Annotated in this window: 61 protein-coding genes (2 of these 61 cut by a window edge); 37 read left to right on the top strand and 24 right to left on the bottom strand. The window is 32.4% G+C overall.

The genetic code is table 11. The features are described from left to right. From LCI24_RS13220 to LCI24_RS13200, 5 genes are all read left to right on the top strand, one after another. A protein-coding gene (locus tag LCI24_RS13220) for a MotA/TolQ/ExbB proton channel family protein (RefSeq protein WP_121146257.1) crosses the window boundary here: on the top strand, nucleotides 1–509 show its 3' portion. Its footprint begins 205 nt before the window's first position; only the last 509 of its 714 coding nucleotides appear in the window; its start codon lies off the left edge, out of view; its stop codon occupies nucleotides 507–509. Nucleotides 510–518: 9 nt separating this feature from the next. Then, nucleotides 519–956, top strand: coding sequence for a hypothetical protein (locus LCI24_RS13215; RefSeq protein ID WP_099215732.1), 438 nt, complete (start codon nucleotides 519–521; stop codon nucleotides 954–956). A 6-nt stretch (nucleotides 957–962) separates the two neighbouring features. Continuing rightward, a complete protein-coding gene (locus LCI24_RS13210; RefSeq protein ID WP_274640805.1) occupies nucleotides 963–1589 on the top strand; it encodes an ExbD/TolR family protein in 627 nt (208 codons plus the stop codon). Between the two features lie 17 nt (nucleotides 1590–1606). Beyond that, the gene (locus tag LCI24_RS13205) at nucleotides 1607–2077 is read left to right on the top strand and encodes an ExbD/TolR family protein (protein ID WP_099215733.1); all 471 of its coding nucleotides are present in this window, start codon (nucleotides 1607–1609) and stop codon (nucleotides 2075–2077) included. 86 nt (nucleotides 2078–2163) lie between these two features. Next, nucleotides 2164–2832, top strand: a complete 669-nt coding sequence (locus LCI24_RS13200; RefSeq protein ID WP_274640804.1) for a porin family protein — start codon at nucleotides 2164–2166, stop codon at nucleotides 2830–2832. On the opposite strand, the gene LCI24_RS13195 is transcribed toward LCI24_RS13200, so the two are convergent. The 11 genes from LCI24_RS13195 to LCI24_RS13145 all read right to left on the bottom strand — a co-directional run bounded on the left by LCI24_RS13195 (nucleotide 2827) and on the right by LCI24_RS13145 (nucleotide 14273). Continuing rightward, entirely contained in the window at nucleotides 2827–3426 is a 600-nt protein-coding gene (locus LCI24_RS13195) for a hypothetical protein (RefSeq protein ID WP_274640803.1), read from the bottom strand. The genes LCI24_RS13200 and LCI24_RS13195 overlap by 6 nt on opposite strands. Beyond that, nucleotides 3426–4889, bottom strand: a complete 1464-nt coding sequence (rpoN, locus tag LCI24_RS13190; protein WP_274640802.1) for an RNA polymerase factor sigma-54 — start codon at nucleotides 4887–4889, stop codon at nucleotides 3426–3428. Before rpoN ends, LCI24_RS13195 begins: the two co-directional genes overlap by 1 nt. Before the next feature lie 83 nt (nucleotides 4890–4972). Further along, on the bottom strand, nucleotides 4973–6406 hold the full coding sequence (gene asnS / locus LCI24_RS13185; RefSeq protein ID WP_274640801.1) for an asparagine--tRNA ligase: 1434 nt from the start codon (nucleotides 6404–6406) through the stop codon (nucleotides 4973–4975). Nucleotides 6407–6558: 152 nt separating this feature from the next. Beyond that, entirely contained in the window at nucleotides 6559–8922 is a 2364-nt protein-coding gene (locus tag LCI24_RS13180) for an efflux RND transporter permease subunit (RefSeq protein WP_274640800.1), read from the bottom strand. Nucleotides 8923–9018: 96 nt separating this feature from the next. Then, the gene (gene frr, locus LCI24_RS13175; RefSeq protein ID WP_274640799.1) at nucleotides 9019–9573 is read right to left on the bottom strand and encodes a ribosome recycling factor; all 555 of its coding nucleotides are present in this window, start codon (nucleotides 9571–9573) and stop codon (nucleotides 9019–9021) included. Nucleotides 9574–9621: 48 nt separating this feature from the next. Continuing rightward, nucleotides 9622–10332, bottom strand: coding sequence for a UMP kinase (gene pyrH, locus LCI24_RS13170; protein WP_125065931.1), 711 nt, complete (start codon nucleotides 10330–10332; stop codon nucleotides 9622–9624). Between the two features lie 110 nt (nucleotides 10333–10442). Further along, the gene (gene tsf / locus LCI24_RS13165; protein WP_274640798.1) at nucleotides 10443–11411 is read right to left on the bottom strand and encodes a translation elongation factor Ts; all 969 of its coding nucleotides are present in this window, start codon (nucleotides 11409–11411) and stop codon (nucleotides 10443–10445) included. 91 nt (nucleotides 11412–11502) lie between these two features. Further along, entirely contained in the window at nucleotides 11503–12249 is a 747-nt protein-coding gene (gene rpsB / locus LCI24_RS13160; protein ID WP_274640797.1) for a 30S ribosomal protein S2, read from the bottom strand. Nucleotides 12250–12391: 142 nt separating this feature from the next. Beyond that, a complete protein-coding gene (gene rpsI, locus LCI24_RS13155) occupies nucleotides 12392–12778 on the bottom strand; it encodes a 30S ribosomal protein S9 (protein WP_028892298.1) in 387 nt (128 codons plus the stop codon). Nucleotides 12779–12780: 2 nt separating this feature from the next. Further along, complete coding sequence (gene rplM / locus LCI24_RS13150; RefSeq protein WP_274640796.1) at nucleotides 12781–13236, bottom strand: 50S ribosomal protein L13; 456 nt, start codon at nucleotides 13234–13236, stop codon at nucleotides 12781–12783. A gap of 188 nt (nucleotides 13237–13424) precedes the next feature. Continuing rightward, nucleotides 13425–14273 (bottom strand): OmpA/MotB family protein, encoded by an 849-nt coding sequence (locus LCI24_RS13145; RefSeq protein ID WP_274640795.1) that lies wholly within the window; start codon nucleotides 14271–14273, stop codon nucleotides 13425–13427. Between the two features lie 130 nt (nucleotides 14274–14403). Between LCI24_RS13145 and LCI24_RS13140 the strand changes: the two genes are divergently transcribed. Continuing rightward, nucleotides 14404–15375, top strand: a complete 972-nt coding sequence (locus LCI24_RS13140) for an FAD:protein FMN transferase (protein ID WP_274640794.1) — start codon at nucleotides 14404–14406, stop codon at nucleotides 15373–15375. Here the strand turns inward: LCI24_RS13140 and LCI24_RS13135 are convergent. The 6 genes from LCI24_RS13135 to LCI24_RS13110 form a co-directional block, all read right to left on the bottom strand. Then, nucleotides 15372–16142 carry a class I SAM-dependent methyltransferase gene (locus LCI24_RS13135; RefSeq protein WP_274640793.1) on the bottom strand — a complete coding sequence of 257 codons (771 nt, stop codon included), beginning with the start codon at nucleotides 16140–16142 and terminating at the stop codon, nucleotides 15372–15374. The genes LCI24_RS13140 and LCI24_RS13135 overlap by 4 nt on opposite strands. Before the next feature lie 3 nt (nucleotides 16143–16145). Continuing rightward, the gene (gene map, locus LCI24_RS13130; protein WP_274640792.1) at nucleotides 16146–16964 is read right to left on the bottom strand and encodes a type I methionyl aminopeptidase; all 819 of its coding nucleotides are present in this window, start codon (nucleotides 16962–16964) and stop codon (nucleotides 16146–16148) included. Nucleotides 16965–16993: 29 nt separating this feature from the next. Continuing rightward, nucleotides 16994–17524 (bottom strand): thioredoxin family protein, encoded by a 531-nt coding sequence (locus tag LCI24_RS13125; RefSeq protein ID WP_274640791.1) that lies wholly within the window; start codon nucleotides 17522–17524, stop codon nucleotides 16994–16996. Between the two features lie 11 nt (nucleotides 17525–17535). After that, complete coding sequence (gene gpmI / locus LCI24_RS13120; RefSeq protein ID WP_274640790.1) at nucleotides 17536–19053, bottom strand: 2,3-bisphosphoglycerate-independent phosphoglycerate mutase; 1518 nt, start codon at nucleotides 19051–19053, stop codon at nucleotides 17536–17538. A 48-nt stretch (nucleotides 19054–19101) separates the two neighbouring features. Continuing rightward, entirely contained in the window at nucleotides 19102–19371 is a 270-nt protein-coding gene (locus LCI24_RS13115; RefSeq protein ID WP_274640789.1) for a hypothetical protein, read from the bottom strand. Nucleotides 19372–19702: 331 nt separating this feature from the next. Next, entirely contained in the window at nucleotides 19703–20470 is a 768-nt protein-coding gene (locus tag LCI24_RS13110; RefSeq protein ID WP_274640788.1) for a M48 family metalloprotease, read from the bottom strand. 115 nt (nucleotides 20471–20585) lie between these two features. Here LCI24_RS13110 and LCI24_RS13105 point away from each other — a divergent pair, with 115 nt between their 5' ends. Together LCI24_RS13105 and LCI24_RS13100 are read left to right on the top strand one after the other, a co-directional pair. After that, nucleotides 20586–22343 carry an aromatic amino acid hydroxylase gene (locus LCI24_RS13105; protein WP_274640787.1) on the top strand — a complete coding sequence of 586 codons (1758 nt, stop codon included), beginning with the start codon at nucleotides 20586–20588 and terminating at the stop codon, nucleotides 22341–22343. A gap of 34 nt (nucleotides 22344–22377) precedes the next feature. Then, nucleotides 22378–22659, top strand: coding sequence for a rhodanese-like domain-containing protein (locus LCI24_RS13100; RefSeq protein WP_099216052.1), 282 nt, complete (start codon nucleotides 22378–22380; stop codon nucleotides 22657–22659). Nucleotides 22660–22670: 11 nt separating this feature from the next. On the opposite strand, the gene LCI24_RS13095 is transcribed toward LCI24_RS13100, so the two are convergent. Further along, the gene (locus LCI24_RS13095; RefSeq protein ID WP_274640786.1) at nucleotides 22671–23621 is read right to left on the bottom strand and encodes a GSCFA domain-containing protein; all 951 of its coding nucleotides are present in this window, start codon (nucleotides 23619–23621) and stop codon (nucleotides 22671–22673) included. 111 nt (nucleotides 23622–23732) lie between these two features. On the opposite strand from LCI24_RS13095, the gene LCI24_RS13090 reads away from it, so the two are divergent. The 17 genes from LCI24_RS13090 to LCI24_RS13010 all read left to right on the top strand — a co-directional run bounded on the left by LCI24_RS13090 (nucleotide 23733) and on the right by LCI24_RS13010 (nucleotide 37739). After that, nucleotides 23733–24626 carry a MerR family transcriptional regulator gene (locus LCI24_RS13090; protein ID WP_274640785.1) on the top strand — a complete coding sequence of 298 codons (894 nt, stop codon included), beginning with the start codon at nucleotides 23733–23735 and terminating at the stop codon, nucleotides 24624–24626. A 211-nt stretch (nucleotides 24627–24837) separates the two neighbouring features. Then, entirely contained in the window at nucleotides 24838–25794 is a 957-nt protein-coding gene (locus tag LCI24_RS13085) for a fasciclin domain-containing protein (protein WP_274640784.1), read from the top strand. 78 nt (nucleotides 25795–25872) lie between these two features. Beyond that, nucleotides 25873–27354: a phytoene desaturase family protein gene (locus LCI24_RS13080; RefSeq protein WP_274640783.1), complete on the top strand. Its 1482-nt coding sequence runs from the start codon at nucleotides 25873–25875 to the stop codon at nucleotides 27352–27354. Continuing rightward, nucleotides 27338–28180 carry a phytoene/squalene synthase family protein gene (locus tag LCI24_RS13075; RefSeq protein WP_274640782.1) on the top strand — a complete coding sequence of 281 codons (843 nt, stop codon included), beginning with the start codon at nucleotides 27338–27340 and terminating at the stop codon, nucleotides 28178–28180. Before LCI24_RS13080 ends, LCI24_RS13075 begins: the two co-directional genes overlap by 17 nt. After that, a complete protein-coding gene (locus tag LCI24_RS13070) occupies nucleotides 28177–28623 on the top strand; it encodes a hypothetical protein (RefSeq protein ID WP_274640781.1) in 447 nt (148 codons plus the stop codon). The genes LCI24_RS13075 and LCI24_RS13070 overlap by 4 nt, the downstream gene beginning before the upstream one ends. After that, the gene (locus tag LCI24_RS13065) at nucleotides 28620–29075 is read left to right on the top strand and encodes a sterol desaturase family protein (RefSeq protein WP_274640780.1); all 456 of its coding nucleotides are present in this window, start codon (nucleotides 28620–28622) and stop codon (nucleotides 29073–29075) included. Before LCI24_RS13070 ends, LCI24_RS13065 begins: the two co-directional genes overlap by 4 nt. After that, a complete protein-coding gene (locus tag LCI24_RS13060) occupies nucleotides 29072–29773 on the top strand; it encodes a lycopene cyclase domain-containing protein (protein ID WP_274640779.1) in 702 nt (233 codons plus the stop codon). The genes LCI24_RS13065 and LCI24_RS13060 overlap by 4 nt, the downstream gene beginning before the upstream one ends. Beyond that, a complete protein-coding gene (locus LCI24_RS13055) occupies nucleotides 29760–30233 on the top strand; it encodes a TspO/MBR family protein (RefSeq protein ID WP_274640778.1) in 474 nt (157 codons plus the stop codon). The genes LCI24_RS13060 and LCI24_RS13055 overlap by 14 nt, the downstream gene beginning before the upstream one ends. A gap of 3 nt (nucleotides 30234–30236) precedes the next feature. Beyond that, nucleotides 30237–30890: a TetR family transcriptional regulator C-terminal domain-containing protein gene (locus LCI24_RS13050; RefSeq protein WP_274640777.1), complete on the top strand. Its 654-nt coding sequence runs from the start codon at nucleotides 30237–30239 to the stop codon at nucleotides 30888–30890. After that, nucleotides 30887–32197: an ABC1 kinase family protein gene (locus tag LCI24_RS13045; protein ID WP_274640776.1), complete on the top strand. Its 1311-nt coding sequence runs from the start codon at nucleotides 30887–30889 to the stop codon at nucleotides 32195–32197. The genes LCI24_RS13050 and LCI24_RS13045 overlap by 4 nt, the downstream gene beginning before the upstream one ends. After that, complete coding sequence (locus tag LCI24_RS13040) at nucleotides 32197–32811, top strand: flavin reductase family protein (RefSeq protein WP_274640775.1); 615 nt, start codon at nucleotides 32197–32199, stop codon at nucleotides 32809–32811. Before LCI24_RS13045 ends, LCI24_RS13040 begins: the two co-directional genes overlap by 1 nt. Beyond that, nucleotides 32808–34226, top strand: coding sequence for an SDR family oxidoreductase (locus LCI24_RS13035; RefSeq protein ID WP_274640774.1), 1419 nt, complete (start codon nucleotides 32808–32810; stop codon nucleotides 34224–34226). The genes LCI24_RS13040 and LCI24_RS13035 overlap by 4 nt, the downstream gene beginning before the upstream one ends. A 2-nt stretch (nucleotides 34227–34228) precedes the next feature. Further along, nucleotides 34229–34906: an SDR family NAD(P)-dependent oxidoreductase gene (locus tag LCI24_RS13030; RefSeq protein ID WP_274640773.1), complete on the top strand. Its 678-nt coding sequence runs from the start codon at nucleotides 34229–34231 to the stop codon at nucleotides 34904–34906. A 3-nt stretch (nucleotides 34907–34909) separates the two neighbouring features. Beyond that, entirely contained in the window at nucleotides 34910–35434 is a 525-nt protein-coding gene (locus tag LCI24_RS13025; RefSeq protein ID WP_274640772.1) for a CIA30 family protein, read from the top strand. A gap of 1 nt (nucleotide 35435) precedes the next feature. Beyond that, on the top strand, nucleotides 35436–35978 hold the full coding sequence (locus LCI24_RS13020) for a glutathione peroxidase (RefSeq protein ID WP_274640771.1): 543 nt from the start codon (nucleotides 35436–35438) through the stop codon (nucleotides 35976–35978). Then, a complete protein-coding gene (locus LCI24_RS13015) occupies nucleotides 35978–36463 on the top strand; it encodes an SRPBCC family protein (RefSeq protein ID WP_274640770.1) in 486 nt (161 codons plus the stop codon). The genes LCI24_RS13020 and LCI24_RS13015 overlap by 1 nt, the downstream gene beginning before the upstream one ends. After that, on the top strand, nucleotides 36453–37739 hold the full coding sequence (locus tag LCI24_RS13010; protein WP_274640769.1) for a cryptochrome/photolyase family protein: 1287 nt from the start codon (nucleotides 36453–36455) through the stop codon (nucleotides 37737–37739). Before LCI24_RS13015 ends, LCI24_RS13010 begins: the two co-directional genes overlap by 11 nt. A 37-nt stretch (nucleotides 37740–37776) precedes the next feature. Here the strand turns inward: LCI24_RS13010 and alaS are convergent, their stop codons facing one another. Then, nucleotides 37777–40392 (bottom strand): alanine--tRNA ligase, encoded by a 2616-nt coding sequence (alaS, locus tag LCI24_RS13005; RefSeq protein ID WP_274640768.1) that lies wholly within the window; start codon nucleotides 40390–40392, stop codon nucleotides 37777–37779. Nucleotides 40393–40547: 155 nt separating this feature from the next. Here alaS and LCI24_RS13000 point away from each other — a divergent pair, with 155 nt between their 5' ends. The 6 genes from LCI24_RS13000 (at nucleotide 40548) to LCI24_RS12975 (ending at nucleotide 45587) form a co-directional block, all read left to right on the top strand. Continuing rightward, complete coding sequence (locus tag LCI24_RS13000) at nucleotides 40548–41516, top strand: M23 family metallopeptidase (RefSeq protein ID WP_274640767.1); 969 nt, start codon at nucleotides 40548–40550, stop codon at nucleotides 41514–41516. A gap of 21 nt (nucleotides 41517–41537) precedes the next feature. Further along, nucleotides 41538–41867, top strand: a complete 330-nt coding sequence (locus LCI24_RS12995) for a MerR family transcriptional regulator (protein WP_047790038.1) — start codon at nucleotides 41538–41540, stop codon at nucleotides 41865–41867. Nucleotides 41868–41886: 19 nt separating this feature from the next. Next, entirely contained in the window at nucleotides 41887–42483 is a 597-nt protein-coding gene (locus LCI24_RS12990) for a LemA family protein (RefSeq protein WP_274640766.1), read from the top strand. 5 nt (nucleotides 42484–42488) lie between these two features. Beyond that, a complete protein-coding gene (locus LCI24_RS12985) occupies nucleotides 42489–42926 on the top strand; it encodes a TPM domain-containing protein (RefSeq protein ID WP_099215775.1) in 438 nt (145 codons plus the stop codon). Further along, entirely contained in the window at nucleotides 42907–43797 is an 891-nt protein-coding gene (locus tag LCI24_RS12980) for a TPM domain-containing protein (RefSeq protein WP_274640765.1), read from the top strand. Before LCI24_RS12985 ends, LCI24_RS12980 begins: the two co-directional genes overlap by 20 nt. A gap of 86 nt (nucleotides 43798–43883) precedes the next feature. Further along, entirely contained in the window at nucleotides 43884–45587 is a 1704-nt protein-coding gene (locus tag LCI24_RS12975; protein WP_274640764.1) for an alkaline phosphatase D family protein, read from the top strand. A gap of 87 nt (nucleotides 45588–45674) precedes the next feature. Here LCI24_RS12975 and LCI24_RS12970 read toward each other — a convergent pair whose 3' ends face one another. From LCI24_RS12970 to LCI24_RS12955, 4 genes are all read right to left on the bottom strand, one after another. Then, nucleotides 45675–46400, bottom strand: a complete 726-nt coding sequence (locus LCI24_RS12970; RefSeq protein WP_274640763.1) for a DUF6261 family protein — start codon at nucleotides 46398–46400, stop codon at nucleotides 45675–45677. 502 nt (nucleotides 46401–46902) lie between these two features. After that, complete coding sequence (locus LCI24_RS12965) at nucleotides 46903–47634, bottom strand: hypothetical protein (protein WP_274640762.1); 732 nt, start codon at nucleotides 47632–47634, stop codon at nucleotides 46903–46905. Between the two features lie 17 nt (nucleotides 47635–47651). Next, nucleotides 47652–48383, bottom strand: a complete 732-nt coding sequence (locus LCI24_RS12960) for a hypothetical protein (RefSeq protein ID WP_274640761.1) — start codon at nucleotides 48381–48383, stop codon at nucleotides 47652–47654. Nucleotides 48384–48392: 9 nt separating this feature from the next. After that, nucleotides 48393–51800, bottom strand: a complete 3408-nt coding sequence (locus LCI24_RS12955) for a toxin VasX (RefSeq protein WP_274640760.1) — start codon at nucleotides 51798–51800, stop codon at nucleotides 48393–48395. A 344-nt stretch (nucleotides 51801–52144) separates the two neighbouring features. Between LCI24_RS12955 and LCI24_RS12950 the strand changes: the two genes are divergently transcribed. Beyond that, nucleotides 52145–52999: an SdiA-regulated domain-containing protein gene (locus tag LCI24_RS12950; RefSeq protein ID WP_274640759.1), complete on the top strand. Its 855-nt coding sequence runs from the start codon at nucleotides 52145–52147 to the stop codon at nucleotides 52997–52999. 75 nt (nucleotides 53000–53074) lie between these two features. Here the strand turns inward: LCI24_RS12950 and LCI24_RS12945 are convergent, their stop codons facing one another. Continuing rightward, nucleotides 53075–53527 carry a hypothetical protein gene (locus tag LCI24_RS12945; protein WP_274640758.1) on the bottom strand — a complete coding sequence of 151 codons (453 nt, stop codon included), beginning with the start codon at nucleotides 53525–53527 and terminating at the stop codon, nucleotides 53075–53077. 166 nt (nucleotides 53528–53693) lie between these two features. On the opposite strand from LCI24_RS12945, the gene LCI24_RS12940 reads away from it, so the two are divergent. The 5 genes from LCI24_RS12940 to LCI24_RS12920 form a co-directional block, all read left to right on the top strand. After that, on the top strand, nucleotides 53694–55529 hold the full coding sequence (locus LCI24_RS12940; RefSeq protein WP_274640757.1) for a tetratricopeptide repeat-containing sensor histidine kinase: 1836 nt from the start codon (nucleotides 53694–53696) through the stop codon (nucleotides 55527–55529). A gap of 1 nt (nucleotide 55530) precedes the next feature. Beyond that, nucleotides 55531–56280: a LytR/AlgR family response regulator transcription factor gene (locus tag LCI24_RS12935; RefSeq protein WP_120186253.1), complete on the top strand. Its 750-nt coding sequence runs from the start codon at nucleotides 55531–55533 to the stop codon at nucleotides 56278–56280. Between the two features lie 91 nt (nucleotides 56281–56371). Then, the gene (locus LCI24_RS12930; RefSeq protein WP_274640756.1) at nucleotides 56372–56782 is read left to right on the top strand and encodes a hypothetical protein; all 411 of its coding nucleotides are present in this window, start codon (nucleotides 56372–56374) and stop codon (nucleotides 56780–56782) included. Between the two features lie 33 nt (nucleotides 56783–56815). Beyond that, a complete protein-coding gene (locus tag LCI24_RS12925; RefSeq protein WP_274640755.1) occupies nucleotides 56816–57457 on the top strand; it encodes a hypothetical protein in 642 nt (213 codons plus the stop codon). Nucleotides 57458–57477: 20 nt separating this feature from the next. After that, on the top strand, nucleotides 57478–57671 hold the 5' portion of the coding sequence (locus tag LCI24_RS12920) for a DUF6882 domain-containing protein (RefSeq protein WP_274640754.1). 967 nt of this gene lie beyond the right edge of the window; the window shows 194 of its 1161 coding nt (coding positions 1–194); its start codon is at nucleotides 57478–57480; its stop codon lies off the right edge, out of view.

The raw sequence follows: 57671 nt of genomic DNA, 5'->3' as shown, positions 1-57671 counted from the left end.
ACATGGCTACAACTAATACTAAAAAATTAGTAGCTAGCGTTGACGAAGCATTAAGTTCAGGTGGTGTAGAAGCTGCTAAAGAAGTTTGTAGAAATACAAAAGGTCCTGTTGCCTCTATTTTTTACCAAGGTTTAGAAAGAGCTGATGAAGGATTAGATGCTGCTGAAAAAGCTGTAGTAGGATATGGTGGAGTACAAATGGGATTATTAGAGAAAAACGTTTCTTGGTTATCTTTATTTATCGCATTAGCACCAATGTTAGGATTCATGGGAACTGTAATTGGTATGATTGATGCATTCGATAGAATTGCTGTAGCAAACGATATCTCTCCAGCAGTAGTAGCAGGTGGTATTAAAATTGCATTATTAACAACAGTATTTGGTCTTATCGTAGCGATTATTTTACAAATTTTCTATAACTACATTATTTCGAAGATTGATAGTATCGTTAACAACATGGAAGACGCATCTATCTCTTTAATCGATTTATTAGCTAAGTATAAAAAATAATCAATCAATATGAATAGTAAAATATTAACATTACTAGTAGCTGCAATTTCACTAATCGGTGCTGCATTGTTCTTAAATGTAGCAAGAATAGATAAAGAAGATGTAGAAGCAGTATCAAGTGCTGTTTCTCCTTTAGTAACTTATTCTTACTGGTTGTTGATTGGAGTGGTAGTAACAGCAGTTGCAGCCTCAATGTGGGGGATGTTTAAAAACCCTGCAGCATTAAAAAAGGTATTATTAGGTGTTTTAGCATTAGCAGTTCTTTTTGCTGTATCTTATTTCTTATCTTCAGATGCACAAGTAATTGGAGCAGATGGAGGAGAATTAGCAGCTCAAGGAAGTACATCTAAATGGGTAGGAACAGGAATTACATACAGTATTATCCTAGGAGGAATTGCTGGTGCATTCTTTGTTTGGGATTTATTAAAAGGAATCGTTAAATCGTAAGTTAATATGGCAAGAAGAGAAAACCCAGAAATTAATGCAGGTTCGATGGCAGATATTGCCTTCTTGCTACTTATCTTTTTCCTTGTAACAACTACAATGGATGTTGATTCAGGTATCCCTAAAAAGTTAGCTGAAAAAACTGATGTAAAGCCACCAATTATTAAAGAAAAAAATATTTTTCAAGTTAGCATCAACCGAAATAATCAACTTTTAGTTGAAGATCAGGCGATGGAGTTGAAAGACTTAAAAGATGCTGCTATTAAATTTATTGATAACGGTGGTGGTATTGGTAACCCAATGCCAGGAATGGAAGTAGGAACTACTTGTAATTACTGTAAAGGTGATAAAGATCCTGAATCATCAGATCATCCAACTAAAGCAGTAATCTCTGTTGAGAGTGATAGAGGTACTGAGTATGGTACGTATGTAGCTGTACAAAATGAGTTGTTAAGAGCTTACACTGAATTACGTAACAGATTATGCCAAGAAAAATATGGTATGAGCTTTACTGAGTTAGAACAAGCTTTTAAAGACAGTGCAAGAAAAGATGAGTCATTAAGAAAGAAAGTTGAAGATATCAAGGCGAGTTACCCTCAAATTATTTCTGATACAGACCCAACAAATGTTCAATAATAGTAAAACAATAGAGTATGTCTAAATTTAAAAAGAAGAAAAAAGGATTGCCAGCAGTATCTACGGCATCTTTACCAGATATTGTTTTTATGTTATTATTCTTCTTCATGGTAACTACTACCATGAGAGAAACAGATTTACAAATTGATTCACCTCGTTTACCAAGTGCAAGTGAAGTAAAAAAGCTTGAACGTAAAAGTTTAGTGAGTACAATTTATGTTGGTAAAGCTAAAGACCCAAAGTATGGTACAGGATATAACAGAATACAATTAAACGACAAAATAGCTACTCCAGATGAAGTACCTTCGTTTATATATCTTGAAAGAGATAATGTTTCTGAAGCAGAAGTACCTTTTATGACAACTTCTATAAAAGCAGATAGAGAATCGAGTGTAGGTACTTTAGCCGATATTCGTGAAAAGTTAAGAGATGTTAACGCTCTTAAATTAAGTTTATCTACGCATAAAGGAGATGTTATTAAGAAGTAATTACTTTTAAATAAAATAAAAAGAGCAATCTAATGATTGCTCTTTTTTTATACAAAAAAGGTATATTTATCGTTAGATAATTATCTATGAAGTACATTTTAAGTTTTTTTGTTTTTTTTCTGTCTTTAAATATTTTTAGTCAGAAAGATTCTTTACAGTTGGGTGACAAATATTGGGAAGATCAACTGTATATTGATATTACATACAACTTATTACAAGATCAACCCGAAGAACTTGGCAGAACGGGGTTTTCATACGGGTTGGCGTTAGGTTATATGAAAGACATTCCTTTAAATAGAAAAGGTAAAACAGCTATTGCCATTGGATTAGGGTATAACTATGACTCATTCAGTCATGAATTAAAAGTATTAGATGGAAATGTAAAAGAGTATGAAACTGACCCTGATATTACATCTAATAAAATAAAGCTACACAATTTAGAGGTTCCTATCCAATTTAGATGGCGATCTTCAGATGCAAATACATACTCATTTTGGCGTTTTTATGCAGGTTTTAAAGTCTCTTATAATATAAGTAATAGCTTTAGATATGATTCTCCAACAGGTCAGGTTAGTTTTTCAAATGCTGAGAAATATAACAAATGGCAAACGGGTTTAACTTTATCCGCAGGTTACGGTACATTTAATTTTCATGTATATTACGGTTTATCACCAATGTTTAAAGATGTTAGCTTGAATGGAAAGCCAATAAATAGTAAAATAGTTAAACTTGGTTTAAGTTTTTATCTTCTATAACACATAATAAGCCATAAAAGGAGCTATTAAGCCAATAAAAAAACCAAGATACACTTCTCTAACAGTATGAGCTTTTAAATGCAGCCTTGAGCTTGCTAGAAGACCAGACAAGAAAATAAACGATATAATTATATGGAGTATATAAACAGCTTGTATTTGTTGAAACAATAAGAAATATCCAACTGCAACACCCATGGATAATAAATGAAGGCTTCCTTTAATTTTAAAAGGAAATAGCAAGTAAATAAAGCCTAAACCAAATACAGTTCCGTAAAACAGGTAGCTAATGTCTTTTACAATACCCATGCTAGCAAACATTTTTCCTAAAATCAAAAATAAAGTCATCATAAAAAAAATAGGGAACTTTCGTTCGTTGATGCTGTGTACTCGAAAAGACTTTATATAGCCAATAGACTTTAAGAAAACAAGTAGAAGCATTGGTATAAAATATGTAGCAACAAAAACTATTGCTAATATTGTGTATTGCTGCTGTTTGTTTAAATTTATTGGTGAAAGTAGGAAATACAGAATAATCCCAATAGTAGGCATTACAATAGGGTGAAGAATAGTTGATATGAATTTATGCCAACGCATTAAATCTCTTTACGTAATCTTGCGACAGGAATGTCTAATTGTTCACGGTATTTTGCAACAGTCCTTCTTGCAATAGGATACCCCTTTTCTTTTAAAATTTTAGATAATTTTTCGTCAGTAAGAGGTTTTCGTTTGTCTTCCTCTTTAATTACAGTTTCTAATATTTTCTTAATTTCTCTAGTTGATACATCTTCTCCCTGGTCATTTTTCATCGATTCAGAAAAGAATTCCTTAATCAATTTTGTACCATAAGGTGTAGAAACATATTTGCTACTAGCAACACGAGAAACTGTTGATACATCCATGCTAATTTCATCGGCAATATCTTTTAAGATCATAGGCTTAAGCTTACGCTCATCTCCTGTTAAAAAATATTCTTCTTGACGATGCATAATCGCATTCATGGTTACTAAAAGTGTCTGTTGACGTTGTTTTATAGCATCAATAAACCATTTTGCAGCATCTAACTTTTGCTTTATAAAGAGTACAGCGTCTTTTTGAGATTTAGTTTTCTCTTTAGAGTCTTGATACCCTTTTAGCATGTTATTATATTCTCTAGAAACATGTAATTCTGGAGCATTACGAGCATTTAAAGTTAAATCTAAGTTGCCATCAATAATTTTTATTGAAAAATCAGGAACTATTTGCTCTGCAATTTTATTATTTCCAGCGTATGAACTTCCTGGTTTTGGGTTTAGTTTGCTTATTTCGCTAATAACATCTTTTAATTGTTCTTCAGAAATACTGAATTTTTCTAAAAGTTTCTTGTAGTGTTTTTTAACAAAATGATCAAAAGCTTCTTCTAAAACTCTTATAGCTAATGCTCTACTTTCATTCTCAGATTTAGCTTTTAATTGAATAATTAAACATTCTTTCAAGTTTAAAGCACCAACACCAGTAGGGTCTAACTTTTGAACAACATTTACCAAAACATCTTGTACTTTTTCTTCAGTAGTAAAAACATTTTGAGTAAAGGCTAGGTCATCAACTAAATCAATAATATCTCTACGAATATATCCGCTATCATCGATACTACCCACTAAAAACTCAGCAATAGCACGTTCTTCTTCATCGATTCTAAAAGTGTTTAATTGATTTTTTAATGATTGATGAAAGCTAGTACCTGCTGCATAAGGAATTTGTTTATCATCATCGTCTGAAGAATAGTTGTTGGTTTGTGTTTTATAACTAGGGTATTCATCATCGCTTAAATACTCATCAATGTTTATATCTTCAGCATCTATTTTTTCATTACCCGAATCGTCATAATCAACATCATTGGCCAAACTATCCTCAAAATTTTCGGGCTCGTCTTTACCAGTATCTAATGCGGGGTTTTCTTCAATTTCTTGTTTCAAACGTTCTTCAAAAGCTTGTGTAGGCAACTGAATTAACTTCATCAACTGTATTTGTTGTGGAGATAATTTTTGAAGTAATTTTTGATGTAAACTTTGTTTTAGCATATATACAAAGATATGAAATAGGACAAAAAAAATCGTCATTCGTAAAGGAATGACGATTGATATTTATAAGTTTTATGATTTTTTTAAAACTCAGCGTTTTGTGGTGTTCTTGGAAAAGGAATAACATCACGAATATTGCTCATTCCTGTTGCAAATAAAACTAAACGTTCAAAACCTAAACCAAAACCAGAATGTACTGCGGTACCAAACTTACGAGTATCTAAATACCACCATAACTCTTCTTCAGGAATATTTAGTTCAGCCATTTTTTCTTTTAAAACATCTAAACGTTCTTCTCTTTCTGAACCTCCTACCATTTCACCTATTCCAGGGAATAAAACATCCATTGCACGAACTGTTTTACCATCTTCATTCAAACGCATGTAAAACGCTTTTATATTTGCTGGATAATCAAATAAAATTACAGGACACTTAAAGTGCTTTTCTACTAAATAGCGTTCGTGTTCAGATTGTAAATCAACCCCCCATTCGTTAACAGGGAATTGAAATTTTTTCTTTTTGTTAGGCTTAGAGTTTCTTAAAATGTCAATAGCCTCTGTATAGCTTACACGCTTAAAGTTGTTGTCTACAACAAATCGTAATTTTTCAATTAAGCCCATTTCACTACGTTGTGCTTGAGGCTTTGTTTTTTCCTCTTGTGCTAAACGATTATCTAAGAAAGCTAAATCATCTTTACAGTTATCTAGCACATATTGTAATACGTACTTAATAAAGTCTTCAGATAAATCCATATTAGCATCTAAATCATTAAACGCTACTTCTGGCTCAATCATCCAGAATTCTGCTAAGTGACGTGTTGTATTTGAATTCTCAGCTCTAAAAGTAGGCCCGAAAGTATATATTTTACCTAATGCCATCGCATAGGTTTCACCTTCTAATTGACCAGAAACCGTTAAGTTAGTTTCTTTTCCAAAGAAATCTTTAGAGTAGTCTATTTCACCTTCTTCATTTACAGGAGCTTTGTTTGCTTCAAATTGAGTTACTTTAAACATTTCACCAGCACCTTCAGCATCAGAACCAGTAATAATAGGAGTATTTACATAGTAAAATCCGTTTTGTTGGAAGTACTGATGTACTGCAAATGATAATGCAGAACGTAAGCGCATTACAGCACTAAAAGTGTTAGTTCTTACACGTAAATGTGCATTTTCACGTAAAAACTCTAAACTATGTTTTTTAGGCTGAATTGGATATTCATCAGGATTTGAATCTCCTAAAATTTCTAAATTTTTTACTTGAACTTCTACTGTTTGACCTTTACCTTGGCTTTCTACCAAAGTACCTTGGATACTAACTGCAGCGCCAGTATTTATTCTTTTTAATAAAGTTTCGTCGGTATTTTCAAAATCTACAACACACTGAATATTATTTATAGTAGAACCATCATTTAGAGCAATAAAACGATTGCTTCTAAAAGTTCTTACCCATCCTTTTACGTGTACTTCTTGTAAAAATTTGTCAGATTGTAATAAATCTTTAACGCTACTTCTTTTCATGTCTTTATATCTTCAATAAAATCAAGCAAAGATACTTTTTTGCTGTTAATTAGCAATAAAGAGACACAAGAATAAAGAGTTAACTTTTACTCACTAAATTTAATAGAAAAGCAAGCATTTGTAAACTAAGTATAATTCTCCTAATACTAGTCTTATTTATCTTCTTTTGGAGGTAATATTTTGAATTTAGTTTCCTTTAAAACTTTTTTGTTTGCTATCTTTTTCTCGAAAGAAAGTAGGAGAGAAGGTAACAATAGTAAGTTTGAAACCATGGCTAACAATAATGTAATAGAAACTAAACCTCCCAATGCAATAGTACCACCAAAGCTAGAAACTGTAAAGACTAAAAAGCCAAAGAAAAGGACTATTGAAGTATAGAACATACTAACTCCTGTTTCTCTTAAAGCTGAGTATACAGCGGGTTTTATTTTCCAGTTATTTGCTAGCAATTCTTGTCTATATTTTGCTAAGAAGTGAATAGTGTCGTCTACCGAAATACCAAAGGCTATACTAAACACCAAAATAGTTGAAGGTTTTATAGGGATATCAAAGAATCCCATTAACCCACCTGTAATTAGTAGTGGAAGCATATTAGGTATTAGTGAGATTAATATCATTTGTGGCGAACGGAACATCCATGCCATAAATATTGAGATTAATATAATCGCTAACGATAGAGATATAACCAAGTTTTTAATTAAATAGTTAGTTCCTTTTAAAAATACTAATGCTTTACCTGTTAATGAAACGTCAAATTTTTCACCTGGAAATTGCTTGTTAATTACAGCCTGTAATCGATCCTGGATAATGTCCATTTTATCGGTACCAATATCCTTCATAAACGTAGTTATGCGAGCGTAACGTCCTGTGCTATCTACAAAGTTCTTCAGCATACCAGAGTTACTATCAGAGTTTTTAGTATATGAGAAAATATAACTCTTCTCTTGACTTGTTGGTAGTTGATAATACTTAGGATTTCCGTTATAGTAGGCTTGCTTAGAGTATTTTACAAGATTTGTAACAGATATAGGTTTTGATAATTCAGGAAAAGTTTCAATAGTTTCATTAAGCTTTTCCATCTTTTTTAATGTAGAAAGCTTCATTACACCTTTTTCTCTCTTAGTGTCAATTAAAATTTCTAAAGGCATAATTCCTCCAAATTCATATTCAAAGAACTTAATATCCTTATAAAACTGCTTTCCTTTAGGCATATCTTCAATCAAGCTTCCTGATACACGAATCATGTATAGGCCAATCATACTAAAAATGATTATTGAAACTGTAGTAATGTAAATAGCAATTCGTTGTTTTTTTACCATACGTTCCATCCAAGAAACAACATTACCCATCCATTTTTTCTCTAGATGGTTTAAATGCTTTTTTTCCGGTAGTGGCATAAAACTGTATATAATCGGAATGATTAATAATGCTAGAATAAAAATACTAATGATATTTACAGATGCTAAAACACCAAACTCACGCATTAGCCTGCTTTTAACAAATATAAAAGTTGCAAAACCTGAAGCAGTAGTAATGTTGGTCATTAATGTAGCATTTCCAACTTTAGAAATTACACGTTGTAATGATTTTGCTTGATTTCCGTGTTTTTTTACTTCTTGTTGATACTTGTTTATTAAGAAAACTGCATTCGGTACACCAATTACGATAATTAAAGGTGGAATTAACGCTGATAACACAGTAATTTCATAACGGAATAATCCCATGAAACCAAAAGCCCAAGTTACTCCAATACTTACTACGAGTAGCGTAATAAATGTAGCTCTAAACGAACGAAAAAAGAAGAAAAAGATAATAGCTGTTATTAATAATGCACCAATAACAAAAATTCCCATTTCATCAGTAATGTTCTGAGAATTTAGAGTTCTTATGTAAGGCATACCAGAAACACGAACATCTATTTTATTGTCTTTTTCAAAAGATTTTATAGTTGGTATTAAAACATCAAAAACAAAATCTTTACGAATAGGAGTGTTTACAATATCCTTATTTAAATAAATGGCTGTTTGTAAAGTACCTTTATCATTGTATAATAAGTTGTTATAAAAAGGAAGTTTCTCAAAAAGTTGCTTCTTTATGTTTTTAATTTCTTCATCAGTAGATGGAGCTTCTTCAAACAGTGGCTCAACGACAAATTTTCTTTCTTTTCTATCGGCCTTTAATTGCTGAACATCAGCAACAGAAACAGTAAAATCTACTTGTGGTAAGCTGTCTAAATCTTTAACAAGTTTATTCCATGCATTAAATTTAGCAGGTGTAAATATTGTAGAATCTTTTACGCCTAAAATGATGAGATTACCTTCTTCTCCAAAAATTTCTAAGAATTTGTTGTATTCAATGTTTACCTCATGATCGGTAGGAAGTAAGTTGGCTTCTGTATAGGAGAAGCGCATATATTTCATCTGAGTGACTAAAAGTCCTGTAATTATAGCAATAGTAATTAAAACTAAGTAACGATTTCGCAATAAGAACCCTGCGATTTTAGTCCAAAAAGTCATCCAAAAAAAATTTCAGCAAAGTTATGCTAAATGAATGAATTAAACGAAAAAAAGAGCGTCATATGACGCTCTTTTTTAACTATTTCTTAAAAGAAATTATACAGTCATAATTTCTTTTTCTTTAATGGCATACTTTTCGTCGATTATTTTCACATAATCATCAGTTAATTTCTGAACTTCAGCTTCAGAATTTTTCTTCATATCGTCAGATATATCAACTTTTTTAATTTCATTGTTAGCATCTTTACGAGCATTACGAATTCCAACTTTTGCATGTTCAGCTTCTGCTTTTGCTTGTTTAGCTAAGCCTTTACGACGCTCTTCAGTTAACGGAGGCACATTAATTATAATGTTTTCTCCATTATTCATAGGGTTGAAACCGATATTTGCAAGCATAATAGCTTTTTCGATCTCTTGTAACATATTTTTTTCCCATGGTTGAACAGATATAGTTCTAGCATCAGGAGTATTTACGTTTGCTACTTGCGATAATGGTGTTTGAGAACCGTAGTAATCAACCATAATTGTGCTTAGCATAGCAGGAGTTGCTCTACCGGCTCTAATTCCTACTAACTCTTTTTCTAAGTGGCTAATAGCTTTGTCCATTGCCTCTTTAGTCGAATCTAAAATAAAATCAATCTCTTCGTTCATTTTGTTCGTATTTAAAAACCTCAAATAGGTTGAGGGTAACTTTTCGGTTTATTCGTTATCAACTATTGTTCCAATGTTTTCTCCAGAAACAAGCTTTAAAAGATTTCCTTGCTTGTTCATATCAAAAACAATAATTGGTAATTTGTTTTCTTCACTTAATGTAAAAGCTGTCATGTCCATTACTTTCAGACCTTTTTCAATAACGTCTTTAAAGGTAATGTTTTCGTACTTAACAGCATCTTTATCTTTTTCTGGGTCTGCCGTATAAATACCATCAACACGTGTACCTTTTAAAATAGCATCAGCGTTAATTTCAATAGCTCTTAAAACAGCTGCTGTATCGGTTGTAAAATACGGATTTCCTGTTCCTCCACCAAAAATTACTACACGTCCTTTTTCTAAGTGACGATTAGCTCGACGTTTTATATAAGGTTCTGCAATTTCTTTAATTTCAATAGCAGTTTGTAACCGTGTGTGAATTCCTTGATCTTCTAAGGCACTTTGTAAGGCTAATCCATTAATACAAGTAGCTAACATTCCCATATGGTCACCCTGTACACGGTCCATACCTTGACTAGCACCAGCAACTCCTCTAAAAATATTTCCACCACCAATAACAATGGCTACTTCTACTCCTTTATCTATAACTTGTTTTATCTCTTGGGCATACTCTTTAAGTCTGTTTGGGTCAATACCATATTGACGTTCACCCATCAGTGCCTCACCACTTAATTTTAAAAGAATTCTTTTGTATTGCATTTGTTTTGTTGAAAGTTGTGCAAAGCTACATATTTTTTTTATTCTAATTTTAAGACATAAAAAAAAACCATCCAAAATTGGATGGTTTAATATAAAATTGTTGTTGAGAATTATCCTAAAGTAACTCTTACGAAGTTTTTAACTTCAACGTCACCGTAAGTAGAAACATATTCTGCAACAGTTTTCTTTTCGTCTTTAATAAACTTTTGATCTAATAAACATTGTTCTTGATCTAAAGTTGTATTGTCAGAGATAAATCTTTCCATTTTACCTGGTAAGATTTTGTCCCAGATTTGTTCTGGTTTACCTTCAGCTTTTAATTGCTCTTTAGCTTCTTCTTCAGCTTTCGCTAAAGCTTCATCAGTTAATTGTAAACGAGAAACAAATTGAGGAACGTTCTTTAAAGTTTTACCTAAACGTACTAATTCTTCGTTGTCCTTTTTAATCGCAGCAATTCTAGCTTCAGTTTCAGAAGCTACATAAGCAGGATCAAAATCTTTGTAAGATAAAGAAGTTGCTCCCATTGAAGCAGCTTGCATAGCTAAGTCTTTAGTTAACTCAGCAGCGTTATCTACAACAGCAGTTAAACCTACCATTGCAGCAATTTTTCCAACGTGAGTGTAAGCTCCTACGTATGGTGCTTCAATTCTTTCGAAAGCAGTGATATCGATTTTTTCACCGATAACTCCTGTTTGCTCGATTAATTTTTCAGCAACAGTTACACCACCAAAATCAGCAGCTAAAAACTCCTCTTTTGTTTTGTGGTTAAAAGCGATGTCAACAAATTCTTGCGCTAAAGCTTTGAATGAATCGTTTTTAGCTACGAAATCTGTTTCACATGCTAATACGATAGCAACACCATATGTGTTGTCATCGCTAATTTTAGTGATTGCTACACCTTCAGTAGACTCACGATCCGCTCTTTTAGCAGCAATCTTTTGTCCTTTTTTACGTAAAATTTCAATAGCTTTATCAAAATCACCTTCAGCTTCTACTAATGCTTTTTTACAATCCATCATACCAGCTCCGGTAGTTTCTCTTAATTTCTTTACGTCTGCAGCGCTAATTTTTACTGACATTTCTATCGTTATTTTTTAGTTGTAAATATATTGTTGTACAAAGTTGTAAAAATTTAAAGGTTTCAATGTAATGAAACCTTTAAATTAAAAATTATTTTGCTTCTTCTTTTGCTGGAGCGTCAGCTGCTTTTTCAGCTTTAGCTTTTTCTTTGTCAGCTTTTCTTTCAGTTAAGCCTTCAGCAATTGCATCAGTTACATACGATAATACTTTATCGATAGATTTAGAAGCATCATCATTTGCAGGAATTACAAAATCGATTGGTCTTGGATCAGAGTTTGTATCAACCATTGCAAAGATTGGAATGTTTAATTTTTGTGCTTCAGCAACAGCAATGTGTTCTTTCTTTACATCAATTACAAATAAAGCTCCTGGTAAACGAGTCATATCAGAAATTGAACCTAAGTTCTTTTCTAATTTTTCACGTTGACGAGTAATTTGTAATTTTTCTCTTTTAGATAATGCATCAAAAGAACCATCAGTCTTCATTCTATCAATAGCAGTCATTTTCTTAACGGCTTTACGAATAGTAACGAAGTTTGTTAACATACCACCTGGCCAACGCTCAGTAATGTAAGGCATGTTTACAGCTTTAGCTTTTTCAGCAACGATATCTTTAGCTTGCTTTTTAGTAGCAACGAATAAGATTTTACGTCCTGAGTTAGCTATTTTTTGTAACGCAGCAGAAGCTTCGTCAATTTTAGCTGAAGTTTTGTACAAATCGATGATGTGAACACCATTACGCTCTGTATAAATGTATGGAGCCATGTTAGGGTTCCACTTTCTAGTTAAGTGTCCAAAGTGAACACCACTTTCTAATAATTCTTGAATGTTTGCCATTTTAATAAATGTGTTTACGTTCTGTTTTCGCAATATTTCAGTAGTTATTAAGTCTGAAATATTTAGATACTAAACTGTTAAAAATTGATTTATAAATAACAGTCTCGAAACATTTAAATACTGAAACAAGTTCAGTAAAATATTAACGTTTAGAGAACTGGAATTTCTTACGTGCTTTTTTCTGACCGAATTTCTTACGTTCAACCATTCTTGGATCACGAGTTAATAATCCTTCTGGTTTTAATACAGCTTTGTTTTCTTCGTTAATTGATACTAATGCTCTAGTAATTGCTAAACGAATAGCTTCAGCTTGACCAGTAACACCACCACCATATACGTTTACTTTAATGTCGTAAGCCTCTAAGTTTTCAGTTAACATTAAAGGTTGTTGAACTTTGTATTGTAAAGTTGGAGTAGTGAAATAGTTTTTAAACTCTCTTTTGTTGATAGTGATGTTTCCACTTCCTTGAGAAACATAAACACGAGCAACAGCTGTTTTTCTTCTACCTATTTTGTGTACAGTTTCCATAATTATTTAAGATCGTTAAGGTTAATAGTTTTAGGTTTTTGAGCTTCTTGACCATGCTCTGTACCTGCGTAAACATATAAATTTTTGAATAACGCGCTACCTAAACGGTTTTTAGGTAACATACCTTTTACTGCCTTTTCGATTAATCTTGTAGGATCTTTTTCGAACATTTCTGTAGCAGTTAATGATCTTTGTCCTCCTGGGTAACCTGTGTGACGGATGTAAGACTTATCTGTCCACTTTTTACCAGTTAGGTTGATTTTTTCAGCGTTGATAATAACAACGTTGTCTCCACAATCTACGTGAGGAGTATAATTTGGCTTGTACTTACCTCTAATAAGTTTTGCAACTTTAGAAGCTAGACGACCCAATGTTTGCCCGTCCGCATCAACTAAAACCCACTCTTTGTTTACGGTAGCTTTATTAGCTGATACTGTTTTGTAACTTAATGTGTTCATAATTACACGATTAGTTTTTGTTTATTAATAATTTAATTTTATCCTTTAAAAAGGTCTGCAAATGTACGATTAATTATTTGATTGACAAATAGCGTGTTAGTTTAATTTTTTTACTATTTATTTTAGCTAAGCAAGACGTATAAAAAAAGCGTGCACATGGCACGCTTTTTAATCTATATGTTTAAAAACTATTCTACTTTTTGATCTAATAAATCAAAGAATTGATTTAGTCTTGGTAAAATAATGATTTTTGTACGTCTGTTTTTAGCTTTGTTAGCAGGACTGTTGTTTTCTACTAAAGGAACATAGCTACTTCTACCAGCTGCGATTAACCTTTCAGGAGCTACATTATATTTTCCTTGTAACTCACGAACAATAGCGGTAGAACGTAAAACACTTAAGCCCCAGTTATCCTTCAATGCTGATCCAGCTGAAACAGGAGTGTTGTCTGTATGTCCTTCAACCATTACATCCATTTGAGGTTGTCCGTTAACTACAGTTGCAACTTTTTCTAATACCTTAGAAGCTTTGTCGTTAATAGTGTAACTTCCGCTTTTAAATAATAACTTGTCAGAGATTGAAATAAATACTACTGTTTTTTCAACGTTAACTTCGATGTCTTCATCATCAATACCGTCTTGTAATTCTCTTTTTAAGTGGAATGCAACTACTAAGTTTAAAGAATCTTTCTTAGAAGCAGCTTCTCTAATTTTGTTGATGTATTTATCTTTTTTACTTAATTGAGCTAGTGTTTCTTTAATGTTGTCATTAGCACCTTGAGTTAATACAGTTAAATTCTCAACTTGTTGTAAAGTATTTTCTTTATCTTTCTTTAATTCTGTTACTCTAGACTCTAAAGAAAATGCTTTGTCTTCACAATTTTCTTTTTCAACTAAACATTTTGTTAAGTTAGCTTTTACAGCTAATAACTCTTCTTTCGTTTGTTCATGTTTAGCTTTAATAGCTTCTAACTCTTTCGTTGAAGCACATGATGCTAGTAAAATTGAAGCAGTAAGGAATAAAAATATTTTTCTCATTTTATTCTGATTTTTTTTAGATGTATTTATTAATAGTTAAGCAAATTTATAAAAATGAAGACACAAAAAAGAGAATTAACAATCTTTTATGAAGTGTGAAAGCATTATTTTTGTGACTAAATTTTTAAAGATGATTAAAAGGATAACGCTTTTATTGGTTTTATTATTGTTAGTAATAGCTTGTAAAGAAGAAAAAAAACAAAATATAACGAAGCTTCAAGGAACTGTTTTTGGAACGACTTACCATATTACTTATGTGAGTAGTGAAGACTATCAAAAACCTATTGATAGTCTGTTTGTTTTGGTAAACAAATCATTGTCAACGTATATGCCCACTTCTGATATATCAAAAATTAATCAAGGAGATACTACAATAGTTGTTGATGATATGTTTGTTGAAGTGTTTGAAAAAGCTAAAAGAATTTATAATGAAACTGATGGGTATTTTGATCCAACTATAGGAAGATTGATTGATGCATATGGATTTGGGTCAGGTAAGGAAAAAAAGAATCTAACTACCGAGGAAATTTCAGCCTTAATGGAACATGTGGGGTTTGATAAAGTTTCTTTAAAGGATAGAAAAGTTCATAGAGAAAGCTCAGATATAGAGTTTAATGTAAACGCTTTTGCTAAAGGTTATGGAGTGGATGTAGTAGGTAGATTTTTAGAATCGAAAAATATTCATGATTATTTAGTAGAAATAGGAGGTGAGATTAGAGCTAGAGGGACAAAAGATGGAAAATTATGGAAAGTAGCCATTGAGAAACCAAATGTTGACGGAACACGCTCTATTCAAAAAGTAATTGAATTGGATAACGAGTCAATGGCAACTTCTGGAAATTATAGAAAATACAAGGTAAATGCTGAAGGAAAAAAAATAGTACATACCGTAAATGCAAAGACAGGATTGGCAGAGGAAAGTAACTTGTTAAGCGTATCAGTTCGTTTAAAAGGAGATTGCGCTGATGTAGATGCTTATGCTACTGCTTTTTTAGCAATGGGTCTAGAGAAAACAAAAGTATTTTTAGAAGAACACCCAGAGTTAAAGGTGGTGTTACTATATCATAATGAAGCAAATGAGTTAGCAGAGTATGCTAATTAATTTTTATAACATACAGGTAAAATTTCGCCTTTCATTAAAGCAAATCGTTCTAGTTTTTCTGGGGCGATTTTTTTTGTATAGTCTATTTCATCAACTGTAAAACCTATAGAACGTAGTTTGTTAAAATAATCACGACCGTATACGCGAACATGATCATACTGGCCAAATATTTCTGCACGCTCTTTGGGGTCTGTAATCGAATTGTCTTCAAAAGTAACTTCTCTAGATAAATCTTGAGGAATTTGAAAAATACCAAACCCACCAGTTTTCATTACACGATACAATTCTTGCATTGCTTTCGTGTCGTCAGGAATATGTTCTAATACATGATTACAAAATACTACATCAAAAGAATTGTTTTCAAAAGGAAGGTCACAAATATCTGCTTTTACATCTGCAATAGGTGATTCTAAGTCAGAAGTAGTGTACTCTAGGTTCGATTGTTTTCTAAAAAGGTCTAAAAAACATTGCTCTGGAGCAATATGTAATACTTTTAGTTTTTTCTCAGAAGAGAAAAAGTTGCTTTCTTGTTGCAAGAACAACCACATTAAACGATGTCTTTCAAGCGACAATGTAGAAGGGGAAAGTGCGTTCGGACGTTGTTTTCCATATCCATAAGGTAAAAGTTTACGAAACGATTTTCCATCGATAGGGTCCGTAAAATTATCTCCTTTTAACCACCAAGCTATAATTGGGCGAGCCCAATAGCTAGCTTTAATTAATATTGGTCTTGGAATTGTATTTAGTATTACTTTAAATAAAGACACAAATTATAAGACTAATGGTTGTTGTCTGAATTCGTCTTCCTCATTACTTTCAATACCTAACGCATCGTATATATACTTAAAGGTAGATAATAACTCAGGTTTACCATCAATAATAGCTACATCGTGCTCAAAGTGGGCAGAAGGTTTGTTGTCTAAAGTAGTGATGGTCCATCCGTCACTGTGTTGGCGAATTTTTTGTGTTCCTAAGTTTGTCATAGGCTCAATGGCAACTACCATACCTTCAATAAATTTTTTACCTCGTCCTCTGCGTCCATAGTTAGGCATTTCAGGATCTTCGTGCATTTTACGTCCTAATCCGTGACCTACTAATTCACGAACAATACCATAGCCATGCTTTTCAGTGAAGTTTTGAATAGCAAATCCTACATCTCCAACACGATTTCCTACTTTAAATTCACGAATACCTACATATAAACTCTCTTTAGTAACGTCAAGTAGCTTTTGAGTTTCAGGAGCAATTTCACCTACAGCAAACGTATAGGCATGATCTCCATAAAAATCATTTTTTATAGCACCACAATCAATAGAAATGATATCACCTTCTTGTAAAGGTGTGTTATTTGGAATTCCGTGAACTACTTGTGAGTTTGGACTCATGCAAAGAGTGTTAGGGAAATCATACAAGCCTAAAAAACCAGGAATGGCACCTTGCTCACGAATAAAGTCTTCGGCAAGTTTATCAAGATACAATGTAGTAACCCCGGGTTTTACTTCTTTGGCAAGCATACCTAAAGTTTTTGATACTACTAAAGCACTTTCGCGCATTAATTCAATTTCTTCTCTAGTTTTTGGTTTAATCATGGTAAAAATATTGAGGCGCAAATTTACAGTTATTTTTGATATGGATGTTTGTATTCTTGACCAGATAGTATTTTGAAGAAATCTTCTTCAACAGAGCTATCTTCAATAGCGTGTTCAACAAAACGACCAACTTCTTTTCCGTTTTTATAAAAAATGAAGGTTGGAACTCGAATTATATTGAAACCTTCTTCTAAACCATTGGCTTTTTTCTGACGGTTTACTGTAACTAATTCAAGGTTTTTATAATCGAATTCGGCTTCGTCTAATATTTTATAAAAGTTAGGGATTTCTCTTTTACTATCTCCACACCAAGTTCCCATAAATCCTTTTATTTTTATGTCTTTTAAGTATGGTTTTAGTTTTTCTACGGTACCCTTGTCTGTTTCGTAATAAGAATAAAAATCGTTGAACCAATCACTCCCATATGGTTCTTGCTGAAAGTCTTTTTTAGTAGCGATACCAACTAAATTTCCGTTTTCGTTTTTGATTGCTAGGTTCTTAGGTGTCGATGCACAAGAAACAATAAGTAAGGTTACAAAAAAGTATACGATTTTTTTCATAAAATTTATTTTTAAATAAGCGAATGTTGTGTCATTTCTTCAGGTTGCTCAACGCCCATCAGTTTTAAAATAGTTGGAGCAACATCGCCTAAAATACCACTTTTTATTGATTTTAACTCCTTGTCAATTAAAATCATAGGAACTGGGTTGGTAGTATGGGCTGTATGTGGTGTTCCGTCTGGGTTAATCATTGTTTCACAGTTTCCGTGATCTGCAATTAAAATAGTAGTGTAGTCGTTATCTAGTGCTGTGGTAATTACATCTTTTACACAATCATCAACCGCTTCACAGGCTTTAACAGCAGCTTCAAATACACCAGTATGTCCTACCATATCACCATTTGCAAAGTTTAAACACACAAAATCAACATCACCGCTTTGTAGTTCAGGAACAATAGCATCTCGTATCTCATAAGCACTCATCTCAGGTTTTAAATCATAAGTAGCTACTTTTGGTGACGGACATAGTAAACGTTTTTCACCTTTAAACTCTTCTTCTCTTCCGCCTGAGAAAAAGAAAGTTACGTGTGGATATTTTTCTGTTTCAGCAATTCTTATTTGACTTTTCCCTGCTGATTCTAATACTTCACCCAAGGTGTTTTCAATGTTTTTTCCGTCGTAAATAACATGAATATTGTTAAACGTGTCATCATAATTTGTCATAGTAACAAAATACAAAGGTAACTTCTTCATGTTGAACTCAGGGAAATCTTTTTGACTTAAAGCTTCTGTTAACTGACGTCCTCTGTCGGTTCTAAAATTAAAGAAAATAATAACGTCGTCTTCTATAATTGTAGTTTTTGGTTGGTTATTTTTATCAACCATAATTATAGGCTTGATGAATTCGTCAGTAACATCAGAATCATAACTTTGTTGAATGCTAGTTGAAGCATCCGAAGAAAAAGAGCCTTCTCCATTCACTAAAGCATCGTAAGCAAGCTGTACACGTTCCCAACGATTATCACGATCCATAGCATAGTAACGACCAGTGATTGTAGCTAATTCACCCGTAGTTTCTTGCATATGTTCTTGAATGTCGTTGATAAAGTATTTCCCTGATTTTGGATCGCAATCACGTCCGTCAGTAAAAGCATGTAGATAAACATTATCTAAACCAACATTGTTAGCTGCAGACAGCAACCCTTTTAGATGGTCAATATGAGAGTGAATTCCTCCATTGGAAACCAATCCTAAAAAATGAACATTTTTATTGTTGGCCTTTGCATATTCAAAAGCGTTTAGAAGTTCCTTTTCTTGTGCTAAAGTTCCATCTTTTACAGCCTTGTTGATTTTAGCTAAGTTTTGATATACAATTCTACCAGCACCTAAATTCATATGCCCAACTTCAGAATTTCCCATTTGTCCTACAGGTAAACCAACATGTTCGCCATCAGTTCTTAACTGTGCATGTGGGAATTTATCGTATAACGAATTTATAAATGGGGTTTTAGCGTTGTATATGGCCGATACTTTTGGATCTTGGGTAATTCCCCATCCATCCAAAATCATTAAAATTACTTTCTTGTTCATTTGTTGTGTGTTGCACTGCAAAAGTAAGAAAGATTTTTGGGGAATATTTTAGGAATTCACAAAAACAAAAGCAATGTATATTAGTATAGAGAAGATTATGAGGATGCCAATGCTATTTTTAATGTATTGAGTTTTATTTTTCTTTAAGGTTTGTAGGCGTATTTTATCAAGTTCCTTTTTGTTAGCACACCTATCAAAATATAATTTATCACTGTTTTCTTTTTGAAATCGTTCTAGTTTATCAAAAGCACTAACTCTTTTTCTTTTATTGTTTTTTAAACTGGTTATCATTGCAGATACCGCTCCACCAAAACTCATAGCAAATTTTTTAAAAGTATATAAAGTAAATTAAAAAAATAAGAAAAAGAGTGAAAAACAATATTTTTTTAAGTAAAGCTTTCTGGTTTTCTTTCTTTACTTTTTTTCTTATTTCATTAAGTTGTTTTTGAGAGGCTTTTTTATCCGTTATAGTGTAATTATTTTCATTGGTAAGTTGACCTAATTTTTTTAATGTATTAGGTTTGTTTCTTTTAAGGTATTGAACAGTTTTGTTCATATCTGATGCAGGGCCAAAACCAAAACTCATAGCAAATAATTTTAAGATGTAATTATTAGTATATTTAATTAATGAAACGTTACAATAACAACATTACTTTTTATACTTACGAATAGCCTCTTTAATTTTCTCAATTCTGTTTTCAGGATCAGGATGCGTACTTTGAAACTCAGGAATTCTATTTGGTCCTGCTGCAGCTTTTAAAATTTCCATTACTCCAATTAAGTTTTCAGGATTATAACCCGCATCAATCATTAATTTTACGCCTAATTCATCACTTTCTAGTTCATCACCACGACCGTTCTTTAACAAAGTTTGTTGTCCAATATTATTAGCTAATTGTCCTAAATCAGCACCAACAGAAGCTCCCATGGTTAAAAGTTTCCAAAAATTTGCATCAGTAATTCGTTCATTAGAATGTTTTCCTAAAACATGACCAATTTCATGTCCTAAAACTCCTGCTAATTGATCTTCGTTTTTTAGTTGAGAAAACAGAGCATGAGTAATGAAAACCTGTCCGCCTGGTAAAGCAAAAGCATTAATAGTTTTTTCGTCTCTTAATAAATGAAAATCGAACTGATAGCCAGATTTTTTAGCTATCGTGTTGTTTACAAGTTTTGCACCAACTTTGTCTACAAGTGCTTGAGCATTTTCGTTAGGGTATAAACCTCCATGCTGTTGAGTCATTACAGGAGCTTGTTGTAGTCCGATAGCGATTTCTTGTTCTGGAGATAGGCTAACTGCTTGTGTTTTTCCTGTGTAAGGGTTTACCTCTTGTTGACTGCATTTACGTAAATAAGCAAAAGCAACTATAGCTATACCTATAAGTAAACGAGTTTTTAAGCCTCCTTTAATTTTCATCAATAAGTTGTTTTATTAGTCCCAAAAGTAAAAGTACAAAATATATAATTTAACGGATATCAATTTTTTGTGAACTATAAAAAACTTAAATTTACACAGCAAAACAAACAACATTATGGAGCCTCACTTTGAATTAAACGAAGTTACTAAGAAGTTACCCAAACACTTACATAAATTTGTGGTAAAACAACCGTACGATGAATATACTGCTCAGAACCAGGCGGTATGGCGTTATGTAATGCGTATGAACGTAGATTATTTAGGAAAAGTAGCGCATGATTCGTACTTAGATGGATTGAAAAAGACAGGTATTTCAGTAGAGAAAATTCCTCATATGCAAGGAATGAACCGTATTTTAAAAGAAATAGGTTGGGCAGCGGTGTCTGTTGATGGTTTTATACCACCAAATGCTTTTATGGAGTTTCAAGCGTACAACGTGTTAGTGATTGCATCTGACATGCGTACGATAGATCATATCGAATACACACCAGCTCCTGATATTATTCATGAAGCTGCAGGGCATGCGCCAATTATTGCAAACCCTGAATATGCTGAGTATTTACGTCGTTTTGGAGAAATTGGAGCGAAAGCGATTTCTTCAGCAAAAGATTACGAAATGTATGAAGCCATTCGTTTATTATCTATTCTAAAAGAAGATCCAAATTCTACTCAAAAAGAAATTGATGAAGCGCAAGACAAAGTGGAGTGGTTACAAGATAATATGGGAGAGCTTTCAGAAATGGCTCAAATAAGAAATCTACATTGGTGGACGGTTGAGTATGGGTTGATAGGAACTCTTGATGATCCGAAAATTTATGGAGCTGGATTGTTATCTTCTATAGGAGAGAGTAAATGGTGCATGAAAGATGAAGTAGAAAAAGTTCCATATACATTAGATGCTGCTAATGTAAGCTTTGATATTACAAAACCTCAGCCTCAATTATTTGTTACGCCAGATTTTGCTCATTTAAGTTTGGTGTTGGAGCAGTTTGCTAATAAAATGGCGATACGAACTGGAGGATTAAAAGGAATAGAAAAACTAATAGACTCTAAAAATTTAGGAACTATTGAGTTGAGTACTGGTATTCAGATATCGGGTGTTTTTACAAATGTAATAACAGATGAGAATAACAAAGCTATTTATGTGCAAACTACAGGACCTACTGCCTTAGCAAATAGAGATAAAGAGTTAATAGGTCACGGTATAAATTATCATGCTGAAGGTTTTGGTAGTCCAATAGGAAAGTTAAAAGGAATTAATATTCCGATAGAAAATATGAGTCCGCGTGATTTAAAAGCGTATGGAATTTACGAAGGAGAACAAGTTACGTTAGAATTTGAAGGAGGGGTAAAAGTAGTTGGAGAAGTTATAACAGGAACAAGAGATTTAAGAGGTAGAATTTTATTGATTTCCTTTAAAAACTGTACTGTAACTCATGGTGACACATTATTATTTCACCCAGATTGGGGAGTGTACGATATGGCAGTTGGTGTTGAGGTAGTGTCGGCTTTTGCTGGATCTGCTGATGTAGCTTCATTTGGAGATGTAGGAAAAGTATCGGAAACTAAAACGCATAAAATTCAATATTCTGATTCAGATAGAAGGTTGTATGGTTTGTATGACAGAGTAAGAGAGTTAAGAGAGTGTGGCATGGTTTCTGAAGAAGATATTGAGGAAATTTTTACAGAAGTAAAATCGAAGTTTAAAAATGATTGGTTGTTGCCGTTAGAATTGTTAGAATTGGCAACACTAAACAATTTTTCAATAAAACAAACGTTACGTGAATATCTTGAAAACATGAAAAGTAACAAGAGTTACACTACGTTAATAGAAAACGGTTTACTTTTGTTGGAAAATTACCAAGAAGTATAACATGGGATTATTTAATTTATTTAGAAAGAAGAATATGAGTAACGAAATACAGGAATATTTAGCTAAAGGAGCGATTGTGTTAGATGTGAGAACTTTAGCGGAATGGAATGAAGGGCATAGCGAAGGAGCTAAGCATATTGTGTTAGCTACGATTCCTACAAATGTAGAGGAAATTAAATCGTGGGATAAGCCAGTAATAGCAGTATGTAGAAGTGGAGGTAGAAGCGGGCAAGCAGCACAGTTTTTACAAAACCATGGGGTTGATGTAATCAACGGTGGTCCATGGCAAAATGTAGATCAATATTTAGTAAAATAAATATATAAAGATTAGAATTTTATAAAAGGAAATGCTTGTAAAAGTGTTTCCTTTTTTTGTTGTAGCTTTTTTAAAAACAACTGATGTGCTTCAGAGTTTGGATTAAAGGGTTTGTGGTTTAATCCTCTTTGAATGATATCAACTTGTTGCATGGTTTGATATGAATCTTCCATAATCCAAACCTCTTTAAACTTTTCCCAGATATAATTAATAGCTGTTTGGTTCGGGTGAATCATATCTTCATTGTAAAAACGATAATCACGTAACTCGTCCATCATAATTTCATACGAAGGAAAATAGTAAATAGCACTCCTTGGTTCTACTACTTCATGAATAGCTGAAAATAAATGTGCTTTACTTCGTTGATTCTCTATAAACCCATCTTTAAGATGACGAACAGGTGATACTGTATAAATAACCGATATGTTTTTATTAACTGATTTTACAAGAGAACTAATAGCTTGTAAGCTTTCAGAAATTTCGTCAACACTTAATAATTCTTTTAAAAATTTTTTCTGAGGAACTTTATGGCAATTAGCAACTAAAGTATCCGAGATAATTTCTCGATATACCCAAGCGGTACCTAGTGTAATGATAAGGTGTGTGGTGTTTTGTAGTTGTTCAAAAGTTTGTTGTATGGATAAATTTAAGCTGTTTAATAATTTATTTTTATTTATAGCGCTTAAACTTGAATGTGCTTCAAAAGAGTGCCAGCGTTCATTGTGAAAAAAAACATCTTTGTCAGTATATTTTTCTTTGTTTAGGGCTTTTATAATTAAATTTTCAATAGCCTTAGGGTGGAATAAAATCCCAAAAGGATTTTGTTTTGACTGAAACTTATAATAATCAAGTTTATTACCAATATTTTCAGAAAAACAAGAACCAAGTAATAATAATTTGGATTGATAATTAATTTGATTATGTTTTTGTTTTGTAAGTGGTACTTGTGTCTGAAAATTCATGATTTTTGAGAAAAATAACCATCAAAAATAAGTATAAAATATTCATAAGAAGCACTATAAGTTTGTAGTTTATGAAAATTTGTATCTTTGTTCAAAAGAATTTAGAATAAATTGAACAATATAAAATCTACTTTCACAATTAAAGACCTGGAAAACATTTCAGGAATTAAGGCTCATACTATTCGAATTTGGGAGAAACGATATGATCTGTTATCACCTGATAGGACAGATACAAATATTCGTTATTATTCTTCTGAAAACTTACAGAAGTTGCTTAATGTAGTGTTGTTGAATAAAAACAATATAAAGATTTCTAAGATTGCTGAAATGTCTGATGATACAATTGTTTTAAAGGCTAGAGAGTTGGCTTTTAAAATGGCTGTAAATGACGAAGCAATAAACTCTTTTAAGTTGGCAATGTTTCAATTTGATAAAACGTTATTTAACAATGCTTACAATAGGTTGCTTAAAAGAAAAACGTTTAGAGAAATCTTCAAAGATGTTTTTGTACCTTTCTTGAATCATATAGGGTTGTTGTGGCAAACAGACACGTTGTTGCCAGCGCATGAGCATTTTATTTCGAATTTAATTGTCCAAAAAATTCAAATTAACATAGAGAAATTAGAGTATTCTAATAATAATTCAGAAACGAGTTATGTGTTGTTCCTACCTGAAAATGAGATTCATGAATTAGGGTTAATGTACCTAAATTATGAGCTTATATTAAGAGGGTATAACACGATTTATTTAGGGCAAAGTCTACCTTTAGATAATTTAGATTGTTTTTTTAAAAGTAAATCGAAAGTTTGTTTTATTACATCTATGACAGTTCAGCCTTATGATGATAAAATAGAAGAATATTTTTCAGAAATTGAAGCTGTACTTGAAAACACTAACCATGAATTGATAGCTATAGGAAACAAAGCGATGGCTGTTGATAGTATAGATTTTAAAGCTAAAATAACAGTGTATTCTTCTCTTAAAATATTTTTAAATCAGTTCTAATTTTTTTTGAGTAACTTAATTTTGTTTATCTTTTATTTGTTTTTGTTAAACAAAAAATGTAATTTTGACTAATGTTTTGATTTTCAAGACATATTTTTTTAATGAAACTAATTTTGTTTAATGTTTTTTAATATAAAATAAACAAAGTCTACCGAAGCTGAAAAGTAGACTATAAAAAATAAGAGTAAGCAATAATTTAAAGTGTGAAATTATGAAAGTAAAGAATTTGACCTCGGTGTTGTTTTTGGGTTTGTTTTTAAGTTTTGGTTTATTAACATCATGTAGTGATGATGACCCAGTAATAGAAAAAACAAAGAATATAGTTGATGTAGCAGTTGCAGATTCTAATTTAAGTGTTTTGGTTGCAGCTTTGCAAAAAGCTGATTTAGTATCAGCATTACAAGCTGATGGATCTTTTACTGTTTTTGCTCCAACTGATGCAGCATTTCAGTCGTTGTTAGATAGTAATGACTCATGGAATTCATTAGATGATATTCCAGTAGAAACATTAAAGTCGGTATTGTTATTTCATGTGATAAGTGGTGAAGTAAAAGCGGCAGATTTATCTAACACCTATGTGAATACCTTATCAACAGGTCCAAATGATGAGATGTTGTCATTACAAGTAGAAGTTGATGGAGCAGTGGAGTTCAATGGAGATTCAAAACCAATTGCTACAGATGTTATGGTCTCAAACGGAGTTATACACACAATAGATAAAGTAATGTTACCTGCTAATGTAGTGACTTTAGCATTAAATAATAGTGGTTTTACTTCTTTGGTAGCAGCGTTAACAGATAGCCGTCATACTACAGATTTTGTTTCTTTATTAAAAGAGGATGGACCATATACAATCTTTGCTCCTACAAATGATGCATTTCAAGCATTGTTAGATAGTAATGATTCTTGGAGTTCATTAGCAGATATTCCTATTGCAACATTAGAAGCAGTATTAAAGTATCATGTGTTTGCGGGAGGAAATGTACAGTCAGATGAATTAAGTGATAATCAAGAAATCACAATGTTTGATGGCAATATAGTTACAGTTGATTTATCTAGCGGAGCAAAATTAGATACAAGTTCAGGGCAATCTGTTGTAATCTCTTTAACCGATGTGCAAGGAACTAATGGAGTAATCCATGTAGTAGATAGTGTTCTTTTACCTTAGTTTTATAGTAATGTGTTGATTACGAGTGAAAAAATATTTTCACTCGTAGTTAATTTAATTATATTTATAAGAAATAATTTGAAAAAAAAAGTATACATAATAGGTTCAGGATTCTCTTCTTTGTCGGCATCATGTTATTTAGCTAAAGCTGGGTATGAAGTAACTGTGTTAGAAAAAAATGCTACCATTGGTGGGAGAGCAAGACAATTGTTGAGAGAAGGGTTTACTTTTGATATAGGTCCTACATGGTATTGGATGCCAGATGTTTTTGAAAAGTTTTTTGCAGATTTTGGTAAGAAGCCATCAGATTACTACGAGTTAGAAAGATTAAATCCGGCTTATGAAGTGTACTTTGGAGAAAAAGATTCAATTATAATTCCAGGAACATTAGATGAGATTTATGAGGTTTTTGAAAAAGAAGAAAAGGGAAGTTCAAAACACCTGAAGTCTTTTTTAAAATCAGCAAAATACAATTATGATGTTTCTATAAATGATTTAGTTTATAAACCTGGTGTTTCTCCTTTAGAATTAGTAACTCCAGTTACTATGGGTAAAATATTTCAGTTTTTTTCTACCATTAGACATGAAGTAAGAAAGAAAATTAAAAGTAAGAAGCTGATTCAAATTTTAGAGTTTCCAGTATTGTTTTTAGGTGCAAAGCCTAGTGATACACCTGCTTTTTACAATTTTATGAATTATGCTGATTTTGGCTTAGGTACATGGCATCCTAAAGGAGGTATGTATAAAGTAATTGAAGCTATGACTACACTAGCTACTAGTTTAGGAGTAATGTTTCAAACTAATGCAAATGTTGAAGAGATTGTAGTAAATGACAAAGGAGAAACAATTGGTGTTGCGGTAGATGGAAAACTAATGGAATCTGATGTAGTGTTAAGCGGGGCAGATTATCATCATACAGAAACACTACTTCCTAAATACCTAAGGCAGTACTCAGAAAGTTATTGGGATAAAAAAACATTTGCACCTTCATCATTACTTTTTTATGTAGGGTTTGATAAGAAATTAAAAAATGTATGTCATCATACACTGTTTTTTGATACAGATTTTGATGTGCATGCAAAAACAATATATGATGTTCCTAGTTGGCCAAAAGAACCATTATTTTATGCGAGCTTTCCCTCAGTAACAGATGGTTCTTTTGCGCCCAATGGAAAAGAAGCTGCTACTTTTTTAATTCCATTAGCACCTGGTATAGAAGATACTCCAGAGCTAAGAGAGCGCTATTTTAATATTATAATAGAAAGGTTAGAGAAATTAACAAATCAATCAGTAAAAGAGCATGTGCTTTTTAAAGAAAGCTTTTGTGTAAATGACTTTGTTAAGGAATACAATTCTTACAAAGGAAATGCATACGGATTGGCGAATATTTTAACACAAACAGCATTTTTAAGACCAAAAATAAAAAGTAAAAAAGTAAAGAATTTGTTCTTTACGGGGCAGTTAACAGTACCAGGACCAGGAGTTCCCCCATCTTTAATTTCAGGAAAAATAGCTTCAGATTTAATTTTAAAAACGTACAAAGATGAAACAATTGTTTGATGAGGTTTCTTACGCATGTAGTAAGTTAGTAACTCAAAAGTATAGTACCTCGTTTTCGTTAGCCACGAAGATGTTATCACCAAAAATACGTGCTGATATTTATAATATCTACGGTTTTGTACGCTTTGCGGATGAAATAGTAGACTCTTTTCATGAGTATGATAAAGAACAATTATTACTAAAATTTGAAAGAGATTATTATGAGTCGAAGAATAGAGGAATTAGTTTAAACCCTATTCTAAACTCTTTCATACATACTGTAAATAAGTATAAAATTTCTGATGATTTAGTACAGTCGTTTTTAAAAAGTATGAAAGCTGATTTGTACAAAACAGAATATACAACTACAGAAGAGTATAATGAATATATATATGGTTCTGCCGATGTTGTTGGATTAATGTGTTTAAAGGTTTTTGTAAATGGAAATCAACAAAAGTACGAGGAGCTAAAAGAGCCCGCAATGCGTTTAGGGTCAGCATTTCAAAAAGTGAATTTTCTAAGAGATCTAAAAGAAGATTTTAATGAATTGAATAGGTCTTATTTTCCAAATATCAATTTTGGGGATTTAAGTGCGGAAGGAAAAAATACAATTATTAAAGAAATAGAAGACGATTTTGACTTTGCTTATAAAAACGGTATTTTAAAGCTACCGGTTGAAGCAAAATTTGGGGTTTACATGGCGTATAGGTATTATAAAAAATTATTAAAGAAGCTTCAAGATACGCCTTCAACAAAAATTATGGATACTAGAATTCGAATTTCAAACCCTATGAAAATTAATCTTCTAGCAAGAAGTTATGTAAGGTATAAATTGAATTTAATATGATAAAAAGTGGTATCTTAGGAGTACTGTTTTTTATGTCGATTATAGGCTTCAATAATGCACCTAATTTTGTTATAGAGTACCATGAATTAGCTACAAAAGAAGCAGAGTTATCTTACATAAAAAAATATAAAAACAGTAAAGAAGTAAGTATACAAGCCTACGTAATTTCTTTACAAATGAAACAGGCAAAATATAAAATGATGCCGTGGAGTAAATTGAAAGTTTTTAATACAGAAAAACATAAACTAGAAACACTAATTTCAAAGAATCCTAACAACATTCATTTAAGATATGTTCGCTTAGTGATACAAGAAAATACACCAGGTATTTTAGGATATAAGTCTTCTATAAAAAAAGATAAACAGTTTTTAAAAGAAGAACTCCAAAAAAAAGACAGTACAAATTATTTACATACATATATAATTAACAATACATCATTATGAATATAGCAATTTACATAGCAGTTACTGTACTAACATTTATTGTTATGGAAGGAGTTACTTGGTGTACTCATAAATATGTAATGCATGGTTTTGGATGGTATTTACATGAAGATCACCATCAACCAGGATATCCACATGTGTTTGAAAAAAACGATGTTTTTTTTGTGGTTTTTGCTATTCCTAGTATGTTGCTTTTTTACTTTGGAATTCATCCAGAATTAAATGTTTTGTTCTTTATAGGTTTGGGAATATTGTTTTATGGTATAGCTTATTTTTTGGTACACGACGTATTAATTCATAGAAGGTTTAAGTGGTTTGACAAAACAAATAACCAATACTTAAAAGGATTACGAAAAGCACATAAAATTCATCACAAACATTTGGGAAAACACGACGGAGAATGTTTCGGTATGTTGTTTGTGCCCTTTAAATACTTTAATAAAAGACAGTGAGTCAGTATTTGTATCTAATATTAAACCTAGGTAGTTTAAGTATTCCGCTATTATATAGTGTTTTTGAAAAAAAATTACACTTTATACAATATTTTAAACAAGCAGCGCTTAGTATTTTATTAGTCGCCTTGTTTTTTTTGATTTGGGACAGTTGGTTTACGCAAATAGGAGTGTGGGGTTTTAACCCAGATTACCATTTATCCTTAAAATTACTGCACATGCCAATAGAAGAATGGATGTTCTTCTTTTGTATACCCTATGCGTGTTTATTTACACATGAAGCATTAAAATTTTTATTTCCAAAGTTTAAAATGTCAAAGTCAATGACAGTAATCATAAGCTTTTTACTCATAGTTTTAGTGAGTTTATTATTGATTTTTAACTTCGGAAAATGGTATACAACAGTTAACTTTATACTATTCTTATTGCTGTTGGGCTATGCGTTAAAATATCATTTGAATACGTTACAAGAATATTACCCAAGCTTCTTGGTAATATTAGTTCCTTTCTTAATCGTTAATGGAATTTTAACAGGAAGCTTTATAGAAGAATCAGTTGTTTGGTATAACAATTCAGAAAACTTAGGATTTAGAATTTTCACCATACCCTTTGAAGACATTTTTTATGCATTTACAATGTTGTTTTCAGTACAGTTAATCTTCAATTCTTTAAAAAGAAAAAAACTTGAAAGAAAATAAATACATACGATTTTTAATATTCCTAATAGCTAATTTTTCAGCTTTAGCTATTGGAGCTTGGTTAATGAACGAAGGGCCAAGAACAGATTGGTACTTATCTTTAAACAAAGCTCCATGGACACCGGCAGGATGGGTTTTTGGAGCAGCATGGACAACCATTATGGTATTGTTTTCTGTATATATGACTAGAGTGAGTTTTCAACATGAATTTTTAAACAAAAAAGTACTCATTTTATATATAGACCAATGGGTTTTAAATGTAAGCTGGAATTATATTTTCTTCAATCAACATTTAACAAAACTAGGTTTAGTAGTAATCGCTTTATTGTGGATACTCGTAGGTTATTTCACTTTTGAGTATTTAAAAAAAGTAAAATGGTATACACTATTTATTCTTCCATATCTAATATGGATGACGATTGCAACTAGTCTCAACGCATACATCGTATTAAACAATTAAATCATGGCAAAAAAAAAGAACATAACTCAAGAAAAAATAATAGAATGGTATATGAACGCTGTACTATCAGCAGGTAAACCAAACTCCATATTTTCTTTCGCACAAGAAAACAACTTTGAAGAGGCAGATTTTTACAAACATTTTTCAAGTTTTGAAAGTTTAGAAAAAGCTATTTTCGGAGTTTTTGCAAAAGAAACTATTCACTTATTGCATAAAACAGAGGCATACAAAGACTATCCATCAAAAGATAAACTATTAAGTTTTTACTTTACTTTTTTTGAACTGTTAACAGCTAACAGATCGTACGTGTTGTTACAATTCAAGGAAATGAAAACCGACTTTTCAAGATTATCTGTATTGAAAGAGTTGCGAGTAGAATTTATTGATTTTGTAAACGGATTAGATCTTGAAAAAATTGACTTTAAAAATGAAAAAGTAAATAAAATTCAAGATAAAACTGTTGCAGAAGGATATTGGATGCAGTTATTAATGATCTTAAAATTTTGGATAGATGATGAATCACCTAGCTTTGAAAAAACAGATCTTTTTATAGAAAAATCAGTCAAAGCAAGCTTTGATATTCAGCAAATAGCACCTGTAAAAAGTGTGATTGATTTAGCAAAGTTTTTGTGGAAAGAAAAATCACCAATGGTATGAAAACGCTAAATAAAATACCAACCTCAAAAATAGAACGTGCTACAAAACTAGTTTCAACAGGGGTAAAAGTAGGTGTAAATTATGCTAAATATTACGGTAATAAAATCACTAAATCAGAAGAGGAAGCTAAAAAGCAGCTTAATGAGGATAATGCTACCGATATTTATGATGGGTTAAAAGAGCTAAAAGGTTCAGCATTAAAAGTAGCGCAAATGCTAAGTATGGAAAAGAATATTTTACCCAATGCTTATGTAGAAAAATTCTCATTATCTCAGTTTTCAGTACCACCATTATCAGGACCTTTGGTAACCAAAACATTTAAAAAATACTTCAATAAAACACCTAATGAAGTTTTTGATACGTTTACGGCAGAATCAGTAAATGCAGCAAGTATAGGACAAGTTCATAAAGCGACGAAAGATGGAAAAAAGTTAGCTGTAAAAATTCAGTATCCTGGAGTAGCGGATAGTATTTCAACCGATTTAGCAATGGTAAAACCCATTGCAATGAAAATGTTTAACATTAAAGGTGAAGGCTCTGACGAATACTTCAAAGAAGTTGAAGACAAACTTTTAGAGGAAACTAATTATGAATTAGAGCTAGCTCAGAGTAATGAAATTGCTAATGCATGTAAACATATTCCAAATTTAAAATTTCCAAGCTACTATCCAGACTTGTCATCAGATAGAATTTTAACGATGGACTGGATGGATGGGGTTCACCTGTCAGAATTTACTAAAGAAGAACAAACTGAAGATGTTTCAAACAAACTAGGGCAGGCTTTATGGGATTTTTACATGTACCAAATGCACAAGCTAAAAAAAGTACATGCAGACCCACATCCAGGAAATTTTTTAGTATCCAAATCAAACGAACTTATTGTAATTGATTTTGGATGCATGAAAGAAGTTCCTGAAAGTTTTTATGTGCCTTATTTTGAATTAGCAAAACGAGAAAATATAGATAATCCCGCCTTCTTTGAAAGCAAACTGTATGAGTTAGAAATTTTAAGAAAAGACGATACTCCAGAAGAAATAACCTTTTTTAAGTCGCTTTTTTATGAGATGTTATCACTCTTTACACAACCTTTTCAGCAAGAAGAATTTGATTTTTCTGATGCCGTTTTCTTCGGAAAAATAGCTGATTTAGGTCAAAAATATGCCAAGAGTACAGAACTAAAAAAGATGAACGGAAATAGAGGGTCAAAACACTTTATTTACATCAATCGAACATTTTTTGGTCTGTATAACTTAATGCATGACTTAAAGGCGAACAAGGTAAAAATAAATAATTTTAATACAATATAATGCACATTACGCGTCAAGAAATAGACGAGTTTCCTCATCTTTATAAAATAAATTTGATGAATAGTATTTCTGGTTATAAACCAGCAAATCTTATTGCGACAAAATCTAATGACGATATTACCAATGTAGCGGTGTTTAGCTCTGTAGTGCATTATGGTTCAAGTCCGGCAATACTAGGTTTTGTACTGCGTCCCACAACAGTTGTGAGGAACACATATAACAATATCAAAGAAACGGGTTACTACACAATTAATGCTATTAATGAAGTAATGATAGAAGAGGCGCATCATACCTCGGCTAAATATCCGTCAGAAATTTCAGAATTTGATAAAACAACACTTTCGGAAGAATTTAAAAATAACTTTCATGCTCCATTTGTAGCAGAGTCACCCTTACAAATTGGAATGAAGTTTTTAGAAGAACATCATATAAAAGCTAACGGAACTATTTTAGTTCTAGGAGAAGTTACTGATTTGTATTTTAACGACAATATGCTTTCAGAAGATGGTTTTTTAAACCTATCCAAAGAAAAAGTAGCTGCAATTAATGGATTAGATACCTATATGGTGGCAGAAAACTATACAAGATTATCATATCAAAGACCAAAGGAATGAAAATCTTAGTTACAGGCACAACAGGTTATATAGGAAAACGATTAATTGTTAGGTTGCTGGAAAATAACCATCAATTAGTCTGTTGTGTTCGTGATTTAGATAGAATACCAGATGAGTTTGAAAACAATCCGAATGTTACTTTTATAAAAGTAGATTTTTTAAATACAGAAAATACAGTTTTTCCTAAAGATATCGATGCTGCGTACTATTTAATTCATTCGATGGCGACGACATCAGAAAATTTTGAAAACTTAGAATTAACCTGTGCACAGAATTTTAAAAAACTAGTAGAATCTACTAATTGTAAGCAAGTGGTGTATTTAAGCGGAATAGTTAATGACAATTCGCTGTCCAAGCACCTAAAATCAAGATACGAAGTAGAAAAAGAGTTACAATCAAATAGTTATGCCTTAACGACCTTTAGAGCAGGAATTATTGTAGGAAGTGGAAGTGCTTCTTTTGAAATTATAAGAGATATTGTAGAAAAGCTTCCTGTAATGGTAACACCAAAATGGTTAAAAACGAAAACACAGCCTATTGCAGTTAGAGATGTATTAGCCTTTTTAGAAAATAGTTTACAAGTTAAAGAGGTCTACAATAAATCTTTTGACATCTGCGGTCCTGAGATATTAACTTATAAGGAAATGTTGTTACAGTTTGCAGAGGTAAGAAGGTTTAAAAGATACATTTATACACTTCCAGTATTAACACCAAAACTATCTTCTTATTGGTTGTATTTTGTAACATCTACATCCTTTAACCTAGCACAAGCTTTAGTGGATAGTATGAAGGTTGAAGTAATCGCAAAACCAAGTAACATTAATACGTTACTTAATGTGGAGCCCATAACCTATAAAGAAGCAGTAGCGTTAGCATTTCAAAAAATAGAGCAAAACGAAGTAATTTCTAGCTGGAAAGATGCCATGAGTAGTGGAGTTTTTCACGATCAATTGGCAAAACATATACAAATACCTCAATACGGCTGTTTTAAAGATATAAGAGTTAGAGAAATACAAAACGAGGAGAATACATTACACAAAATTTGGAGCATCGGAGGAGAAACAGGGTGGTACAAGTTTAATTCTCTTTGGAAGATAAGAGGGTACGTGGATAAACTTTTTGGAGGTGTTGGATTGCGAAGAGGTAGAAGACATCCCACAGAATTAGAGCCAGGAGACCCACTCGATTTTTGGAGAGTATTGTTAGCAGATAAAAAGAATAAACGATTGATTTTATTTGCTGAAATGAAGTTGCCTGGTGAAGCATGGTTAGAATTTAAAATAGAAAAAGGTAAGCTACATCAAAGAGCCATTTTTAGACCCAAAGGAATTTGGGGAAGAATGTATTGGTATAGCGTTTTACCTTTTCACGCATTTGTATTTAAAGGAATGATTAATCATTTAATAAAAGCGTAATTATGAAAACAATTGTAGTAGTAGGAGGCAGTAGCGGCATTGGTAAAGCAATTATTGATGATTTAAAAGACACTCATAAAATTATCAATATAAGTAGAACCCAACCAGAAACTCATCAACATATAACACATTACACTTGTGATATAACAAAAGATGAACTTCCAGAGTTAGAGGAAGTACATGGATTGGTATATTGCCCTGGAAGCATTAATTTAAAATCATTTTCAAGATTAAAAATAGCTGATTTTCAAGCTGATTTAGAAATAAATGTAATAGGAGCAATTAAAACACTGAAAGCTTATGAAGGGGCTTTGACAAAAAATAATGGAAGCGTTGTGTTGTTTAGTACTGTAGCTTCGTTTTTAGGAATGCCTTTTCATGCAAGTATCGCAACTAGTAAATCAGCAATTGAAGGACTAACAAAATCATTAGCGGCAGAATATGCAACTAAAATCCGATTTAACGCCATTGCTCCTACAGTAACCGATACACCATTGGCTGCTCGTTTATTACGAAATGAAAAGCAACAAGAAAGTTTACAAAACAGGCATCCGTTAAAAAAATATTTAAAAGCAGAAGAAGTAGCAGGATTAGCAACCTTTTTACTTTCAGACGCAGCTGCTTCAATGACAGGACAAATAATTCCCATTGATGCTGGAATTGTAAGTGTAAAAATGTAGAAAATGAAATGGTTTTTAATTCTAAGTTTTCTTATGTGTTTGAATGATGAAATTATAATTTTTGATAAAGACAACAACACACAAAAGTGGTATATCACTAACGATACTGTAATGGGCGGTGTTTCTAATTCATCCGTTAAGATTAATAATGAAGGAAATCTTGTTTTCTCAGGAAGAGTTTCAACTGAGAATAATGGAGGGTTTGCTATGACCAGAATGTCAACGGCTATAAATTTAAATAACCAACATTCAAAAATTATATTAAGAGTAAAAGGAGATGATAAGCAATATCAATTACGATTAAAGTCAGACGAATCTCAACGTTATTCTTATGTGCAAGCATTCAGAACCAACAAACAAGAACAAGAAATTGTACTACCACTAAAAGGATTTTATCCCGCTTTTAGAGGTAGAAAGTTAAGCTTTGGTAATTTTTCTGCTAACCAAATAAAAGAAGTAGCAGTTTTAATAGGAAACAAAAAAGACGAAAAATTTTCGTTAGAAATCATAAAAATAGCAATTCAATAAAATGAACACAGTAAAAATATTCTTAATCATGGCATTATTTAGTTTTTCAGGAAAAGCACAAACAGTTGCTCCTAAAGAATCGTTATACGATATAAAAATAGAGGGAATTGATGGAAAAAAATTAGACCTTAATCAATTTAAAGGAAAGAAAATACTATTTGTAAATGTAGCATCAAAATGTGGCTTTACAAATCAGTATGAAGGTTTACAAGAACTATACTCAAAACACAAAGATAAGTTAGTAATTGTAGGTTTACCATGTAATCAATTTGGTGGGCAAGAACCAGGAACAATAAAAGAAATTCAATCATTTTGTAGTGTAACCTATGGAGTAGATTTTCCTATGACAGAAAAAATTGAAGTTAAAGGAGAAAATCAACACCCGTTGTACCAATGGTTAACACAAAAAGAGAAAAATGGAAAAATGAGCTCTTCAGTAAAATGGAATTTTCAAAAATATTTGGTAGATGAAGAAGGAAGGCTAATTGATGTTTTTTATTCAATCACCAAGCCAATGAGTAAGAAAATCACCAAACTGTTATAATGATTCATTTCAAAAAACATTCAGGAATTTATACTTTATCAACAGAGCAAATTTTAAACGTTCCGTTACAGCAAGCGTGGAGTTTTTTTAGTTCTCCAGAAAACTTACAAAAAATAACCCCTTCACACATGGGGTTTCAAATTACTTCTGAAGTTGATAAAAAAGCGTATGCAGGACAAATAATTACCTACAAAGTAGGGATTTTACCAGGTATAAAGTCTAGTTGGGTTACTGAAATAACACAAGTAAAAGAACAACAGTTTTTTATAGATGAACAGCGATTCGGTCCTTATAGCATGTGGCATCACGAACACTGGTTTGAAGAGTTGCCAAATGGAAAAACATTGATGAAAGACAAAATATCATACAAAATACCTTTTGGTTTTTTAGGACACATAGCCCAGTCAATCTTTATAAAAAGGCAGTTAAAAGGAATTTTTGAACATCGTTATAGTACGTTAGAAAAACTATTTAATGGAAAATAAAGTATCGGTTTTTTGGTTTCGTCGAGATTTACGCTTAGAAGATAACAAAGGACTACATGAAGCCCTACAATCAGGTCATAAGGTAATACCATTATTTATTTTTGATGAAGATATTTTAGAAAATCTTCCTAAAAATGATGCGCGTGTAACGTTTATTTATCAAACGCTACAAAAGATAGATAAAGAGTTAAGAAAACATCAATCATCTCTTATAATTAAAAAAGGAAAACCTCTAGAAGTTTGGAGGGAACTTATAGAAGAATATACAATTCAGGGAGTTTATACAAATAAAGATTACGAACCTTACGCAATTAAAAGAGACAAGGAAATAGCTGACTTTTTAACATCAAAAGGAATAATATTTAATGCTTTTAAAGATCAAGTAATTTTTGAAGAAAACGAAGTTTTGAAAAACGATGGAACTCCTTATACAGTTTTCACACCCTATAAAAACAAATGGTTGCAAAACTTCTCTGAAAAGAAAGATACGCAAGATTTTACGATAGACTTAGCTAACTTTTATCAGTTTTCATCTGAATTTCTATCATTAGCTTCCATAGGTTTTGAAGAAAGTAAGATTAAAGTAAAACCATATAACTTATCTAATTTGGATTTGTATGATGAGGTGAGAGATTTTCCTGCTGAAGATAAAACTTCATACTTGTCGCCATATCTGCGTTTCGGATTGGTAAGTACTCGAAAAATGGTTCGATTTGCTTTAAAAACCAACCAAACTTTTTTAAGTGAACTGATTTGGCGTGAGTTTTTTATGCAAATTTTATATCACTTTCCAAAAGTAGTTACCCAGAACTTCAAACAAAAGTACAATGCAGTTCCTTGGAGGAATAAGGAAGAAGAGTTTAAAAAATGGTGTGAAGGTAAAACAGGGTATCCTATGGTTGATGCGGGTATGCGAGAGTTAAATGAAACAGGGTACATGCATAACAGAGTACGAATGATTACTGCTGGGTTTTTATGCAAACATTTATTAATAGATTGGCGCTGGGGAGAAGCGTATTTTGCAGAAAAGCTGTTGGATTATGACCTGTCAGCAAATAACGGAAATTGGCAATGGGCAGCAGGTACGGGTTGCGATGCAGCTCCGTATTTTAGAGTATTCAACCCAGAATCACAGTTAAAAAAGTTTGATAAAGACTTACAATATGTTAGAAAATGGGTAAAAGATTTTGACGAGCTAACCTATCCGCAACCAATGGTAGAACACAAGTTTGCGAGAGAACGAGCGATAAGTACATATAAAAACGCACTGCAATAAAAAAGGTTCAGAATTTTCTGAACCTTTTTAGTATGTATTAAGCGATATAGTCTTTTGCTCTCTCTAATGCTTTTGGTATGCCTCCAGGGTTTTTACCACCAGCGGTTGCAAAGAAATTTTGTCCACCACCACCACCGTGGATTAGTTTTCCTAATTCTCTAACAACTTTACCAGCATCGTACCCTTTTTCATTAGCTAAGTCTTTAGAAATATAACAAGTTAACATAGCCTTTTCAGCAGAAGGGGCAGTAGCAAATACCACAAATAAATTGTTAATTTCTCCACCTAACTCAAATAATAAGTTTTTAATGCTGTTAGGGTCTAAATCTACTTTAGTTGCTAAAAACTGAACTCCATTTACCTCTTGTAATTGGTTTTTAAGTTCGCCTTTCATGTTTTTAGCTTTATCCTTTAATAGTTGCTCAACTTGCTTTTTTAAAGCAGCATTTTCATCTTGTAAACTACTAACTGATTTGGTTACATCTTTAGGATTCTTTAATAACTGTTTTACAGCATCATAATTACGCTCAACATCTTCAAAATAATTACCAACAGCTACATTAGTAATTGCTTCAATACGACGAATACCAGCAGCAACAGCACCTTCCGATTTTATTTTGAAATACCAAATATCACCAGTTTGTTGTACATGCGTACCTCCACATAATTCCATTGATTGTCCAAAACGAATGGTACGAACACTATCACCATACTTCTCACCAAATAAAGCTACGGCACCTTCGTCAATAGCTTGTTGCATTGGTATATTTCTTTGCTCTTGTAATGGAAGATTTTCACGAATACGAGCATTTACGAATTCCTCAACAGCCTCTAATTGATCATTGTCTACTTTAGAGAAGTGAGAAAAGTCAAAACGTAAATAATCAGGACTAACCAACGAACCTTTTTGTTCTACATGATCTCCTAAAATAGTACGTAAAGCTTGGTGTAATAAGTGAGTAGCCGAGTGATTACTAGCAGCTAAACTTCTATGTTCTTTATTTACAACAGCCTTAAAAGTTTCGTTTAAGTTTTTAGGTAAATTCTTAGTAAAGTGAATGATAACATTGTTCTCTTTTTTGGTGTCAAGCACGTAAATAATATCACCATTAGGAGATTCAATATATCCTTTGTCACCAACCTGTCCACCACCTTCTGGATAAAAAGGAGTCATGTTGAATACCAGTTGATATTGGTCACCACCTTTTTTGGTACTAACTTTTCTGTAACGAGTAAGTTTTACGTTAGTAGCTAGTATGTCGTATCCAATAAATTCTTCAACATCATCGTCTAGTAAAACAACCCAATCACCAGTTTCACTTGCAGAAGCTGCACGAGAACGCTCTTTTTGAGCTTTCATACCTGCATTAAATTCCTCTTCATTAATTTCATACCCCTTTTCACGAGCAATTAACTGCGTTAAATCTAAAGGGAACCCATAGGTGTCATATAATTCAAAAGCACGTTTACCAGATACAGTTTTACCATTAGTAGTTGCTATAACTTGGTCTAATAATAATAACCCTTGATCTAATGTGCGTAAGAAAGAAGTTTCTTCTTCTTTAATTACATTGTGTACTAAAGTATTTTGTTTTCTAATTTCAGGAAATGCACCTCCCATTTGGTATGCTAAAGTTTCTACTAACTTATAAATAAAAGGCTCTTTTTGGTTTAAGAAAGTAAAACCATAACGAATAGCACGACGTAAAATTCTACGTATTACATAACCAGCACCATTATTACTTGGTAATTGACCGTCTGCAATAGCAAAAGCAACAGCACGAACGTGGTCGGCAATTACACGAATAGCAATGTCAATTTTTTCATCTTTTCCGTACTTAGCACCAGTAATTGTTCCTATCTCACGAATTAAAGGAGTAAATACATCAGTATCGTAATTAGATTGAACACCTTGTAAAACCATACATAAACGCTCAAATCCCATACCAGTATCAATATGTTTCGCAGGAAGTTCAACTAAAGAACCATCTGCTTTACGATTGTATTGCATAAATACTAAGTTCCAGATTTCAACAACCTGAGGGTGATCTTCGTTTACTAATGATTTACCATCAATTTTAGCTTTTTCTTCAGCAGAACGAATATCTACATGGATCTCAGAACACGGACCACAAGGACCTTGCTCGCCCATTTCCCAGAAGTTATCCTTTTTATTACCCATTAAGATACGATCTTCAGCAATGTATTGCTTCCAAATATCGTATGCCTCTTGATCCATTTTTGTACCGTCCTTTTCATCACCTTCAAAAACAGTTACGTACAAAATGTCTTTATCTACTTTGTAAACTTCAGTTAATAATTCCCAGGCCCAAGCAATAGCTTCTTTCTTAAAGTAATCACCAAAACTCCAGTTACCTAACATTTCAAACATGGTGTGGTGGTAAGTATCGTAACCAACCTCTTCCAAGTCATTATGTTTACCAGAAACACGTAAACACTTTTGGCTATCAGAAACTCTACCATTTTTAGGAGTTGAGTTTCCTAAGAAAAACTCTTTAAATGGCACCATACCAGCGTTGGTAAACATTAAAGTAGGGTCGTTCTTTAACACCATTGGTGCTGAAGGAACTATTTCGTGTTGTTTTGATTTAAAAAAATCTAAAAATTTAGCTCTAATATCTTGAGATTTCATACAACTCTGGGTATCTGGATTTTGTTAAAATATGTTTAAAAAACTGCTTATAAAAAGAAGTTTTAAAAGATTTTGTAAATTTGTGAGTTTTCAAATTGTACATCCCCTCTAAGGATGCTTAATTTAAAAAGCACAAAAATAGTACATTTAGCATTATGGCAAAAGTAAAATATTATTATGACCCAGACACTTTATCATATAGAAAGATAGAGGTTAAAAGAAGTGAAAAGTATAAGAAAACTTTTTTTGGGCTACTTAGTTTTTTATTAATTGCTTTTTTTGGTTTTATAGGTTTTAGCCAGTTTTTAATGTCTCCAAAAGAGCGAGCTCAAAAGAGAGAATTAGAAAACTTAAAATTACATTATGAGTTACTTTCAAAAAAAATGGAAGAAAGCGCTGAAATCTTAACCGATTTACAAGAAAGAGATAACAATATTTACCGAACATATTTCGAGGCTAGCCCAATACCAGAAGAGCAAAGAAAAGCTGGTTTTGGAGGTGTTAACAGATATAAGCACTTAGACGGTTTTGATAATAGTTCAATGGTAAAGAAAGTAACTAAGGAGTTAGACATTTTATCAAAACAAATGGTAGTACAATCAAAATCGTTGGATGAGATTGTTGAGCTAGCCAAAGAAAAAGAAAAAATGTTAGCTTCAATACCTGCTATTCAGCCTGTAAAAAATCAAGATTTAAAAAGAATGGCATCAGGTTATGGAATGCGTTTACACCCTATATTAAAGTCGTGGCGTATGCATAACGGAATGGATTTTACTGCGCCAACAGGTACACCAATTTTTGCATCAGGAAACGGTATTGTTAAAAAAGCACACAGAAGTTCTACTTTTGGTAAAGTGGTTTATATAAACCATGGATATGGGTATCAAACTATTTATGCTCACATGAGTAAAATTTTAGCCAGAAGAGGACAAAAAGTAAAACGTGGTGATTTAATAGGTTATGTTGGAAACACTGGTCGTTCGGCAGCACCACACCTACACTACGAAGTGCATAAAAACGGAAGACCTGTAAACCCTATTTACTATTATTACGGAGATTTAACTCCAGAAGAGTTTGCAGCCATGCAAAAGGCTTCACAACAAAAAGGTCAGTCGTATGACTAAACACGTAACAAGCTGTGAAAAATGTATGTAGACTTACCCGATAAACGATATTACAAAATAGGAGAAGTTGCAAAAGCTTTTGGGGTGAATAGTTCACTTATACGATTTTGGGATAAAGAGTTTGAAATTATCAATCCTAAAAAAAATGCTAAAGGCGATCGGTTGTTTACACAAGAGGACGTAAAAAACTTTAAAATTATTTACAACCTTGTAAAAGAAAGAGGATTTACTTTAGATGGTGCAAAACAAAAACTAAAGAAAAACCCAGAGGGAGTCTTAAATAATCAGGAAATTATTAGTAGATTAGAAACTGTAAAAGCAGAGTTAATAAAAATCAAAAATCAATTATAATTACAAAAAATCAAAAATTATGAAAAAATGGTTAGTGCCTTTAATTATTATAGGAGTTTTAGTATTTGGAATTTATTCATGGGCGAAAGGATTTTATAATACAGCAGTAACATACCAAGAAGATGCTAAAACTACATGGTCTAATGTAGAGAGTTCTTACCAACGAAGAAACGATTTAATTGGTAATTTAGTTAAGACTGTACAAGGAGCTGCCGATTTTGAAAAAAGCACGTTAACAGACGTAATTAATGCAAGAGCAAAAGCAACTTCAGTAAATATTAATGCTGGTGATTTAACGCCAGAAAAAATGGCACAGTTTCAACAAGCACAAACAGGGTTAAGCGGAGCTTTATCTAAGTTATTAGTGTCTGTAGAACGTTATCCAGATATCAAAGCAAACAAAAACTTCTTAGAATTACAAAGTCAGTTAGAAGGAACAGAAAATAGAATTAATGTAGCACGTGATCGTTACAACGAAGCTGTAAATGTTTACAATAAGCACATTAAAATGTTTCCAGGAAACATGCTAGCAGGTATGTTCAACTTAACAGAAATGACGCGTTACAAATCAGATGCAGGTTCAGAAAAAGCTGTAGATGTAGATTTTAAATTCTAAAAAATATGTCTAAAGTAGAAGATTTTCTTACTGCCAAAGAAGAAGAGGAAATCGTTCAAGCTATTAGGCAAGCAGAACGAAGTACTTCTGGTGAAATTCGTGTACATATTGAAAAAACTACCGAGGTTTCTCATTATGACCGAGCACTAGAAGTATTTCAAATGCTTAAAATGTTTAATACCCAACAGCGAAACGGTGTATTAATATACATTGCTGTTGATGACCATAAGTTTGTAATTTATGGTGATGAAGGTATTAATGCAGTTGTTCCTACAAACTTTTGGGAAACAACTAAAGAAGCCATCCAAAATCAGTTTAAACAAGGAAACTTTAAACAAGGAATTATAGATGGTGTGCTGAAAGCAGGAAAAGAATTAAAGGCTCATTTCCCTTGGACTACCGATGATGAAGATGAGCTAAGTAATGAAATATCAAAAGGCTAAAACCTTCACAGAAGGAAGAAACATGATAAAAAAATTAACGTCATTATATAAAAGAACAAACAAGTTGCAGAACTTAAAAGTTGTTCTTTTTTTTATTGCATTTTTAAGCGGACACACTCTTTTCTCACAAGGGTATCAAATTCCTGATACACCTAAAGAGCAAACAAGTGTTTACGATTATATCAACCTTTTATCACCCAATCAAAAGAGAAGCTTAGAAAATAAGCTAATTAAATATGCTGATACCACTTCAACCCAAGTAGTGGTGGCAATTATAAGCTCAACCGAAGGTGAAGAAATAGGGTATTTAGCTACTAATTGGGCGCATGAATGGGGAATAGGAGGAAGCAAAGAGCAGGATAACGGAGTGTTCATGTTACTGGCAAAAGACGATCGCAAAATAACCATCAGAACAGGTTATGGAACCGAACACTTATTAACCGATTATGTTTCCCGACAAATTATAGAGTACGATATTATTCCTTACTTTAAACAAGGCGATTATTACGCTGGGTTAAACAGTGGAGTAGATGCTGTTTTTAAGGTAATGAGTGGTGAATATAAAGGCTCTAGAAAACAATCTAAAAAAACAGATTTTAGTTTTATTATTTTTATCATCATTCTTATAGTATTTTTTATCATTATTTCAAGCGGTAGTAAAGGAAACCGTGGTGGTGGAAGAGGCTACAGGAAATCAGATGTTGCAAGAGGTATTTTAGAAACCATTATTTTAAGCAACGCAGGAAGAGGCGGTTTTGGTGGAGGAAGCTTCGGTGGAGGATCTTCAGGAGGTTTTGGCGGCGGCGGTGGCTTCGGTGGAGGTTTCGGCGGCGGCGGCTTTGGCGGTGGCGGTGCTACTGGAGGTTGGTAGTAACTTCATTTATTTAGTAAAGGTTAGTTAACGTTAAAGCAATGTTGAAATAGTACTTATGCAGGGAAATTAAATGACCCTTACGTATGAAGACTAACATTAAAAGAAGAAGCTTTTTAAGAAACTCATTATTAGCAACTGGAGGACTACTTTTAGTCCCTAATTTTATTAGTTGTAAAGATGATGATATTGATGAATTACCAATTCCAGATAACTTAGCAGAGAAAAACTTTGAGCAAGGCGTTGCTAGTTTTGATCCTACAAACTCACAAGTTATTATTTGGACTCGTTATAACACCAAACAAACTTCGGCAACCTTAATTTGGCAAATAGCAAAAGACAAAAATTTTAAAGAGGTTGTTCGTCAAGCAGAAGTAACTACCGATGCTTCAAGAGACTTTACTGTAGCTGTTGAAATTAAAGACTTAGACGCAGGACAAAAATTATACTACCGTTTTGTAAGTGCTGACGATAAAGCAACATCACCAGTAGGAGAAACCCTAACGTTTAGCGAATCAATAAGCGAAGTAAAGTTAGCAGTAGCATCTTGTGCAAACTTTGCTTACGGTTACTTTAACGTATACGAAGAGATAAAAAAATCTGATGCAGATGTTGTAATCCATTTAGGAGATTATATCTATGAGTATGGTGAGAACACTTACGGTTCGTTTAGAACACCAGAGCCTAAAGGAGAAATTATTTCGTTAGATGATTATCGTACTCGTTACCGTCAATATCGTTCAGACGAGCAATTAAAAGAGTTACATAGAAGAAAACCTTTTATCTGTGTTTGGGACGATCATGAAGTAGCAAACGATACTTATAAAGACGGAGCTGAAAACCATCAAGAAGATGAAGGAAGCTTTACTTCAAGAAAACAAAGTGCGTTAAAAGCATACAGCGAATACTTACCTAACATGACGAATCTTGTAGATAATTCAATTATTTACAGAAACTTAAAAATAGGTAGTTTGGTAGATTTAATTATGTTAGATACGCGTATTATTGGAAGAGATAAGCAGCTAGAATATTCAGCATTTTACGTTGAAAATGGAGCATTTGATTCAGCAGCTTTTCAACAAGCATGGTTAAATCCACAACGTACACTTTTAGGAACTACCCAATTAGGATGGTTAGAAAGTGAGCTAGCAGCTAGTAATAGTACATGGCAAATTATAGGACAGCAAGTTTTAATGGGAAAAATGTTAATTCCTGCCGAACTATTAACACTCTTAGCAAAACTATTAGCAGAAGTATCTGCTACAGGATCAGCAAGTGAAGAAACTTTTAATTTGCTTAAAACTTCTATTACAGAGTTGGTAACGATTAAAACAAGAGCTTTACAAAACGATCCTACTTTAACAGCAGAAGAGAAAGCAAGAATAGAAACGGTATTACCATATAACTTAGATGCTTGGGATGGCTATTTTATGGAAAGAGAACGTATTTTAGCGAGCTTTAAAAGTAAAAATGTAGTAGTACTAGCAGGAGATACTCACAATGCGTGGTATAGCGATTTAAAAGATAATTCTGGAGAAAAAGTAGCAGTAGAAGTAGCTACAAGCTCAGTATCGTCACCAGGGTTAGAAACTTATTTAGGAGCGTCTGCAACAGATTTAGAAGCTGCATTAGGCTTGTTAATAGACGATTTACAATACGGTAATTTATCTCAAAGAGGATATATGAAACTTACAGTAACAGCTGCAGGTATACAAACTGATTGGAACTTTGTTGATACTGTTACCAATAAAACCTATTCAAATAGTATAGGAAAAACAGTAACCTTATAATTATATATTATAAGAACATATCAAAGGCTCCTGAATAACTCAGGAGCCTTTTTGTATGCTATAAAAGATATACGAAATCAACTAATGTTATGCTTCTTCAGTAGCAGGGGTGCTAGACTTGGATCTGTTATCTACTACCAAATTATATTGCTTAGCTAACACATCAATCTCATTAAGTAAGGTTGGGTAGGCTTCATTTTCTGAAAGCGTTGCATGCGCTTCAATATGTAATACAAGTTTTCTGTAAGTAAGCGAAGCTTCAGTACGCAACTCTTGAATGTTGTTTTCTGGTGAAGCAGCTGTTTCACCTACACGCTCAATATACTTAGCAGAAAACTCGGTATTGGCATTTTTTAATTCAGCAACCCAAGTGGTTAAATCAAGTAAAGAAATGGCTTGAATAAGCTCAGGCTCAGTTTCAAAATCTTTACTAATACTATCTAAAATAGCGGTTTGTTCTTGGTAGCTTTTACGAATAATATTAGTACCATGTGCATTTATAGTAGCAAGTAGTGCTTTGGCGGCACTTACTATAGCTTCGTTAAAATGGTTCTCATAACCATTTAAAATCATTTTAATTCCAGAAATAGCTTTATCCCTTCTAGTGTCAAGAGTTATAATTTCTTGTGTTAGGGTGCTTCCCTGCACTTGTTGGTATAAAGAATCAATACGATTAACAATGGTTGTTAATTCGTTAGTGGGGTTTGTCAATGCTAACGCATCAACGTCTTGTAAGTTTACAAGTTGTAGAATATCTTTCATGTATTGTAGATATTCACCGTTACGGTACCGGTTTAAATACGGACTGTTCATAAGCTAATTTTTTAAATTAATATTAAATATTTGTAGAAAGTGATTTGGTAACTTTCATAGCATTAGCAATTTAAGAGTATAAAAGTTTTTAAAAAAGTTAACAATTGTTAAAATTCACTCACTAAGCGAGGTTTACATACGGTTACTATAGTTAACAGGGCGCACTGTAAGGAAACTTGTGGAGAATTTTGTTATTTAAAAGAACGTTCAGCGCGTCACGCTGATGGTTTCGTTGTGTTGAGGAATGTTCAGCGAGCTTCGCTGATGGTTTCGTTGTGTTGAGGAATGTTCAGCGAGCTTCGCTGATGGTTTCGTTGTGTTGAGGAACGTTCAGCGAACTTCGCTGACGGTTTTGTTATGTTGAGGATTGTTCAACGAACTTCGCTGATGGTTTCGTTGCGTTGAGGATTGTTCAGCGAACTTCGCTGATGGTTTTGTTATGTTGAGGAATGTTCAGCGAACTTCGCTGAGGTTTTTATGAGGGTATATTCTTGAATAAAAGCTACCATCCCGCCATACGCCTACGCATAGCTTGTTGTTCTGGTGTGTGTTCATCTGTTGGTACAAAGCTTGGGTATAAAGGTTTAGGAAAGCCTTCTTTTAATCTACGGTCAAAATCAGCTTGCCTATATGGATGGAAAACATCACCAAAAGGGAGTGGTCTATTTTTATCCATATACCATACCATAAAGCTCCAATAACGTTCTACGTCGCTATTAGCTAGTGTCCAAGCAAAGTCTTGTTTACGGTCACGTAATACCAAACTAAAGCCTGTAGGAGCAAAATCTCCTCCAGTATCTAAACTTTTATATACTGTAACCAACCAAAAGGGTACGGTTTCTTGTTTTTTGCTAAAAAATAAACGAGGGTAACTTATGGTACCGTTCATTCTGTCTAACACCAATTCTTTATGTGGGTTGTAATAATACACTGCTAAATGAAATAAACCTATGATAATAAAAGGGGATGTAAACAAAAGATAGTCAACCCAAGTAATCCCCCCACCATTTTTTCCTATTAGTTGTAATAAAAGGATTATTAGCATTACAAAACCTCCAACAAAGAATGTATATATTTTAAACAAACTAAAACCTCTTGCCATGTTTAGGACAAAATATTCATCGTTGGCTTCTTGAATTTTTTCAGGTTTATTAGGTTGTAAATCTTCTGCAAATTGGGTAATAGGGTAGTCAACTATTTCATGTGGTAGGGGTTTGGCTTTAAAAAAACTCATAGTGTCTTAATTAGTTTTTACCATCCCGCCATACGCCTACGCATAGCCTGTTGTTCTGGTGTGTGTTCATCGGTTGGTATAAAGCTAGGGTATAAAGGTTTTGGAAAGCCTTCTTTTAATCTACGATCAAAATCGGCTTGCCTGTATGGATTAAAAATTTTACCATCCGGTAAGGGTCTGTTTTTATCCATATACCATACCATGAAGCTCCAATAACTTTCTACTTCTCTATTAGCTAGTGTCCAAGTGAAATTTTGTTTACGGTCACGTAAAATTAAACTATACCCTGTAGGAGCAAAATCTCCTCCTGTTTGTAAGTTTTTATATACTGTAACTAACCAAAAGGGCACGGTTTCTTGCTTTCTACTAAAAAATAAATGAGGGTAACTTATGGTGCCGTTCATTCTATCAAGTACCAGTTCTTTTTTCGGATTATAATAATACACTGCTAAATGAAATAAACCTAGTATAAAAAAAGGAGCTGTAAACAAAACATAGTCAATCCAAGTAATTCCCCCCCCATTTTTACCTATTAATTGCAATGAAAATATTACCAAAGTGACAAGTCCTCCAAACAAAAAAGTAAAGATTTTAGAAAAAGTCAACCCCCTTGCGATATTTAATACAAAATATTCATCGTTAATTTCTTGTACTTTTCTGGCCTTACCAGGAATAACTTCCCAATCAAAAAAAATTTCTGGGTCGCAAAGTATTTCATGTGGTAGGGGTTTGGCTTTTAAAAAACTCATAGTATTATTTTAATGTTGTAAAGGAAATCTATTAAAAAACAACGATGCATCTTCGATAATGGTTGCTTTGCCTGCTTTAACGTTTCTAAAGGTAATATATTCTTCTTCTTTTTTACTGTCTTTTATCAAAGGCATGATATTCCATAAATAACCTTGCTTATCTTTTGGGTGTAAAGGTAATTTTATTTGCGCATCGGTATACTTACATAATATAGCAATATGCGAGTACTTGTTTAGGTACACTTTATTTCCTTCGTGTTCTTGCTTAACGATATTATTGGCAGCCAGTTGGTGTTTTACTTGTAAGTGTTTAGGTACACGTACCCAAATGTGAAATTGTTTAAACGAAGCATCCATGTTTCCGTTGCGTAACGATTGTTCTTTAAACTCTGGTTTATCATCAACTGTAGAGGGTGCCGTAACTATAGTATCGTAACAATGTTTCGGTAACTTGTAGCTTTTATTACCTAGTAAGGGGTCATTGTATTGTACCAAATAAAGTTCGTAGGTTAGTCCGTTTGGATTGTTAAAAAACGACCCAAACGAAATGTCAATGGCTAGGTTACTCCAAAGGGTAGCACTGTTGTCAATCCAATTTTTATGCAAGTCTTGGTTAGTGGCACGAAAAGTTGGAGTGGTACTTTTTGGAGAAGCATACCGTGTACTACTTGCTTTTATAGTAATGGCACTTCCTACGATTAAATTTAGTAAGCGTACATACACACTTTTATAGCTTTCATCAAAGCTTGATGATAAGTACTCTTTTTTATAGGGGTTAATTAGTTTTTCTTTGCCTCGGTACATTAAGCGCGCATTGTAATAAGGATTGTAATAACTTGGATCTTTCATATAGGTTTTGCTACTAAACGGAAAAAACTTAAAAAAAGTTTCTAACTCATCATCGGTTAAATAATACGCTAATCCGTAAAAGGCTAACCCTAGCCCTCCTACAATTAAACCAGGAACTCCTGTTAACGAAATTAATCCGAAGGTTTCTAGTAAAGATACTGCTGAAAGTACTGCAGCACCGCTATACGCTAAGGCAGCATCGTTGTCAGCTTTTGCTAAACTTTTGTTTACATCTTCAATGGTGGCAATTAAAGTATAAGTTGAAGCAGCTCCTTTGGCTAGTTTGATCGCCAATTCGCCTCTGGTAGCAAAAGATTTTTTATTTATTTCTTTGATAACATCTTTTACCTCTGTTGTGGTAGCCCGGGGTTGTGTAGTGATAAAGGTTTTAATTTTTTGTTGGGCAATATCGTTAGAAATACTTTCGGCTAGGTTTAATCCCGCTGAAATCACTTTTATACCAACACCAACAGTCTTCATAATATCAGCTTTTGAAATGTTTTTTTTATTGGTCATTTCATTGACTTGTTGAGCTAACGAAAACATTTCAAAAACCAAAAGGGCGCTTCTAAATTGTTGGCTTTCTATAATGCTTTCTAACTTGTGGGCATAGGGGAGTTTTTTACCATTTCTAATATGTATGGATAATTTTTCAGGGTTTGTTTTGGCAGTTGCCATTTTAGCGTCTATTTCTCCTTTAAACTGCTCTTCTACCAATAACCAATAAGTAACGGGTACTTTGGAGTGTTTTATAGCATCAATACGTTTATGTTGCGGGTGTTTAGAAGCTATGTTTTTCTTAACTTTTTCAAAGTCTTTTAAAAACTCTTTATAAATTAAATTTTTGCCTGCTGTGACTAAGTGGGTTTCTTTAACTCCGTTGTTAGTACGTGTTATTAAATCAAATTGTTTTCTATATAGTTCAACTTTTATTGCTTTACCAAAGCCAATGTAGGTTTTACTCACTTTTTGAAAGTGACTAAATAATTTTTTTTCAAACTTAACTATGTATTTCCAGTCTTTGGTGTCTTGTTTTTCTAAATCGGTAACTTCAATTGGGCAGAAGAGTACATCGTTTATATGTTTTAAAGAACTTTCACCTTTACTGGTTTTTATAATTTCTTTTACCCAAGTATCTTCATACGGTTTGTACTCACTTTCGGGTAATAATTGCCTGTCTATCATTTCGGGGTAATGCGCCAAACACAATAAGTGGTCTGAAATTATATTTTTACCCTCTATACTAGCTAATGGGTTGGGGTTATTTTCATAACAAACATCAATAGCGGTTTTGTAGTATTCGCTTTTTAAGAGGTTTCCTAAATCGTTTCTAAATCCGTTTATTACTTTACGAATACGTTTGCGTTCTTCAATAGCGAGTATGTGGTCTAATTTATCGTGCGATATACCATGGTTTAAATACCACTCTCCTCTTTTACGTGTATAGTCTTCTTTTAATTCAGGGTTGTTGTAAACAAATTTATAGGTGGTTAAGGCAATTGAGAAGATGTATTTTAGTTCTTCTGCCTCCTCTTCAGAAATTTCATCACTTTGTATTTCTCCATAGTCTATAAGCCCTAATTTGTACTTGTATAAATCCATATGGTGTACAGAAGTAGCTAAACACTCTACCATAGAACGTAAATAATCTAGTTTATAAAAAATGATATCTACGAGGTCATAAGCACAGCCAACAGGGTCTGGAAGTGTAATAAACATATCCTCTAATAACGTATTTTCATTATTAGGGTCGTCGGCATTTTCAATAGCATGAATGGTTTTTAGCTTTTCTTCTAGTCTAGTAGCTTCTGGAAAGTGTTTGTAATCAAACACAGCAATAAAAGAATGATAAGGACGGTCGTGTATAACTTCTGCTTTTTTTAATTCTTTATCTTTTTCGTAGCCTTTGCACTCAACTTTTATCATTCGTTCGTTTTCTTCTGGCGAAGAAGCTATTTGTTCTAATTGTTGCATAGACCATTGCACATGAGAGTAGGCTACCCAAATTACAGAATCTGGTGCTACAATATAAGTTTCTCTACTTGAGGTGTTTGTGGCATCTCGGATATCGTTATATTCTCCATTTTCTTTGTTGTCTTTCCAATAAATAGGATTTAAAAGACCACTTGTATCTATTTCGTATTCAAGCCATTTTTTAGGTTCCTCGTCATGCAAAATATATAAATACCCATGTCTTAAACTTGTTCTTTCGTAACGACTATGGGTTAGTTTTGGAGCTAAACTTGAAGGATTGGCACTATCTCGTTTAGCGGTTACAACAACTTCACTAAGCTTATAATCAATTGTTTTTTTGTCATTCTTATCGTGTGGCTCAACTTCAACTTCAATATCAGGGGCTCTAACAAACTTGTTGTCTTGTATATGATAAGGAAACGGATTAAAAATTCCGTATCTTAAAAAGTGTAATTCAATTCCTTGTTTCTTAGCTTGTAAGTCAGAACTAATGTTGGTTTTTCCGTCAGGGCCTTTTATTTCAAATTTATAAGTACCTATATTATCATTATAGGCGTCCTCTTGAAATTTTTCTAATGCAATGTTTTCTTTCATGGTTTATTATTTTCTTTTTTTTCCACGTCTTTACATAGCTAAAACATGGATATAGCAATAACTGCTACAAGTATTTATAGCAGAGGGGGAGTATTGTATTTTTTTTGGATTACAATTTTTCAAAAAAGCACGTTAGCAATTTTTTAAGTGTATGCTTTTTCGATGTCTCAAATGTATAGATAGAAAGTTTATAAATCAAAAAAAGTTTAATTTTTTTCTAAATAGCTCTGTTTTTGTTTAAGGTGTTGGGGGTGCTTATTATTTATGGAGGGTTGAGGTATTTCCGTTTGCAGAAGGAGTCTTAACTTAAATCTTTTTATTTTTACAGATACAAAACTTATGATATGAAAAAGCTAGTTCTCTTATTATTAACCACTTTATTAATTACGAGTTGTACCAATTATGGGCAACTGAAGTTAGTGTCGTACTTATCGGGAGATTTAAAAGAAGTTTCAGGAGTAGAGAAAAGCCAAGATTTAAAAATGCTATGGATGCATAACGATAGTGGTAATGCAGCTAAAGTATTTAAAGTTAGTACCCAAGGTAAGATATTACAAAAAAGAGTATTATCAGTAAAAAACCACGATTGGGAAGACATAACTTCTGATGACAAAGGAAACATTTACATCGCCGATTTTGGAAACAATAATAACAAAAGAAAGAACTTAGTAATTCTAAAAATTAAGGAAGAAGATTTGTTAAATGGAGATGATGTTGAGGTAGAAAAAATAAAGTTTTCATACCCTAATCAAACCAAGTTTCCACCTAAAAAGAAAGACCGTTTTTTTGATGCAGAATCTTTAATTTATAAAGATGGTGCTCTCTATATATTCACAAAAAGCAGGGTTAAAAATAAGTACGGAAAAACAATGCTGTACAAAGTTCCAGCTACAAAAGGAGAGTATACAGCTCGGTATATATCTGAGTATACAAACTGTAACGATGTTCATTGTGCAATAACAGCAGCAGCAATATCACCAGATAAAAAAAAAGTGGTTTTGCTAACACATCAATCTGTATTAGTGTTTACCAATTTTAACGGAGATGATTTTTTTAGTGGAGACGTAAAAGAACACACATTCAATCATATATCTCAAAAAGAAGGTGTTACTTTTAAAGATGAAAGAACTATTTATATAACAGATGAAGCTGATAAAATAGGAAGCAGTAAACTGTATGAGTTTGTATTAAAGGACTAAAAAAAATCAGTTACCAATGTATGCACATTGATAACTGAGAGAGTTAGGGGAATCATCAACACCTAGTTTGGGTGCCTATACGTAATCAATCTGTCTAGAATATCCTGCATTTATAGCTAATAAAATAGAATCTTCTCGGCTAAAACTAAATGGAATAATAGAGCTTAAAGGCTCTTCAAATTTTTCTTCTATTTTTTGTTTAGATAATATCAAAGCTTGCTCTACTAATTTATGATATTCGGTTATAAAGTATTTTTTAGGTAAGTTTTCAAACTTAGCAACATCAAAATCATAAAACTTTGTTCTTGTTACAGCTTTGTATTCTTGGTCGTTATGTATAAATAAATAGGTAAGACCAACGTGAATAGTAGTGTTAGCACCACTAGGATCGTCTGGCCAATTATAAATTAAAAGATAAGCTCCATCAATACTAACCTTTGGTTTAGAAATTTCCTCAATCTTTTCAAAACTCGTTAAATTACAAGATCCTGTTTTAATAACTTCTTCTATAGTTTCAACTGTACTCATTATTAATAATTTAATTTTTTAGTCAAATATCTTAGAAATTTGGGGCTGGCTTTTAGGTGTTTTATAAACGCATACTATTATTTTATAAACGTTTTGTTAAAGTGGTGGATAAGGAGGTGAAATGAAAATATATAATTATTTTAGTTGGCTAATTACTTACAAAAAAATGCCATTGTTTAAAAGAAGCTACTTTTTATATATCGTCTGTACCCTTTTAGTTTTTTCAGCCTGTAAAAGAAATGATGTAGATAAAGATTTACAAGAATATTTATTAGCTGTTGATAGTATTTCTCAACAAAAACCAAAAGAAGGATTAAGAAAAATAGATAGTTTATTAGAAAAGAAACAAAATTCTAAAAACAGGGCTTTATTGTTGTTTAGCAAAGGAGAACTTTTTTACCTGAACGATAAGTTAATAGAGGCAAAAAACATACACTTAGAAACCTATAAATTATTTACAAATCTTAAAGATGATTATAATAAAGGAAGGAGCTTAATAACATTAAGTGCTACTTGTATGAAGCTAAATGAGCTAGAAGATGCTCAAAAGTATGCGTTAGAGGCTTTAGAAATAGGCAAAAAAATAGAAAACACCCGACTACAAGCAAAGGCAAATAATCAGCTATTTAATCTTCATTTTATATTAAAAGATTACGAACAGGCATTGTTTTACATAAAAAGATCTGAAGAATTATTTACCGACCCAAATGACCCTAACTCAATTATAGCAATTAAAAGTAATATTGCTGGTGTTTATTTAATGTTAAAGCAATATAACAAAGCCTTAGAACAGTTTTCAGAAGCATTAGCTTTGGGTGAGTCAGCGAAAGACCCAAAAACTATCGTAAGTGTTCTTAATAATATTGGATACACGTATTTAGAAGCAAAACGTTTTGAAGAAGCAGAGAAGTTTTTACGAGGAGCAGTAAAACTTAACCAAAAAATTAAAACAATTAACGGAGCTCCATACAAAGGTTTAGGAACCCTTTTTTTAGTAACTAATAAGTTAGATTCGGCAGCGGTAAATTACAACAAGGCCATGTTAATTTACAAGAGTAAAAACAACCTTTCTGAAGAACTAGAAATAAGAGATAAGTTAATATCAATAGCAATTCTTAAAAAGCAGTACCAAAAAGCATTAAACCATCAAATTATACGAGATAGTATAGAAGTGGTTAAGAGTAAAAAGCAAAACCAAAAACTTCTTCATTTTGCTAATGTGAACTATAAAATTAAAGAAAAAGAAATAGCATTAACCCATCAAAAAGAAATAAACAAACAAAATTGGTGGTTAGGAATTAGTGTAATTGTATCGTTGGTACTTATTTTAATTATAGCATTGTTTTTTGGATATAATAATAAGCTAAGAGCGGCTAATAAAGCTTCAAAATTAGAACAACGTTTGCTAAGAGCTCAAATGAATCCGCATTTTATATTCAACACCTTAGCGGCGATTCAGAATATAACTTTAGAAGGAAACCCAGTAAAATCATCAAACTATATAGCTAAGTTTTCAAAACTTATTCGACAAAATTTTGATTATGTTCGAAAAGAAGAAATTAGCTTAGAAGAAGAGCTGGCTATGATTTCTAATTACATAGACACACAACAGCTACGTTTCAATAATAGTTTTAGTTATCATATAAATATTTCTGAAAACTGTGATACAAAACAAGTAAAAGTACCGCCTATGTTGTTACAGCCTTTTGTTGAAAATGCTATTGAATATGGCTTAAAGGAAAAGAAATCAGGAGGAATATTGAACTTAAACATTCGAAAAACAGGTGAAGAACTGTTTTTTGAAATTGAAGATAATGGAGTAGGAAGGAAGCAAAAAAAGAGTCAAGAAAAAATAGCAAAAGATTTACACGCTACCGATATTTTTATTGAAAGACTACAGATAAGAAATAAAGGAGAAGAAAAATCTTTTACCATAGAAGATTTACACGATAAGGATGGACACCCATCAGGAACAAAAGTTGTATTTAAATTAAAGTTATAAAATGATAAAAGCTGCTATAATAGAAGATGAGTTTAATGCACTAAACACATTAACAAAACTATTGCAATACACGCAAAAAGATATAGAAATTGTAGCTAAAATTGATAATGTAGATGAAGCTATAGATTTTTTAAGCAACAATAATTTAGACTTAGTGTTTATAGATATTGAGTTGATTGGAGGAAATGCTTTTCAAATATTAGAAGCCTTAGAAACCATAAACTTTAAAATGATATTTACCACAGCGTACGATGAATTTGCAATAAAAGCTATTAAGTTTGATACGGTAGATTATTTATTAAAACCTATAGATTCTGACGAATTAAATGCTTGTATAGAACGTTTTAGAGCGGACTTTGAAAAAGAGAAAAAGTACACGCAAGCACTAAGTAAAATAAACGAGTTTGATAAAAAAGAGGCTCAAAAAACATTGCTTATTAAAACTACCGAAGAGCAACATTTTTTACATGTAGATGATATTGTACGTTGCCAATCAGACGGAAGCTATACGCTTTTTTATACTACAGATAAAAAAATAATGAGTGCTAGAAACTTAAAGTATTACGAAAATATTTTAAGTACACATGCCTTTGCTAGAGTGCATCAATCTCACTTAATCAATATAAAATATTTAGCTTCCGTAAGTGCTAATACAGTTAAGTTATCAAGTGGTGAAAATGTTCCTTTATCATCAAGAAAGAAAACGTATTTAAAACAGTTTTTAGAGAATTTTAATACGAATACAAAATAAGAAGTAACACATATAAAACTCATTAAAATAGCGCTAAAGTTCCATGTAGTTTTGAGGTAAATAATTGAAAGTAACCTTAAAAAACAATCATATGGGACTTAAAGAAAAAAGATTCACAAAAACTTTTCAAGAAGAAAAATATCCTGCTTTAAAACAACAAATAAACGACGCAGCAGGTTTTGATGTAACAATTGATGTAGAGTGGGAAACCATGTTTGAAGATAAGTTTTTACACTTATATGATGACAGTTATCCTAAAATTTACTTCCAACCACTTATTGATGCCTTTTCTACCATAACTACAGATGATATGGGGAAAGAAGCATTGGCAGAATCGTTAAAAAAAGTAGTTATTACCAATAAAGACGATCATCACAATCCAACACATGCTTACACCTTTGAAGAAGGGGTTTTACAGGTAAATCATAGTCCAATTTTAAATGCAGATAAAGTTCAAGATAGAACAGATGCACTTGTTGATTTGTTAGAAAACAATTTATAGTCTAGTAATTCATACCAAAAAAATAAAATTGCTATGGAAACAGATTATATCAATCAATTTAAAGCGCAATCGCCAGCAGCTATAATTCAGGGTCTGTTTAGTGAAAAAAAGCAATTAAAAATTGCTTTATCACTAAAAAACGGACTTTATGTAGAAGGCTTTATAGTAGACATCACCAAAGAAGAATATCAAACATTTGTGTGTATAAAAACCGAAGAACAAGAAGTAGTGTTTTTCGATCTTCAAGAGGTATCTGTTTTACGAATTAAGCATCCTAAAAAAATAGCAGTTTCATTATCGAAGGGAAATATTAGTCGTCCTTTAGGAGAAGATCCTATAAGTGTTTTACAATTAAAAAGATGGACTCTTGAGCAAGAACCTTTGTTAGAGGCAACGATTAATTTATCATTTGAAAAATCAGCATTACAAGAAGCAAACGCTCGATTAAATTGTAAAGATGTTATTGCAAGCTTATTAAAAGCAAAACAGTTAATAGTAGAGGATGAAATGGGGTTAGCAGCATGGAAAGAAATAAAAACAGTTACTATTACTAACACAGAAACATTACAAGTAACTAAAGAAGGAAGTGTATTAAAAATTGGTATTGAAATTACTAAAGTATTGCCAAAAGAATTAGAGAATCTTTTTATTGAAAAGATAGAAAAAGTATTGTAGAATAATAAAATTATTAAAAAATGGGTCTTAAAGAAAAAAGAGCAGTTCAAACATTTAAAAATGAATCATTTCCAGCATTAGAAACGGAAATAAATAATAAAGCAGGATTTAACGTATCATTAAACATAGCGTGGGATACATTGGTAGAAGATAAGTTTTCTCACCTTTACAATGATACGTTTCCAAAAATATATTTTCAACCGCTAATAGAAGC

This window comes from Tenacibaculum larymnensis, from assembly GCF_028829235.1.
Taxonomy (GTDB): Bacteria; Bacteroidota; Bacteroidia; order Flavobacteriales; family Flavobacteriaceae; genus Polaribacter; species Polaribacter larymnensis.
The sequence above is the reverse complement of the archived record's forward strand: the minus strand, read 5'-3'. Positions and strand labels throughout refer to the sequence as shown.

Bases quoted from the DNA above. Each gene is read 5' to 3' on its own strand.
- LCI24_RS13215 (WP_099215732.1), top strand. From the start codon at position 519: ATGAATAGTAAAATATTAACATTACTAGTAGCTGCAATTTCACTAATC.
- LCI24_RS13210 (WP_274640805.1), top strand. From the start codon at position 963: ATGGCAAGAAGAGAAAACCCAGAAATTAATGCAGGTTCGATGGCAGAT.
- LCI24_RS13205 (WP_099215733.1), top strand. From the start codon at position 1,607: ATGTCTAAATTTAAAAAGAAGAAAAAAGGATTGCCAGCAGTATCTACG.
- LCI24_RS13200 (WP_274640804.1), top strand. From the start codon at position 2,164: ATGAAGTACATTTTAAGTTTTTTTGTTTTTTTTCTGTCTTTAAATATT.
- LCI24_RS13195 (WP_274640803.1), bottom strand. From the start codon at position 3,426: ATGCGTTGGCATAAATTCATATCAACTATTCTTCACCCTATTGTAATG.
- rpoN (WP_274640802.1), bottom strand. From the start codon at position 4,889: ATGCTAAAACAAAGTTTACATCAAAAATTACTTCAAAAATTATCTCCA.
- asnS (WP_274640801.1), bottom strand. From the start codon at position 6,406: ATGAAAAGAAGTAGCGTTAAAGATTTATTACAATCTGACAAATTTTTA.
- LCI24_RS13180 (WP_274640800.1), bottom strand. From the start codon at position 8,922: ATGACTTTTTGGACTAAAATCGCAGGGTTCTTATTGCGAAATCGTTAC.
- frr (WP_274640799.1), bottom strand. From the start codon at position 9,573: ATGAACGAAGAGATTGATTTTATTTTAGATTCGACTAAAGAGGCAATG.
- pyrH (WP_125065931.1), bottom strand. From the start codon at position 10,332: ATGCAATACAAAAGAATTCTTTTAAAATTAAGTGGTGAGGCACTGATG.
- tsf (WP_274640798.1), bottom strand. From the start codon at position 11,411: ATGTCAGTAAAAATTAGCGCTGCAGACGTAAAGAAATTAAGAGAAACT.
- rpsB (WP_274640797.1), bottom strand. From the start codon at position 12,249: ATGGCAAACATTCAAGAATTATTAGAAAGTGGTGTTCACTTTGGACAC.
- rpsI (WP_028892298.1), bottom strand. From the start codon at position 12,778: ATGGAAACTGTACACAAAATAGGTAGAAGAAAAACAGCTGTTGCTCGT.
- rplM (WP_274640796.1), bottom strand. From the start codon at position 13,236: ATGAACACATTAAGTTACAAAACAGTATCAGCTAATAAAGCTACCGTA.
- LCI24_RS13145 (WP_274640795.1), bottom strand. From the start codon at position 14,273: ATGAGAAAAATATTTTTATTCCTTACTGCTTCAATTTTACTAGCATCA.
- LCI24_RS13140 (WP_274640794.1), top strand. From the start codon at position 14,404: ATGATTAAAAGGATAACGCTTTTATTGGTTTTATTATTGTTAGTAATA.
- map (WP_274640792.1), bottom strand. From the start codon at position 16,964: ATGATTAAACCAAAAACTAGAGAAGAAATTGAATTAATGCGCGAAAGT.
- LCI24_RS13125 (WP_274640791.1), bottom strand. From the start codon at position 17,524: ATGAAAAAAATCGTATACTTTTTTGTAACCTTACTTATTGTTTCTTGT.
- gpmI (WP_274640790.1), bottom strand. From the start codon at position 19,053: ATGAACAAGAAAGTAATTTTAATGATTTTGGATGGATGGGGAATTACC.
- LCI24_RS13115 (WP_274640789.1), bottom strand. From the start codon at position 19,371: ATGAGTTTTGGTGGAGCGGTATCTGCAATGATAACCAGTTTAAAAAAC.
- LCI24_RS13110 (WP_274640788.1), bottom strand. From the start codon at position 20,470: ATGAAAATTAAAGGAGGCTTAAAAACTCGTTTACTTATAGGTATAGCT.
- LCI24_RS13105 (WP_274640787.1), top strand. From the start codon at position 20,586: ATGGAGCCTCACTTTGAATTAAACGAAGTTACTAAGAAGTTACCCAAA.
- LCI24_RS13100 (WP_099216052.1), top strand. From the start codon at position 22,378: ATGAGTAACGAAATACAGGAATATTTAGCTAAAGGAGCGATTGTGTTA.
- LCI24_RS13095 (WP_274640786.1), bottom strand. From the start codon at position 23,621: ATGAATTTTCAGACACAAGTACCACTTACAAAACAAAAACATAATCAA.
- LCI24_RS13085 (WP_274640784.1), top strand. From the start codon at position 24,838: ATGAAAGTAAAGAATTTGACCTCGGTGTTGTTTTTGGGTTTGTTTTTA.
- LCI24_RS13075 (WP_274640782.1), top strand. From the start codon at position 27,338: ATGAAACAATTGTTTGATGAGGTTTCTTACGCATGTAGTAAGTTAGTA.
- LCI24_RS13070 (WP_274640781.1), top strand. From the start codon at position 28,177: ATGATAAAAAGTGGTATCTTAGGAGTACTGTTTTTTATGTCGATTATA.
- LCI24_RS13065 (WP_274640780.1), top strand. From the start codon at position 28,620: ATGAATATAGCAATTTACATAGCAGTTACTGTACTAACATTTATTGTT.
- LCI24_RS13050 (WP_274640777.1), top strand. From the start codon at position 30,237: ATGGCAAAAAAAAAGAACATAACTCAAGAAAAAATAATAGAATGGTAT.
- LCI24_RS13045 (WP_274640776.1), top strand. From the start codon at position 30,887: ATGAAAACGCTAAATAAAATACCAACCTCAAAAATAGAACGTGCTACA.
- LCI24_RS13040 (WP_274640775.1), top strand. From the start codon at position 32,197: ATGCACATTACGCGTCAAGAAATAGACGAGTTTCCTCATCTTTATAAA.
- LCI24_RS13035 (WP_274640774.1), top strand. From the start codon at position 32,808: ATGAAAATCTTAGTTACAGGCACAACAGGTTATATAGGAAAACGATTA.
- LCI24_RS13030 (WP_274640773.1), top strand. From the start codon at position 34,229: ATGAAAACAATTGTAGTAGTAGGAGGCAGTAGCGGCATTGGTAAAGCA.
- LCI24_RS13025 (WP_274640772.1), top strand. From the start codon at position 34,910: ATGAAATGGTTTTTAATTCTAAGTTTTCTTATGTGTTTGAATGATGAA.
- LCI24_RS13020 (WP_274640771.1), top strand. From the start codon at position 35,436: ATGAACACAGTAAAAATATTCTTAATCATGGCATTATTTAGTTTTTCA.
- LCI24_RS13015 (WP_274640770.1), top strand. From the start codon at position 35,978: ATGATTCATTTCAAAAAACATTCAGGAATTTATACTTTATCAACAGAG.
- LCI24_RS13010 (WP_274640769.1), top strand. From the start codon at position 36,453: ATGGAAAATAAAGTATCGGTTTTTTGGTTTCGTCGAGATTTACGCTTA.
- alaS (WP_274640768.1), bottom strand. From the start codon at position 40,392: ATGAAATCTCAAGATATTAGAGCTAAATTTTTAGATTTTTTTAAATCA.
- LCI24_RS13000 (WP_274640767.1), top strand. From the start codon at position 40,548: ATGGCAAAAGTAAAATATTATTATGACCCAGACACTTTATCATATAGA.
- LCI24_RS12995 (WP_047790038.1), top strand. From the start codon at position 41,538: ATGTATGTAGACTTACCCGATAAACGATATTACAAAATAGGAGAAGTT.
- LCI24_RS12990 (WP_274640766.1), top strand. From the start codon at position 41,887: ATGAAAAAATGGTTAGTGCCTTTAATTATTATAGGAGTTTTAGTATTT.
- LCI24_RS12985 (WP_099215775.1), top strand. From the start codon at position 42,489: ATGTCTAAAGTAGAAGATTTTCTTACTGCCAAAGAAGAAGAGGAAATC.
- LCI24_RS12980 (WP_274640765.1), top strand. From the start codon at position 42,907: ATGAAATATCAAAAGGCTAAAACCTTCACAGAAGGAAGAAACATGATA.
- LCI24_RS12975 (WP_274640764.1), top strand. From the start codon at position 43,884: ATGAAGACTAACATTAAAAGAAGAAGCTTTTTAAGAAACTCATTATTA.
- LCI24_RS12970 (WP_274640763.1), bottom strand. From the start codon at position 46,400: ATGAACAGTCCGTATTTAAACCGGTACCGTAACGGTGAATATCTACAA.
- LCI24_RS12965 (WP_274640762.1), bottom strand. From the start codon at position 47,634: ATGAGTTTTTTTAAAGCCAAACCCCTACCACATGAAATAGTTGACTAC.
- LCI24_RS12960 (WP_274640761.1), bottom strand. From the start codon at position 48,383: ATGAGTTTTTTAAAAGCCAAACCCCTACCACATGAAATACTTTGCGAC.
- LCI24_RS12955 (WP_274640760.1), bottom strand. From the start codon at position 51,800: ATGAAAGAAAACATTGCATTAGAAAAATTTCAAGAGGACGCCTATAAT.
- LCI24_RS12950 (WP_274640759.1), top strand. From the start codon at position 52,145: ATGAAAAAGCTAGTTCTCTTATTATTAACCACTTTATTAATTACGAGT.
- LCI24_RS12945 (WP_274640758.1), bottom strand. From the start codon at position 53,527: ATGAGTACAGTTGAAACTATAGAAGAAGTTATTAAAACAGGATCTTGT.
- LCI24_RS12940 (WP_274640757.1), top strand. From the start codon at position 53,694: ATGCCATTGTTTAAAAGAAGCTACTTTTTATATATCGTCTGTACCCTT.
- LCI24_RS12935 (WP_120186253.1), top strand. From the start codon at position 55,531: ATGATAAAAGCTGCTATAATAGAAGATGAGTTTAATGCACTAAACACA.
- LCI24_RS12930 (WP_274640756.1), top strand. From the start codon at position 56,372: ATGGGACTTAAAGAAAAAAGATTCACAAAAACTTTTCAAGAAGAAAAA.
- LCI24_RS12925 (WP_274640755.1), top strand. From the start codon at position 56,816: ATGGAAACAGATTATATCAATCAATTTAAAGCGCAATCGCCAGCAGCT.